This is a genomic window from Pseudomonas sp. PDM16 (assembly GCF_014851865.1).
GTDB lineage: Bacteria > Pseudomonadota > Gammaproteobacteria > Pseudomonadales > Pseudomonadaceae > Aquipseudomonas.
Genome location: NZ_JACVAM010000003.1, coordinates 112,125 through 167,027, shown reverse-complemented (window position 1 = coordinate 167,027; position 54,903 = coordinate 112,125). Strand labels below are relative to the sequence as shown.

Here is a 54,903-nt window from a genome sequence, read left to right as displayed (position 1 = left end):
GACGGCTCCATCGCCGCCCTGCTGGGTGCCTCGCCGGGTGCGTCGGTCACCGTATCGATCATGCTCAACCTGATCGAGCGCTGCTTCGGTGCGCAGGCCAAGAGCGAGGCCTGGACTGCCAAGTTGCAGGAGATCTTCCCGGCCCGCGAGAAGGTCCTCGAGGACGATGCTGCGCTGTACCGCAGTGTGTCCGAGCAGACCTCCAAGGCGTTGCAACTCGCCTGAGTGCTGCGCCGGTAACGAAAAAAGCCGCCCTCGGGCGGCTTTTTCATGCCTGTTGGTCAGGCGGCAAGGACAGGGCGCGGACGCAGGCCGATGTGGCGGGGCGCGACCATGGCTTCCAGCGGCAGTGTCTGGCCAAGCCACTGGCTACGCAGCTCATGCACCTCCACCCAGTCCGGTTCACCCGGTTGCTCATGGGCTTCGCGCAGGGCGCGACAAATGCCTGAAGCATCCAGCAGGGCGAAACAGCGCTTGCGTGCACGTGGTGTGAGCAGGGACCACAGACTCATCATCGATCAATCCTCCTGAGTGGCAGGAGTCTTATCGCATGCCGGCGTGACAGGGTCGTGACAGGAACCGCTGCGGGCTTTGTGCGGTCAGAAACACAGCTGTCGGCACAGCGGAGCGGTGGGTATACTGCCGGCCATTTTCCGCCGCCACCTTTCTGGAGATCGCCCATGAAGAAACATCTGTTGTTCGGTCTGGTAGCCGCACTCGGCGTTGCCCTCGTCGGTTGTGCTCACAGCCCACAGCAGCTGCGTCCGCAGCCAAAACTGACCTCTGCGCTGGTTGCCGTGGGCCAGGGCCAGCCGGTGGTGGTGCGGGTGGTCGACGGTCGCCAGTCGCCGGTGCTTGGCACTCGCGGTGGTCTCTACCCGGAAACCAGTGCCATCAGCGTCCAGGGGCAAGACATCCTGCCGCGCCTGCAGGCCGAGGCCGAAGCGGCAGTGCGTCTGCTCGGCTTCACTCCGAGCCCGAACGCCTACAACGCCCCGCAATTGACCCTGACCCTGGCCGAACTGAAGTACCAGTCGCCGAAGGAAGGCAGCTACGTCACCGAGGCCGATATCAGTGCCAGCATCCGTGCCGACGTGCAGAACAGTGCGCGCCGCTACAGCGGGCGCTACGGTGCTTCGCTGAACCAGCGTTTCGGCATGGCGCCGAACCAGGAGACCAACACCAAGCTGGTGTCCGACGTGCTCAGCGATGCGCTGACCCGTGCCTTCAAGGACCCGACCATCGGCCAGATGCTCGGCCAGCAATAAGCCATACCCAGTAACGAAAAGCCCGGCAACTGCCGGGCTTTTTTATGGGCGTTTGTGAGGCTCCGTGAATCAGGCTGCTTCAGCGTAGAGCTCGGGCATGCTGAAGCCGGTGCGCTGGTCGATATCCGGCAGGTCGTAGTGCTCGTGACCACCGAGTGCGCAGTACACCAGCCAGTGGTGGTCCTGCACATTGAAGGACAGTTCATCTACCACGGCCTCCACTTCGTCCAGCGAGTCGATGAGGTAGTCGCGGTCAACAGGTTGTGGGTTCAGCATGGCGGTTCCTCCGCTGTTAAGGGTGTTGCTCCGTCACGACAGGTGACTGATGAGTCACCTATGGAGAAACAAACCCTAGGCCAGGTGGATGACGGTTTTCAGACAGATTGGTGATAAGCACTGTCGCTCGTCGGAATAGAATTCATAACCTAGGCGCATCCAGTAGACTGCCGCCCGCTAATTGCGGCGCCTGGCGCCCCTCGCAGCGAAGCGTTGCTCATTTCTGGTGCTCCGACGAATGGCTGTGAGGCCGATGACAGAGCCTTGTCTTCTCCCGTGCCTGCATCTGGTGCCGCTATTTTCCTGTCGATGGTGCATCGTTTTCGTAGTTGAGGTGATTCACGTGTCCCTGCAGTACCTCTGGAACCTGTTCTCGACTTCTCCTTCCCAGATTCTCAACGGCCTGGCCTTGTTCTTCGCCCTCGCCGGCAGTTGGCTGTTGCTGGCAACACGCCTGCGCGAACAGCGTGCCGGTGCCCGCCTGGCCGCGGAAGCCGAGCTGGATGCAGACGCCAGCCTGCTGGATGAGCGTACCCAGCGTATCAACCAGTTCTTCTACGTGTTCGGTTCCGCCACGCTGGCGGGGGCGCTAATGCTGTCGTGGGTCAGTACCGTTTTCTGAGTTCTTCCGCGCACACAAAAACGGCAGCCTCGGCTGCCGTTTTGCTTTCCAGCATTGGCTCAGAGCGGTAGACCAGCCTTGGTCCGATACTGATTGCGCACTGGCGTGGCGTACTGGCGGATCAGCCAGGGGCGCTGCTCGGCGGGGCAGACCTCCAGACGGCGCTGCCATTCCGCGCGGGCCTTGGCGAGTTCTGCGGCGGGGAACTGCTGATCGGCTGCTGGCACCTCCAGCGTTGCGTCGCGTTCCTCCCACTGGGCGTAGGCCAGGTAGTGCACCGGGAACAGCCGGTAGCCACCGAGGATATGCTCGTCCATCAGTGCTGCCAGTTGCTTGGCATCCTCGAAGCCGGCGCGCACTGGTTCGCCGAACTGTACGTGAACGCGGCCCTTGTAGCCGGTGATGCCCAGGGCGATGCTGGCATCGTCCTCGCCCGGCGCCTTCTCGTAGCTGCCGGTGCTGGCACGGATTTGCAGCTCGCGGGCCTTGGCCTGGTCGCAGGGGTCGTACTCGTAGCTGATCGATACCGGGACCAGGTTCAGCGCGGCCAGGGCCTCGGCAAACGGCTCTTCCTTGCGGCTCATATGGAACATCTTGAGGATCGCCGAATCGGTACGGTCGTCACCGTCCTTGGCTCGGCCTTCGGCCTGGGCGATCCAGATCGACTGGCCTTCCTCGCGGATCGAGTGATTGATGTACGCCGACAGCAGCTGGAAGGCCGCCAGCTTCTCGCGCCGACCGGACACGTTGCGGTGCACGATGAAGCTCTTGTTCAGACGCATCAGGTCGCTGACGAAGGGGCGCTGCAGCAGATTGTCACCGATGGCGATGCGTGGCGTCGGCAGCTCGGCATGGAATACGGCGTAGTTGACGAAGGCCGGGTCCATCACGATGTCGCGGTGGTTGGCCATGAACAGGTACGGAGCACCTGCCTTCAGACGTTCCAGCCCAGAGAAGGTGATGCCGTCGGTGGCGCGCTCTACGGTGCGGTCGATATAGGGCTCAATGCGCGTTTGCAGGGCGTCTACCGAATCGATACCGGCTGCCTCGCGGCGCAGCCGATGGGCTATAAGAGGTTTGAGCAGCCAACCGAATGGCCCGGCCAGGCGCGGGAAGCGGAAGCGGGTCAGGGTGCCGAGGAAGGTGTCGTCGCTCAACAGACGCGCCAGTACGGCAGGGACCTCGTGGTCGGCGTAGGGTCGGATGGAATCGAATTCGCCCATCATGTTCTCGTGGTTAGGCTGCTCGGAATGCCCGTGCGCGGGCCTGCAATAGACCGGCGATTATACCGGCAAGTCACATGGAGGCCGTGATGCTGGAAACACAGTTGTATCAGTGCCCCTATTGTTGGGAACAGGCTGAGGCGGTGCTCGATCTTTCTGCGGGGGATCAGGAGTATGTCGAGGACTGCCCGGTGTGCTGCCGACCGATTGTCTTCGAGCTGCATACCGACGGTGAAACCTGGACGCTGGACGTGCGTGGGGAGAACGACTGATGCAGCGTATCTATGAGCCGCAGGACCTGCTGGAAGCCGAACTGCTGGTGGGCGTACTGGCCAGCGAAGGGGTGGAGGCGCACCTGGCCGGACGGCATCTGCTCGGTGCAGTGGGCGAGTTGCCGGCACTGGGCTTGCTCGGTTTGCTGGTGGAGGACGACGATGCCGAGCACGCGCGGCGGTTGATCGCCGCGTACAATGCCGCCGCGCCGCTGCCGGGCGAGGAGCCCGAGGGTTTTCCCGGCGTGCTGCTCTGCTGATTCTTTCTTCTGCTGCCTTTTCTGTTACTGGAAACACCACCGCCCATGAGTGGACGCTACGCCCTGTTCCGTTGGCCCCAGGCCCTGTCGAGCCTGCCGGGCTTTCCCGAAGGCTTTCCGCAGCGCTGGAATCTGGCGCCCGGTGCCCAGGTGCTGTTCATCCACCAGCCCGAAGGTGAGCTGCAGGCCGCCGCTGGGCGCTGGGGGCTGACCCCGGCCTGGCTCGATGATCTCTCCAAGGCGCCGTCTCATGCTCGCGCCGAGACTCTGGCCGAGCAGCCGATGTTCCGCGAGGCTTTCCGCCAGCGCCGCTGCCTGCTGCCGGCCAACGGCTTTTACGAGTGGCGTGGCCAGGCCAGCCGCAAGCGCCCGTACTGGATGAGCAGCGAAGGGCTGCAGTATTTCGCGGGTGTGTGGGAGGCCTACCCGACGGCGGGGCAGACCTACATGAGCGTGGCGATGATCACCGCGCCGGCCAGCTACCTGCGACGGCCCGTGCTGCTGGACCAGGCCGCCACCCGTGTCTGGCTCGACCCGCAAGCGTCGGTCGAACAGCTGCAGGCGCTGCTGACGGCACCGCAACCGCCGCTGCGCGAGCGCGCAGTGAGTACGTTGATCAACGATCCGGCCTTCGAAGGTCCGGACTGCCTCACGCCCGCCTAGCTCTGCACTTCCTGATACTCCGGCCGCCGCGCCAGCCCTTCCTTCAATAGCTCCACCAGCAGGCGCACCTTGGGCGAGAGGTGACGCTGCTGCGGATACAGCGCCCACACGGCAGTGTGTGGTGGACGCTGTTGCGGCAGCAGGTCGATCAGCGCGCCGCCGCGCAGGTGCGGCTGCACGTAGTAGTCCGGCAGCTGGCACAGGCCGAAGCCGCGCAGGGCGGCGTCGAGCACCGCCTCACCGCTGTTGCAGCGCCAGTTGCCCTGCACCCGTTGGCTCAGCTCGCGACCGTCCTGCTGGAAGCTCCACTGATCGCTGCTGCCGACCAGGCAGTTGTGCCGGCCCAGCTCGGATAGCGAGTGAGGTCGGCCGTAGCGCTCCAGGTAGGCCGGTGCTGCGCACAGGTGCATGACCCGTGGCGCCAGGCGGGTGGCGACCAGTCGCGAGTCCTGCAGGCGGCCGAGGCGAATGGCCAGGTCCATGCTGCTGTGCAGCAGGTCGAGGGTCTGGTTGCTCAGCTCGATCTCTACGCGCAGCTGTGGATGGCGCGCCATAAATTCGTTGACCAGCGGCACGATGAAGCGCTCGCCGTAGGCCACCGCACAGGTCATGCGCAGCAGGCCCTTGGGCTCGTCGTTGAGGTCGCCGATGGCGCGCAGGGCTTCCTCGCGGGCGTCCTGCAGGCGCTGGCAGTGCTGCAGGAAAGTCTGCCCGGCCTCGGTCAGCGTCACCTTGCGTGTGCTGCGGTAGAACAGGCGGGTCTGCAGGCGTTCCTCGAGGCGCGCCACCTGGCGGCTGACCTGCGAGGTAGACAGCCCCAGGCGCTGCGATGCGGCGGCGAAACGGCCGCATTCGGCGACCGCGACGAACTCGTCCAGACCTTCCCAGTTGCTCATCGATTATCCCTGGTTGGCAATAATGTTTTGCTGATTGCCTGGATTATCCAGAAAAACGCTGAGGTCTACACTCTCGGCACTTTTCATCCACTGGAGAACGTCCATGATCAAGTCCCGTGCCGCCGTCGCGTTCGGCCCCAACCAGCCGCTCAAGATCGTCGAAGTGGACGTCGCTCCGCCGAAGGCCGGCGAAGTGCTGGTGCGCATCGTCGCCACCGGCGTGTGCCACACCGACGCCTACACCCTGTCCGGTGCCGATTCCGAGGGCGTGTTCCCCTCGATCCTCGGCCATGAAGGTGGCGGTATCGTCGAGGCGGTGGGTGAAGGCGTGACCTCGGTGCAGGTCGGCGACCACGTGATCCCGCTGTACACGGCTGAGTGCCGCGAGTGCAAATTCTGCAAATCCGGCAAGACCAACCTGTGCCAGAAGGTGCGCGCCACCCAGGGCAAAGGCCTGATGCCGGACGGCACCAGCCGCTTCAGCTACAACGGTGAGCCGATCTACCACTACATGGGCTGCTCGACTTTCTCCGAGTACACCGTGCTGCCGGAAATCTCCCTGGCGGTGATCCCGAAAGACGCGCCGCTGGAGAAGGTCTGCCTGCTCGGCTGCGGCGTCACCACCGGCATCGGCGCCGTGCTCAACACCGCCAAGGTGGAGGAGGGCGCCACCGTGGCCATCTTCGGCCTGGGCGGCATCGGCCTGGCGGCGATCATCGGCGCCAAGATGGCCAAGGCCAGCCGCATCATTGCGGTCGACATCAACCCGGCCAAGTTCGACGTGGCCCGCGAGCTGGGCGCGACCGACTTCGTCAATCCGAAGGACCACGCCAAGCCGATCCAGGAAGTCATCGTCGAGATGACCGACGGCGGCGTCGACTACAGCTTCGAGTGCGTCGGCAACGTGCAGCTGATGCGCGCCGCGCTGGAATGCGCGCACAAGGGTTGGGGCGAGAGCGTGATCATTGGTGTGGCCGGCGCCGGCGAGGAGATCAGCACCCGTCCGTTCCAGCTGGTGACCGGGCGCGTCTGGCGCGGTTCGGCCTTCGGTGGCGTCAAGGGACGTACCGAGCTGCCGAGCTACGTGGAAAAGTCGCAGAAGGGTGAGATCCCGCTGGACACCTTCATCACTCACACCATGGGCCTGGACGAGATCAACAGCGCCTTCGACCTGATGCACGAAGGCAAGAGCATCCGCACCGTCATTCATTACTGATGAGAGCTGCACGGCCTGCTGGTCGTGCGGTTTTTTCGTAGGGTGCGCCGTGCGCACCGCTAGCCACTGGTGCGCACGGCGCACCCTACGGGATGGTCATGACTCTCGAGATCGTATCCAGCAACAAAAGCTTTGGCGGCTGGCACAAGCGCTACAAGCACCGCTCAACCTCGCTCAACTGCGACATGGTGTTCGCCGTGTATCTGCCGCCGCAGGCGGAGCAGAGCGCCAAGCTGCCGGTGCTGTACTGGCTGAGCGGCCTGACCTGCACCGACGAGAACTTCATGCAGAAGGCCGGCGCGCAGAAGCTGGCCGCCGAGCTCGGCCTGATCATCGTCGCCCCGGACACCAGCCCGCGCGGCGAAGGTGTGCCGGACGACGTCAACAAGGCCTGGGACTTCGGTCTCGGGGCTGGCTTCTACCTCAACGCCACCCAGGAGCCCTGGGCGCGCCACTACCGCATGTACGACTACGTGGTGCAGGAGCTGCCAGCGCTGATCGAGGCCAACTTCCCGGTCACTGACAAGCGCGGCATCGCCGGCCACTCCATGGGCGGCCACGGTGCGCTGATCTGCGCGCTGAAGAATCCGGGGCGCTACCAGTCGGTCTCGGCGTTTTCGCCGATCACCAACCCGCTCAATTGCCCCTGGGGCGAGAAGGCGCTCTCCAACTACCTGGGCGACGACCGTTCGCGCTGGCGCGAGTGGGACGCCTGCGTGCTGTTGGCCGAGGCGAGCGAGAAACTGCCGATCCTGGTCGATCAGGGCGACCGCGACGACTTCCTCGAAGTCCAGCTCAAGCCCCAGGCCCTGCAGGCCGCGGCCAAGGTCGCCGAGCATCCGCTGACCTTGCGCATGCAGCCGGGCTACGACCACAGCTACTACTTCATCGCCAGCTTCATCGACGATCACCTGCGCCACCATGCGGCAGCGCTGCGCTGATCGATGAGCCCGCGCGAAGGTCTCGGGCTGGTTCTGCTGCTGGGTGCTGTGGCATTGGCGCCCTTTGCCTGGTGGCTGAGCCGAGGCTGGCTGTTCGTCGCCTTGGCGCTGGTGGGTATCGGCGGGCCGCTGTTCTTTACCGCGCGCCGAGCACGGCGCATGGCGCAGGCGGATGATCGCTCGGGGCCGCTGGTGCTCGGTGAGGCCAGGGGCTTTGCCGGACATCGCGCCTTCGACGAATCCGCCGACGACTGAAGTCCTGGATGAGAAGGGTTCGCGGGGGGCTGGCCTGCGGTAGAATCGCGCCCTGATTTTTTCTAGGCCAGGTTTTCATGAGCAGCCCTATGCGTATCGGTCACGGCTACGACGTTCATCGCTTCGGCGAGGGCGACTTCATTACCCTCGGCGGCGTGCGCATCCCGCATAAGTTCGGCCTGATCGCCCATTCCGATGGCGACGTGCTGTTGCATGCCCTCAGCGATGCTCTGCTCGGCGCCTGCGCCCTGGGCGATATCGGCAAGCACTTCCCTGACACCGACCCGACCTTCAAGGGCGCCGACAGCCGCGCGCTGCTGCGCCATGTGCTCGGCCTGATCCATGCCAAGGGCTATGTGGTCGGTAATGTCGACGCCACCATCGTCGCCCAGGCGCCGAAGATGGCGCCGCATATCGAGAGCATGCGCGGCCTGATCGCCGAGGACCTGCAGGTGGTGCTGGACGCGGTCAACGTCAAGGCCACCACCACCGAGAAGCTCGGTTTCACCGGTCGTGAGGAAGGCATCGCGGTTCACGCCGTGGCGCTGTTGGTAAAAGCATGACCGAGCTGGAACTGCTGGGCCCGCGCGCCCATGGCGAGGCCTGTGGCCAGGCCGTGCTCAAGGCTACTGCCGAGGACTTTCAGGTCGACGAGGTGCTGGATATTCCGCTGTCCGGCAATGGTGAGCATCTGTGGCTGTGGGTGGAGAAGCGTGGCCTCAATACCGAGGAAGCGGCGCGCCGCCTGGCCCGTGCGGCAGGAGTTTCGCAGCGCAATATCAGCTACGCCGGACTGAAGGATCGCCAGGCGCTGACCCGCCAGTGGTTCAGCCTGCACCTGCCGGGCAAGGCCGATCCCGATCTGTCCGCCGCCGAAGGAGAGACCCTGGCCATCCTTAAGATAGTGCGCCACTCGCGCAAACTGCAGCGCGGCGCGCATTCGGCCAACGGTTTCACTCTGCGCCTGACCGGCCTCAAGGCCGATCGCGAGGTTTTGGAGCAGCGCCTGCAGCGCATTCTTGAGCAGGGCGTGCCCAACTACTACGGCCTGCAGCGCTTCGGCTGGCAGGGCGGCAACGTGGCTGATGCGCGCGCCTTCGCCGAACGCAGCGAGCTGCCGGAACAGCGCAACACCCGTTCGCGGCTGCTCTCGTCGGCGCGCAGCTATCTGTTCAATCGTGCCTTGGCGGCGCGCGTGGCGGACGGCAGCTGGAACCAGGCGCGGGTCGGCGACCTGCTGGCTTTCACCGACAGCCGCAGCTTCTTCATGGCCGGTGAGGCCGAGACCAGTGACCCGCGCCTGGCGATTCTCGACCTGCATCCGACCGGCCCGCTGTGGGGCGAAGGCGCATCGTCGGCCGAGGGTTTGGCGCAGGAGTTGGAGCAAGAACTGGCTGCCGCCGAACCGGCGTTGGTCGCCTGGCTGGCGAAGGCGGGCATGGCGCACGAACGGCGCATCCTGCGCCTCCCCATCGCCGGGCTGACGTGGCATTATCCGGAGCCTGAGATAGTGCAACTGCAATTCGTCCTGCCGGCCGGTTGCTTCGCCACCGCCGTGGTGCGCGAACTGGTCGACCTTCTGCCGGCAGGGCAGACGGACTCTCCATGCGAATTCTGATTTCCAACGACGACGGCGTGATGGCACCCGGCATCGCCGCGCTGCATGACGCGCTGCGCGACTACGCCGAGTGCGTGGTCATCGCCCCCAGCGAAGACAAGAGCGGTGCCAGCAGCTCGCTGACCCTGGACCGCCCGCTGCACCCGGCGCCGCTGCCCAATGGCTTCATCGCCCTTAACGGTACGCCCACCGACTGCGTGCACCTGGGGCTCAACGCCTTGCTCGACCCGGTGCCGGACATGGTGGTCTCGGGCATCAACCTGGGCGCCAACCTCGGCGATGACGTGCTGTATTCCGGCACCGTGGCTGCGGCGCTCGAAGGGCGTTTCCTGAGCAAGCCGGCCTTCGCCTTCTCGCTGGTCTCGCGCCGTACCGACAACCTGGCCACTGCCGCCTATTTCGCTCGCAAGCTGGTGGAAGCGCACGACCGGCTCGACCTGCCGCCGCGCACCGTGCTCAACGTCAACGTGCCCAACCTGCCGCTGGAGCATATCCGTGGCGTGCAGCTGACCCGCCTCGGCCATCGCGCGCGCGCCGCCGCGCCGGTCAAGCAGGTCAACCCACGGGGCAAGGAGGGCTACTGGATCTCCGTCTCCGGCGATGCCGAGGACGGCGGCCCGGGCACCGACTTCCATGCGGTGATGCAGGGCTTCGTCTCGATCACTCCGCTACAGCTGGACCGCACCTTCCACGAGGCCTTCGAGGGTCTCGATGGCTGGCTGGAGGGCCTGCTCTAATGCGCGGCCAGGATCACCTGCAGCGCCAGGGTGTCGGCATGACCTCGCAGCGCACCCGCGAGCGTCTGATTGAGCGCCTGTACGAGGAAGGCCTGTCCAACCCGCACGTGCTCGAAGTTATCCGTCGCACACCGCGCCACCTGTTCGTCGACGAGGCGCTGGCCCATAGAGCCTACGAAGACACCGCGCTGCCTATCGGCCACAACCAGACCATTTCCCAGCCTTATATAGTCGGACGCATGACCGAGCTGCTGCTGGCCGGCGGTCCGCTGGACAAGGTACTGGAGATCGGCACCGGTTCCGGCTACCAGACCGCTGTACTGGCGCAACTGGTGGAGCGGGTGTTCTCGGTGGAGCGCATCCAGTCCCTGCAGGATCGCGCCAAGGAGCGCCTGGTCGAGCTCAAGCTGCGCAATGTGGTGTTCCGCTGGGGTGATGGCTGGGAGGGTTGGAATGCCCTCGGTCCGTACAACGGCATCATCGTCACCGCCGCCGCCGCCGAAGTGCCACAGGCGCTGCTGGATCAGCTCGCCGTTGGCGGTCGCCTGGTCATCCCGGTGGGCACCGGCGAAACCCAGGAGCTGCTGCTGATCGTGCGTGAGGAGGACGGCTACTCCCGTCACGTACTCGACCTGGTGCGCTTCGTGCCGTTGCTCAACGGCCCTCTGGCCTGAGCCGCGGCGCGTTGTTGCGGCACAGTGCCGGCGTGAAAGCTGGCGATGCCGGATAATTCCGGCACAATGCGTGGCATTACTTCCAAGAAACACCGGCAAGGGGAGCACGGGGTGAGTCTCACGAGCGGACAGCAGCGAAAGCGCCTGAAGGGCTTCGGCCTGGGGGCAGCGGTCTTCGCGGCAATACTGTCGGGCTGCACCAGCTCGCCTTCCACGCCGGTTCCGGTGGTGGATCGTACTCATGGCGGAAGCAGCGCCCCGGCTCGGCCGCAGGTCACAGGCGGGCAGTATGTCGTGCAGCGCGGCGATACGCTCTACTCGATCGCGTTTCGTTTCGGCTGGGACTGGAAGGCGCTGGCCATGCGCAACGACATTCCTGCGCCCTACACGATTCGCCCGGGGCAGCGTATCCGCTTCGATCAGTCGCAAGGCAGTGGCCCTGTGATTGCCCAACCGAGCAAGCCGCCAGTCACTAGCTCGCCGTCCCAGACCGCCTCGCGTCCACCTGTGCAGACGTCTCCGCCGGTAGTCACTCCGCCTCAGTCGAAACCTCCGGTGAGTCAGCCGCCAACTGCCACCTCGACCACACCTGCCACCCCCGGCAAGGTGCAGCAGGTGCCGCGTTCTGCACAGGGCTGGGCCTGGCCTTCCAGCGGAGTGCTGATCGGCAAGTTCTCGTCAAACGGGAGTTTGAATAAAGGAATTGATATCGCTGGAGAATTGGGCCAGCCTGTTTTGGCTGCGGCTGATGGTTCCGTTGTGTACGCCGGAAGTGGTTTACGGGGCTACGGTGAACTGGTGATCATCAAGCACAGCGATGCCTACGTAAGCGCCTACGGACACAACCGCAGGCTGCTGGTGCGGGAGGGACAGCAGGTCAAAGTCGGACAGCATATCGCCGAAATGGGATCCACGGGCACTGATCGGGTGAAGCTCCATTTTGAGATTCGCCGCCAAGGTAAACCGGTAGACCCCCTGCAATATCTGCCTCGTCGCTGACTCTGCAACCCAACCTGCTCCATGCGTGGTATGAGCGGGCTTTGGTGTTGCCAGGGAGTCTCCAGCTACTCATCAGGTGCGCAATGATCGGCGGCAGGTCGGCTGTAGGGCTGACTTGGGGGGCCGATTCTCCCTGATGTGCCACTGGATCGGGTGCCGCCAGGGCTTGTTGTCGAACTCAGCACAGGACAACAACAATGGCACTCAGCAAAGAAGCGCCGGAGTTTGACGTCGATGATGAGGTTCTCCTTATGGAGCCCGGCATCGTCCTGGAAGAACTGACAGAGGAAGCCGAGCTGTCTCTTTCCAGCGCCAAATCCAAGAACTCGACCAATACCCTCAAACAGCACAAGTACATCGACTATACGCGTGCACTCGATGCGACCCAGCTGTACCTCAACGAAATCGGCTTTTCGCCTCTGCTGACCCCGCAGGAGGAAGTGCACTTCGCGCGCCTGGCGCAGAAGGGCGATCCTGCCGGGCGTAAGCGCATGATCGAGAGCAACCTGCGCCTGGTGGTGAAGATTGCTCGCCGTTACGTCAACCGTGGCCTGTCTCTGCTGGACCTGATCGAAGAGGGCAACCTCGGTCTGATCCGCGCCGTAGAGAAGTTCGATCCGGAGCGTGGCTTCCGCTTCTCTACCTATGCCACCTGGTGGATTCGTCAGACCATCGAACGGGCGATCATGAATCAGACCCGTACGATCCGTTTGCCTATTCACGTGGTGAAGGAGCTGAACGTCTACCTGCGGGCTGCCCGTGAGCTGACCCAGAAGCTGGACCACGAGCCTTCTGCCGAAGAAATCGCCAATCTGCTGGAGAAGCCAGTGGACGAGGTCAAGCGCATGCTAGGCCTGAACGAGCGTGTTACCTCGGTGGATGTCTCCCTCGGCCCTGACTCCGACAAGACACTGCTTGATACGCTCACCGATGACCGTCCGAGTGACCCTTGCGATCTGCTGCAGGACGACGACCTGTCCGAGAGCATCGACCAGTGGCTGTCCGAGCTGACTGACAAGCAGCGGGAGGTGGTCGTGCGTCGCTTCGGGCTGCGCGGCCATGAGAGTTGCACGCTGGAGGAAGTCGGTCAGGAGATTGGCCTGACTCGCGAGCGGGTGCGACAGATCCAGGTTGAGGCCCTCAAGCGCCTGCGCGAAATCCTCGAGAAGAACGGCCTGTCCAGCGACGCACTGTTCCAGTAGCCGTCGTTTGGTTCGCGAAAAGCCCGGCACTGGCCGGGCTTTTTTATGGAGGAGAGAGACGGCTTCGATGTCGTTTGTGTAGGTGTTCGCTTACACATGGTGTAAGCGAATCCAGCGTTCATGTGCCGGTTGCGATCTATTCTTATCTGCTTGGTTATTTTAAAGCTATGAAATGTATGGTTTTTTGATTTTTTCGGGTTCGAGTGCATGTTCGTTTCGTCTGGTGCAGGGCCTTGTCCGGGAACGGGAAAACGCTAATATCAAGTCGTGCCTAGGGATGAGGCACGGGAGCCAGGATGGCAACCAGGGAGCCACCGCAGGATGCGGTTCATCAGGATGATGAAAGGATTCTCAGGGAGTAGGGAAGAAAGAGCGGGCGGGTAAAACCGCCCCTTTTTTTGCCCAGATTTCACACCCAATAAAAAGGCCGCCTCGCATTTGCAAGACGGCCTTTCTGCTTTCTGGTTACTGCCGCGAAGCTGAGAGCATTGCCGTCAGCCTTGAGGCGAATCACACCAGCGGATCGCCCACGTGGAGAATCTTCATGGTGTTGGTGCCGCCAGTGCCGTGGTAGCTATCGCCCTTGGTGAGGATCACCCAATCGCCTGGCTCGACGAAGCCGCGCTTGAGCAGCTCGTCGACTGCCGCCTGGCTGACCTTGTTGGCGGGCAGGGCGGCCGGGTCGAATGGCACGGTATACACGCCGCGGAACAGCGCCACGCGAGCTTGGGCCTCGCGGTGCGGAGTGAAGGCGAAGATCGGGATCGACGAGCGGATGCGCGACATGATCAGCGGACTGTAGCCGCTCTCGGTCAGGCTGATGATCGCCTTGACACCTGGGAAGTGGTTGGCGGTGTACATGGTGGCCAGGGCCACGCTCTCATCGCAGCGCTCGAAGGTGCGGCCGATGCGATGGCTGGAGCGCTGGCTGGTTGGGTGCTTCTCGGCGCCCAGGCAGACACGGGCCATGGCCTCCACGGCTTCCACCGGGTACTCGCCGGCGGCGCTCTCGGCCGAGAGCATCACCGCGTCGGTGTAGTCGAGCGCGGCGTTTGCCACGTCGGACACCTCAGCGCGGGTCGGCATGGGGCTGTGGATCATCGACTCCATCATCTGGGTCGCAGTGATCACCGCTTTGTTGTAGCGGCGGGCGTGGGCGATGATCTTCTTCTGGATACCGACCAGCTCGGCATCGCCGATTTCCACGGCGAGATCACCGCGAGCCACCATTACCGCGTCGCTGGCGCGGATCAGACCGTCCAGTGCGGCGTCGTCGGCCACCGCTTCGGCGCGCTCGATCTTGGCCACCAGCCAGGCATTACCCCCGGCCTCGGTGAGCAGGCGGCGGGCGTAGTCCATGTCGGCCGCATCACGCGGGAAGGACACCGCGACGTAATCCAGCTCCATCTCTGCTGCCAGCTTGATGTCGACCATGTCCTTCTCGGTCAGGGCCGGAGCGGTGAGGCCGCCACCGCGACGGTTGATACCCTTGTTGTCGGACAGCGGGCCGCCGATCAGCACGCGGCAGTGCAGTTCGTCGGCACCCTTGAGTTCCACACGCATGACCACGCGACCATCGTCCAGCAGCAACTCGTCGCCGACATCGCAGTCTTGGATCAGCGCCGGATAGTCGATACCGACGACTTCCTGGGTGCCCTCGGTGCGCGAATGACTGGAGGACAGGCGGAACACGGCGCCTTCGTCGAGCTCGATGCGTTTGTTAGTGAACTTGGCGATGCGGATCTTCGGTCCCTGCAGGTCGCCGAGCAATGCAACGTGTCGTCCGTGCTTGGCGGCCAGCTCTCGCACCAGTGCAGCGCGGGCCTTGTGATCATCGGCGGTGCCGTGGGAGAAGTTCAGGCGGGCCACGTCGATACCGGCGACTATCAGTTGCTCCAGAACCTCCGGAGAGCTACTGGCGGGGCCGAGGGTGGCGACGATCTTGGTGCGGCGCAGGGTCATGCGATAACTCCAGTTGGCATAGCGTGCGGGCGAGGCTACTACGGCCTGTCACTGTAGTCATTGTTCGCTTGCACTACCTGTCTGACGCTGCAGAAAACCCTCCTTTCGCCGATACACTGCAACAGTGGAGGATTTCATCATGCGCACCCTGATTCTGATCGTTACCCTGGCCGGCTTGATCGGCTGCACCCGAGTGTCCCTGGATCGTCACCTGGACGAGGCCTATCGGCATTACAACGCGGATGATTGCGAGAAGGCCCTGCTTGACCTTTCGCGGGCCGAGCGCGATAGCCGCTCGCGTAGCTACATCCAGCCAGAGATTTCGTTGTTGCGAGGCCAGTGTCTGGAGCGACAGAACCTGTTCGTCGATGCAGCGCAGACCTACGAGTTCATCATCAGTCGCTACCCGGCCAGCGAGTATGCCTATCGTGCGCGTGCCAGGCTGGAGACATTGCGCCAGCTCGGGCATCATCGGGCGGCCGAAGCGGCCAAGGCCTCGCCGGCGTCGCTGTGACGCCAGGCTCGCCAGTCGGCCGTTGCCCAACGAGGAAGGGTGGCTAAAGCCAATCGAAGGAGGAGCCCTATGCGCCATCTGATTCTTGTCGCCTTGCTGGTGCCGAGCCTGGCCACTGCAGAGATCTATCGCTGGACGGATGCCCAAGGGCGTGTGCACTTCGGTGAGAAACCCGGAACCAGCGAAGCCGAGCAGGTCGAAGTCAAACCCCAGGTGGTAGAGCGCGATGATGCTACCCGCCAACGGGAGGAGCGTACACGACAGTTCTACGATGCCCGTCGCGAAGAGAAGGCAACCTCCGATGCTCGCGCGAGCCAGGCAAGGGCGGAACGTGCCCAGGAATGCAGGAAGCTGCGTGACAGCCTGGCGAGGATTCAGGAGGGCGGGCGATATTTTCGACGTGATGAAAAGGGTGAGCGCACCTACTACAGCGACGAGCAAGTAGAAGCTGCTCGCGGCCGTCTGTCGTCTCGCATCGCCGAGCGATGCGGCTGAGTCTGGTCGAGTAGCCGCCTAGCAGCCATACTCGAATCCCGTCCATAGCGATTGGCCACCATGCACATTCAGCGCCGCATCGAACGCCACCAGTTACCCTACTACTTGAAAGTGTTCAACCGGATCACCGACAAGCCCATGGGCTATATCGGCAACATCTCGCTGGATGGGCTGATGTTGATCAGTCAGTATCCCATGCTGGTCAATGGTCGTTTCGACATGCGTCTCAAGGTGCCCGGCCGCGATGGACGTATCCACAATGTGGATTTTGCCGCCACCTGTCAGTGGAGCCGCGAGGACGTGACTCCGGGCACCTACGACTCGGGCTTCTCTCTGGTCGCGCCGCCGTCCGAATATGTCGAGATGGTCGACGCCCTGCGCAGCTACTTCAGCTTTCATCCCCTGGCCGCTTCGGCCTGACTGATATCTCCATACTCCCGCCGCCAACCCTCAGGCGATCGATGGCAGGATAATCTCGTCACTACGACGGATACCGGCTGTCATCTCTCGGCACAGTTCGAGAAATTCGCGCATGGCGGCGGTCTGGTACTTCTGTCGGTGCCAGATGAAGTAGAACTGGCGGGTGAGGTCCAGCTCCGGCGTCTCCACTGGTACGAGGCTACCGCGGCGGAAGGCGTCGCGCAGGGCCAGACGCGAGATGCAGCCGATTCCCAGACCCGACTCCACCGCGCGCTTGATCGCCTCGGTATGTTCCAGCTCCAGGCGGATATTCAGCTGCGCCGGATGATGACGCATGGCCTGGTCGAAAGTCAGTCGGGTGCCCGAACCTTGTTCGCGTAGAATCCAGGCCTCGCGGCTGAGTTCCTCCAGTGTTGCCGTGCCACGCTCTGCCAGCGGGTGGCGAGGGGCGCAAAACACTACCAGCTCGTCCTCGACCCAGGGTTGCACTTCTATATCCGGGTGCTGGCAATCGCCCTCGATCAGCCCCAGATCCAGCTCGTAGTGGGCGACCTGCTGCACCACGTTGGCAGTGTTCTGTACATGCAGTTTGAGACGGCACTCCGGATGGCGCTGCATGAAGTTGCCGATGAGTAGGGTGGCGAGGTAGTTGCCGACCGTGAGGGTGGCACCCAGCTCCAACAGGCCGAAGCCGGTCTTGCCGCTGAGCAAGCGCTCCATCTCCTTGGCCTGGTCGAGCAGGGCCACGGCCTGCGGTAGTAACTGGCGCCCAAGGGCGTTGAGCGAGAGGCGCTTGCCGGCTCGATCGAATAGCTGGCAGTCGGACTGTCGCTCCAGCTCGCTGAGAGAAGTGCTCGCGGCTGACTGCGACAAGGCCAGCGATTCCGCGGCGCGGGACACGCTTTCCTGCTTGGCTACGGCGACGAAGACTTCCAGCTGTCTGAGAGTGAATCGCATATCTATATAACCAATAATCGTTATCTTGATAATTCGCTTAACAGATATTGTGGCTGCCATTAGAATGGCGCGCAACGCTGCCGGCCCGGCAGACGATTGCCCCATGAAAGCGACAAGCATTGACCTGACTCAAACAGGTCGAGCGCGCCATCCGGCAATCTGGACTCCGAGACTTTTGAGGACACATCGCATGAGCAACATGAACTCGGAACGCGTACTCAGTGTGCACCACTGGAACGACACCCTGTTCAGCTTCAAGTGCACCCGCGACCCGGGCCTGCGCTTCGAGAACGGCCAGTTCGTGATGATCGGCTTGCAGCAGCCCAACGGCCGCCCTTTGATGCGTGCCTACTCGATAGCCAGCCCTAACTGGGAAGAGCATCTGGAGTTCTTCAGCATCAAGGTGCCGGATGGTCCGTTGACCTCGCAGCTGCAGCACCTCAAGGAAGGTGACGAGATCATCATCAGCAAGAAGCCTACCGGCACGCTGGTACTCGATGACCTCAATCCGGGCAAGCACCTGTACCTGCTCAGCACCGGCACCGGTCTGGCGCCTTTCATGAGCGTCATCCAGGACCCTGAAACCTACGAGCGCTTCGAGAAGGTGATTCTGGTTCACGGTGTGCGCTATGTGAACGAGGTCGCTTACCGCGAGTTCATCACCGAGCACCTGCCGAACAACGAGTTTTTCGGCGATGCTCTGAAGAACAAGCTGATCTACTACCCGACCGTGACCCGCGAGCCGTTCGAGAATCAGGGCCGCCTGACCGATCTGATGCGCAGCGGCAAGCTGTTCGAGGACATCGGTCTGCCGCCGATCAACCCGCAGGACGACCGTGCCATGATCTGCGGCAGTCCGAGCATGCTCGATGAGACCAGCGAAGTGCTCGACAGCTTCGGTCTGAAGATATCCGCGCGCATGCGCGAGCCGGGTGATTACCTGATCGAGCGCGCTTTCGTCGAGAAATAAGCGCCAGTCGCTCCACGCACAGACCCGCCTTCCGGCGGGTTTGTCGTTTCTAGGCCGCTACCACTTCCAGCACTCGGATGCGGCCGGGCTCCGGATAGTGCCATCGCACCTGCACGTCCCACAGCAGCACGCCGTAGCGTCGCCCCGGTTCCGGTACCTGATAGGCCGGGCGAGGGTCCTGGGCCAGGCACTGCTCGATCAACTCTACCAGCGGCTCACCCAGGCGCAGGGCATGGCTGCGGGCCTGTTGCAGGGCGGTGTCCTGCCACTCCAGCTTTACCTGTGGTGGCGGGGCATCGGCGATATGGTTGAAGGCATCGGGCACCTGATCGGCGTAGGGCACATAGGGCTTGATATCCAGTACCGGAGTGTCGTCCAGCAGGTCGATTCCGGATAGCCACAGGCGCCCAGGCTCGACCCTTTCCAGCTTCACTACCGACTGGCCGATACCATTGGGGCGATGCGTGGCGCGGGTGGCGAACACGCCCATAGTGGCGTTGCCGCCCAGACGCGGCGGGCGCACCTTGAGCCGCGGCTTGTCCTCCAGCGCCCGGTGGAAGAGAAACAGCAGCCAGACATGGCTGACCTGCTCCAGTCCCTCGATGGCCTCGGCTCGGTCGAAGGGCGGCACCAGCTCCAGTACGCCGCGGGCGGCGGGGGCCAGTTGCGGCTGGCGCGGGATGGCGAACTTCTCCTTGAAACAGGAGTGCAGGAAGCCGATAGGCTTGATGGTGTGCTGCATAAACTTTCTAGAGGCGTGGGTAGCGAGGGCGAATGATATCGCTCCAGTTAATCAGTTGCTGCGCTTGCTCTCTATCTTGATCAGGCGATTGGCTTGCAGTCGAAGGAAATAGAGCATGCCATTCTTCGGTCCGTAGACCCACTCCTCCAGCGGGACTTCGCTGACGAAGCCGTACTGATCGACCACTTCACGGTAGCCAAGGAAGTCACGGCTGACGGGGTCGCCACATTTGGCCTGCACCTGGCTAGCCGTATCGTACAGGCTGATGAGCTTGCTGCCGCAGCGCAGCGTGGAACCGGCCATGGCTGGCATGACCCAGATCATGCAAAGCGCCGGGAGCAGGTACCTCAAGAACATGTATTTTCCTGATGATCGGTCAATCGGCGCGCTTGGTTTCGATACGTACCAGGCGGTTACCTTGGAAGGTGAGGATGCTGAGCATTCCATTGGTGGGGCCGTAGACCCACTCTTCGATGACGAGCTCTCGATCGCCGTAGGTGCCTCCGGTGTAACCAACCAGATCACGGTGAGAGGGCTCGCCGCACTTGCGTTCCACTTCGAAGGCGCGGTCGCCTTCGTTGACCAGCTTGCTTCCACAGCGTAGCGTTCCCGCCTCTGCCGAACCGTAGCTCAACATCAGTGCCGTGAGCCAGAAATACCTGTTCATTACATGCTTCCCAGATGCAGTGTCGTCGCCACGCGGTTATCAGTTTGATCCTTGGTCAGAGTGACATCGAGTAGATAGATGCGCTGATCCTCCAGGCCGCCGCGTTCCACGAGGTAATCCTTGATACTGGCCGCTCTGGCCTGCCCAAGGCGCCGCAGCAATAACTCGCTCCCGGACCAGGACTGCACAACGGCTTCGTGCATTTTTACTGTGCGCTCTTCATCCGGCAGCTCATTCCATTCTGCCGGTGGCTGTTGCTTCAGGCGCGCCCTGTAGATGCCTTCGAGTAGCGCCGGCTTATCGTCTTCGTCCACTACCAGCAAGGTAGGATCGGCAGGGACCTGATCTCCGCTGCGCTGCAGTATCTTGTACTGGGTGTTCTGGTACTCGAGCTCTAGGCGGGCCAAAGCCAGCAGCGGGCCATCGTTGGCTTCGGCGCTCATTCCCTCCACCTCCAGGCGCAGCACGGGGCGCTCCTTGAGTGCAGAGGCCAAGGTGTCCAGGGATTTCTGTGCGGCTTCATCCAGTTCACTACTGCCGGGAGCGAACAGCACCTGGCTAAGGTCGGTATCGCTGCCGCCAACCAGGCCGGCGATGAACTTGAACGGTGCCTGGGCTGCGCGTAGCACCAGATTACGCATGGTCTGCCAGACAATGGGCATGACGCTGAACTGCGGGTCGTTGAGATTGCCCTTTACCGGTAGCTGGATATCGATGTTGCCCTTGGTGTCCTTGAGCAGAGCCACGGCTAGACGGATCGGTAGATCCACGGCGTCCTTGCTGTCCACCTTCTCGCCCAGCTGCAGGTCCTCTAGCAGCAGCTTGTTCTCGGCGTTCAGCTGGCCCTTCTCGATTTGGTAGTGCAGGTCCAGGTTCAGACGGCCCTTGCGGATGCGGTAGCCGGCGAACTTGCCGGAGTACGGGGTAAGGGTGGTCAGCTCGACGTTCTTGAAGCTGGTGGCGATATCCAGGCTGTTCATCGGGTCGAATGGGGTCAGCCCGCCCTTGATGGTGACTGGCGCGTACTTGTCTACCTTGCCCTTGATATCGACGCTGGCGGTCTTCGGGCTCTGGTTGTCCAGCGTGCCGATCTGGCCGTTGAGCTGCTGGATGGCGGTAGCGAAGTTGGGCGTCAGGCTGAGGTCGGCGAAGTTGGCCGAGCCATCCTTGATGCTTACCCCGCCGATGCGAATCGGTAGCGGCTTGCCGGCCGTTTCGGCCTTAGCGTCGGGCGTGGCTGGCTGCGGGATCATTAGATCGTTGACGTTGGTGGTCAGGTCCTCGTTGATGATGAAGCGCGCATAGGGTTGCTGCAGGTTGATCTGCTTGATCACCAGGCCCTCACCGTGGCGATAGTCCAGGCCCTCGACGACCAGTTGCTGCCACTTGAGGAAGTCGCGGTCCTTGATGGTGTCCAGGGTGTGCAGCTGATTGACCTCGGCCCGCCCGCCAATGCTGAAGGCCAGCGGCTCGACGCCCTTCAGGTCCACGGCCAAGTCGCTGCCGAGCTGGCCGCTGCGCAGCTCCAGGCGCACGAAGGGGCTGATGTAGGACTGGGCCAGGCGCAGGTCGATGTCGCGGGTAGCCACCTGCAGCTTGGCGGTGGTCGGCTGCAGCTGGACCTGGCCTTCGGCCTTGATTTGACCGCGCTTGTTCACTCCCGTGTCCAGCTTGAGGCCGAAGGGCGAGGTGCCGAGGCTGTCGAAGTCCTTGATGTCGAGGTTGAGCGGCGCCAGGTCGAGTTTGACCTCCTGGCTGCCTGCGGCGCGGTCGGCCAGGTGGATCTGGTACTCGCGCAGTTGTACATCGCGCAATAGCACCTGCCAGGGCTTGGCTGGTTCTGCCGGCTCGGCCGGTGCCGCGGCGCTGGCGGTCTGCTGCTGGGCATCCGCGGGCGCGGGTTCGTCTTTCTCTGCCGCTGCGGGTGCGGGCGTTGAGCCGGCACCACCCTCGTTTGCGGTCGGAGCCTCGGGAGCGGTGTTGAGCGCTGGCTCCGCAGTAGGCGCGGCTGCCGGTGTCTGCTTGCTATGACTGGCGAACAGTTTCTGCCAGTCCAGCTGGCCATCCTTCTCGCGGGCCGCCCAGGTCTCCAGCTTGTGGCTGCGGATCTTGCCGATCACCACCCGCTGCTTGGCCAAGTCCAGGCTGGTTTCACTGACATCCAGGCGCTCCAGACGCACCAGCGGCTTGTCCTCGGGGCTCTTGATGGCGAAGGTGGAGAGCGCAGCACTGACGTTGCTCAGCTGCAGCTCGGTGCCCTTGGACAGGTTCAGCGAGTAGTCGGCGCTGAGGTCGAGCACGCCGTCCTCCAGCACCAGTGGCACCGCGTCGCGCACGTAGGGCCACACGCCCTTGAGCTTGCCGTCGGTAATCTTGAGCTGGCCCTTGGAGGTGATCGGAGTGAGGCTGACCTGGCCCTGCCAGTCAATGCGCCCGCCGCGCGGACCGATGGCGACCATCTGCATGTCGGCATTGTCGTCGGGCAGGGTGCTGAGGTTCTTCAGCTCCAGGTTGAGCGAGTCGTAGATGAACTCTACCGGCTCGCTCGGGCGCAGGTCCTCGAAGTGCAGGCCGTTCTCGATCAGCTCGATGCGGCCGATGCGCAGCGGGAAGGGTTCGCTCGGCTCTTCTGTCGCGGGTTTCTCTGCGGCCGGCGGTAGCCGGAAAAGGCCGGTCAGATTGAGCTTGCCGTCCTTGGCGAACAGCACCTCGGTATGCGCCTTCTCCAGCTCGATATCGGCCAGGTGCAGGGCGCCGCTCCACAGGCTGTCGAGCTGCAGGTTGGCGTACAGGCGCTGGAAGGCCACCTGCGGCTTGTCCGCCTCGCCGATATGCAGGCCCCAGAGCTGCAGCTCCAGGCTGAAGGGGTTGAGCTCGATGCGCTCCAGGCGCGCCGGAACGGTGGCCAGCTGGGCCAGTTGCTGGTTGGCCACTCGCAGCGCAATGCCTGGCAGGATCAGGAAGCCAAGCAGGCTATACAGGCCGAATGCGATCGCGAGGGCGTAGGCGGCGCGTTTCAATCCTTTGGGCATGGTGCAGCACATCTTCCAGGCTGAGACGCCTGGAGTATGGCATGGGCCGTCATGCTTTGTGGGCCAGCACTGTGCCCCTGTGACCGACTTAGAAGCGCAGCACCAGGGTCTTCAGTGGTGGCTGGCCGTCGCGCGAGGGAAAGTCGGCAGCAGGGGTGATCTGCTCGTATTCGCGCACCGGGCGACCGAGTTTCTCGGCGCAGCGCAGCACCTGCGGACGCCAGTCGTCCATCGCCACTTTTGCCAGGTTGTTGCAGCAGATCAGCACGCCATCGTCGGCGGTGGCGAGGATGGCTGGCTTGAGCAGGCTCTGGTAGTCGCGCAGTAGGTCGACGGTGCCGAAGGCGCTCATGGCCCAGGCCGGAGGGTCGAGCAGCACCAGGTCGAACTGGCGTTGTTCCAGGCGCGGATAGCTGGGCAGCTTCTGCCCGCGACGAGAGGCGATGGGCAGCCCGGCCAGTTGACGGATGGCGGGAAAGTAGTCGGACTGCACGAAGTCCATCGCCAGGCCCGGATTGAGCGCCACGTTCTCGCGGCCTACTGCCAGGTTTCCCTCGGCGAAGTCCAGGTTGAGTACCTCGCGCGCGCCGCCCGCCGCGGCGCACAGGCCGACGCCGCAGGTGTAGGCGAACAGGTTGAGCACGCTCTTGCCAGCGCTGTTGGCCTTGACCCAGCCGCGGGCGTTGCGCAGGTCGAGGAACAGCAGCGGGTCCTGGCCCGGATGGCGCCCGCGCACCCGGTAGTTGAGTCCCCACTCCTGGCCGACCTGATCTTCCAGCGCCTCGGGCGTGGCCTGGTACACCGCATCGCGGCGGTCGACGCGTGAGTTGCCGCCGGAGCGGTCGTTGTAGACCAGCTTCAGGTCGAGGCCGAGGTGCTGGTTGATGGTCGCGTGCAGGGCGAGCAGGGCATCGGTTTCCAGCGTCTGGTGGAAGCTCTGCACCATCAGTTGCGGGCCGTAGCGGTCCACGGTGAGGCCGGGGGCGCCTTCCTGGCTGCCGTGGAACAGGCGGTAGCAGTCGGTCTGCTGCTGGTGCAGTTCGGCCAATAGCGGCTGGCGGGCATCGAGGGCGGCATGGAGCGCCTGGTCGAGAGAGGACATGCGCGGCGTCTCGGAGCGGGAGGGCGCGCAGTTTACCAAGAAAAACGCCGGCTCTAGGCCGGCGTTAGTCTCGTCGCGAGTCGGGTCAGGCGCGTTCGATCGCCAGCGCCACACCTTGACCGCCACCGATGCACAGGGTGGCCAGGCCCTTCTTGGCATCACGCTTGATCATCTCGTGCAGCAGGGTCACCAGCACGCGGCAGCCGGAGGCGCCGATGGGGTGGCCGAGGGCGATGGCACCGCCGTTGACGTTGACCTTGGTCGCATCCCAGCCCAGCTCCTTGCCCACCGACAGGGCCTGGGCGGCGAAGGCTTCGTTGGCCTCGATCAGGTCGAGGTCGGCCAGTTGCCAGCCGGCCTTCTCCAGGCAGCGCTTGGTTGCGGAGACCGGGCCGATGCCCATGATCGCCGGGTCGACGCCAGCGTTGGCGTAGGCGGCGATCTTGGCCAGTACCGGCAGGCCCAGGGCTTTGGCTTTCTCGGCGCTCATCAGCAGTACGGCAGCCGCGCCGTCGTTGAGGCTGGAGGCGTTGCCGGCGGTGACGCTGCCGTCCTTCTTGAACGCCGGCTTGAGCTTGCTCAGGGCTTCGGCGGTGGTGCCGGCGCGTGGCTGCTCGTCGGTGGCGAAGCTGACCGGGTCGCCCTTGCGCGAGGGGATCAGGATCGGGGTGATTTCGTCATTGAAGCGGCCGGCCTCGATGGCGGCCACGGCTTTCTGCTGCGAGGCGGCGGCGAAGGCGTCCTGCTGCTCGCGGCTGATGCCGTATTTCTCCACCAGGTTCTCGGCGGTGATACCCATGTGGTAGTCGTTGAAGGCGTCCCACAGGCCGTCCTGGATCATGGTGTCGACCAGCTTGCCGTGGCCCATGCGCTGGCCGGTGCGGGCGGCGGGCATGACGTAGGGCGCCAGGCTCATGTTCTCCATGCCACCGGCGATGATGACGTCGGCGTCGCCGCAGCGAATCGCCTGGGCGCCCAGGTGCAGGGCCTTGAGGCCGGAGCCGCAGACCTTGTTCAGGGTCAGCGCCGGCACGGCGTTCGGCAGGCCGGCCTTGATCGAGGCCTGGCGGGCGGTGTTCTGCCCGGCGCCGGCGGTCAGCACGTGGCCGAGAATCACTTCGTCCACTTCGTTGCCGTTGATACCGGTCTGTTCCAGCAGGCGCTTGATCACGGTGGCGCCCAGCTCGACGGCGGGGACGCCGGCCAGGGAGCCCTGGAAGCTGCCGATGGCGGTGCGGGTGGCGGCGACGATGACGACTTCTTGCATGACGGGCTCCTCGAAATCGGGGCGCGCACGGTGGGCGCGACGGGGGCGTTATGTTGGCATAGGCGTTCCGAACCCGGCCAGTGCAGGGTGCGACCGCTCAGTCGCGCGGCGGCAGGCCCATGCGCTGGCGCGCGCGATGTACCGCGCCGCCGCGCACGGCCCAGCGCAGCGTCGGTGCCAGGCTGTTCACCCCGGCGCGAATGGCGCGGCTGCGGGCCGAGCTCATCGGTGTGCCGAGCATGACCTGAGCCCACTCCGGCAGCAGGTCGAAGCCAGCTTGCATCAGCAGCTTGCCCACCGGTACGGCCAGGGCACTGGGCGCCGGTGCGCCCTGCAGGATGCGCAGGATCTCCCGCGAGCGCTCATCACACAGCAGCTGCGGGCGCACGGCGGCGAGGTAGGCGGCGACTTCGGCGCGCGAGCGCGGCACGTTCTCGGCACCGAGGCGTTCGGCGATCAGCGCCACCTCGGCGTAGTAGCGATCCTGATCGGCCGCGCTCAGTTGCGGGTTGCGGTAGCGCAGGTGGGCGGCGAGGAAGCTGGAGACTTCGGCCACGTGCACCCAGGTCAGCAGTGCCGGGTCGCTGGCGGCGTAGGGGCGGCCATCCGGCGCGGTGCCAACCACCTTGAGGTGGATGGTGCGCACCTTGTCGATCAGCCACTCAGCATCGCGGCGCGAGCCGAAGGTGGTACCGGAGATGAACTGGCCAGTACGGCGCAGGCGGCCGATCAGGTCTTCGCGAAAATTCGAGTGGTCCCACACCCCAGCCAGCGCGAGAGGGTGCAGGGCCTGCAGCAGCAGGGCGCTGATGCCGCCGATCATCATGCTGGTGAAGTCGCCATGCACGCGCCAGCACACTGCATCGGGGCCGAACAGGCCGGGGTCGCCCTGGGGCTGGCTGAAGTCGATCTGGCCGAGGGCGATGCCGCTGAGGCTGAGGACCTGCTGCTCGATGCGCTGACGGAGGAATTCCATGGGGTACGGCTCGGCGAAGGGGCGGGAGCCGGGCGGCTCCCGCACTGTGCCGCGATTCTACTTGTTCAGGCGCTGCTCGATCAGGCTGTCCACCACCGACGGATCGGCCAGGGTCGAGGTGTCGCCCATGTTGTCCAGCTCGTTGCAGGCGATCTTGCGCAGGATGCGGCGCATGATCTTGCCTGAGCGGGTCTTGGGCAGGCCCGGCGCCCACTGGATCATCTCCGGCTTGGCGAAGCTGCCGATCTCCTTGCCGACCAGGGCCAGCAGTTCCTTCTTCAGCTCGTCGGAAGGCTCCAGGCCCTTCATGGTGGTGACGAAGGCGTAGATGCCCTGGCCCTTGAGGTCGTGCGGATAGCCGACCACGGCGGCCTCGGCCACGGCGTCGTGCAGCACCAGAGCGCTCTCCACCTCGGCGGTGCCGATGCGGTGGCCGGAGACGTTGATCACGTCGTCCACGCGGCCGGTGATCCACCAATAGCCGTCTTCGTCGCGACGCGCGCCGTCGCCGGTGAAGTAGTAGCCGGGGTAGGGTTTGAAGTAGGTGTCGATCATCCGCTGGTGGTCGCCGTAGACGCTGCGGATCTGGCTCGGCCAGCTTGCCTTGATCGCCAGCACGCCGGCACCGGGGCCGTCGATTTCCTTGCCCTGCTCATCGAGCAGCACCGGCTGCACGCCGAAGAACGGCCGAGTGGCCGAGCCGGGTTTCAGGTCGGTGGCGCCGGGCAGGGGAGTGATCAGGATCGAGCCGGTCTCGGTCTGCCACCAGGTGTCGACGATCGGGCAGCGCTGCTCGCCGACCACGTTGTAGTACCACTCCCAGGCCTCTGGGTTGATCGGCTCGCCCACCGAACCGAGCAGGCGCAGGCTGCTGCGGTCGGTGGCCTTCACCGCGGCCTCGCCTTCGCGCATCAGCGCGCGCAGGGCGGTTGGCGCGGTGTAGAAGATGTTGACCTGGTGCTTGTCGATCACCTGCCAGAAGCGCGAGGCGTCCGGGTAGTTGGGCACGCCCTCGAACATCAGAGTGACGGCGCCGTTGGCCAGCGGGCCGTAGACGATGTAGCTGTGGCCGGTGACCCAGCCGACGTCGGCGGTACACCAGTAGATGTCGCCCTCGTGGTAGTCGAACACGTACTTGTGGGTCAGCGCGGCGCCCAGCAGGTAGCCGCCGGTGGTGTGCAGCACGCCCTTGGGTTTGCCGGTGCTGCCCGAGGTGTAGAGGATGAACAGCGGATCCTCGGCGTCCATCGGCTCGGCCGGGCAGTCGGCGCTGACTTCCTTGAGCGCCTGGTGGTACCAGAGGTCGCGGCCTTCGACCCAGGCGATCTCGCCCTGGGTGCGCTCGACCACCAGCACGGTGCTGACGTTCGGGCAGCTCTGCAGGGCCTTGTCGACGTTGTTCTTCAGCGGGATGTACTTGCCGCCGCGCACGCCCTCGTCGGCGGTGATCACGGTGCGGCAGTCGGCATCGAGGATGCGGTCGCGCAGGGCGTCCGGGGAGAAGCCGCCGAACACCACCGAGTGGATGGCGCCGATACGCGTGCAGGCCAGCATGGCGTAGGCCGCTTCCGGCACCATGGGCATGTAGATGCACACCCGGTCGCCCTTCTTCACGCCGCGGCTCTTCAGCACGTTGGCCAGGCGGCTGACGTTGTGGTGCAGCTTGTTGTAGGTGATGTGCGCCGACTCGGCCGGGTTGTCGCCTTCCCAGATGATGGCGATCTGTTCGCCGCGCTTCTCTAGATGGCGGTCGATGCAGTTGTAGGCAACGTTGAGCTGGCCGCCCTTGAACCAGCGCGCCTCGCCCTTGGCCAGGTCGCTGTGGTGCAGCTCGTCCCAGGGCTTGAACCAGTGCAGGAAGGCCTTGGCCTGTTCGCTCCAAAAGGCGTCTGGCTGCTCGATGGACTGCTGGTAGAGGCGCTGGTAGGCCTCGTTGTCGAGGAGCGCGCGGTGGCGCACGCTGTCGGGCACGGGGTGGCGGGTGATCTCGAACATGGCTGGGCCTTTGTTATTGTGGGTTCGATGTGGAATTAGGTTGAACCAAGCAACTGCTTGGTTCAAGTGCCAGCGTCTTACTGCGGCGCGCGTGGGTACTCGAGTTGCTGTATCACCAGCCTCTCGGTGGCGGCTCCATAACGTTCGGCAATGTCGCGCAGGGCCAGTTCCAGGCTGGCCATTGCTGTGGTCTGTTCGTTCGGGGCTGGCAGCAGTTGCAGGTCGCTGCGTGGCTGCAGGGGCAACAGTAGCAGTCCTGCGTGACTGCGCACCGGCCCCGGTGCCACGGCCAGTACCTCGCTGCGGAAGGTGCGCCCGTAGGCGTCGGCGCGCAGGGCCAGGGCCACTTCATCGAAGCCCTCCGTGACCACCAGGCCGAGACGCTGGTGCCGCCAGAAGGCCAGCCAGTTGCCGGCGGCCGTCAGGTAGTCACCGCTGCTGAAACCGAAGTCGCTGCTGGCGTGCCGGGCCGACCAGTCCTGCACGCCGATCTCCTGCGCCAGGTGTTCGGCCCGCGCTGTGCCGGCAATGGCTTCGACCAGGGCCAGGCTAAGCGGCACGGCAGCACTGATACCGGCACTGCTGACGATACGCCCGTCCACCACATAGCGGCGGTCGGTTTGCCAGTCGGTCTCGGGGAACAGCTCCTCGCGCTCTTCGTGCGAATACCAGTGGCCGGTGGCGCGGCGCCCTTGCAGCAGGCCTGCGTGGCCGAGCAACAGTACACCGTCGCAGATGGCCAGCAGGGTTGCTCCCTTGGCGGCCTGCTCGGCCAACCAGGTGGTGAGGCGCGGATCGTCGCTGTGGTGCACGGCAGGCACTATCAGGTAGTCGGCGCCTTCGGGGTGGTCGCGGTCGAACTCGGTGAGGCCGGCCTGCGCCTGGATTCGCAGTGCCGGCATCATCTCGATGGGGCCCGGGTCACGGGCCAGGGCCACCAGATCGGCGACATCGGCGCGGCTGAGGATGCCGTAGGGCACCAGGTAGTCGGCCAGTTCGGTCATCCGGTTATCGCCCACTACCGCCACCAAGGGGCGTTCGCGACCGAAGCGTGGTTCATAGGCAGGCAGGCGCTCCCCGCCCAGGGTGGGCAGCGACAACAGCAGGAACAGGGTGAGCAGGGCAGGGCGCATAAGGATTCTCCGCAATGGACGGAGTCGCAGTCTGTGCGGGTGCGGATTGGCGTGAATGACATTAATAGATGAAAATCTGCCAAGCCCTTCCGAGAGCCATGCCATGCCATCGCCCCACGAGGTTCTACTGCTGGTGTTCCCCGGCTTCCAACTGCTCGATGCCAGCGGCCCGGCCGAAGTATTCGCCGCAGCCAATGATCTACAGGGCCGGCCGCTGTATCGCCTGCGCCTGATCTCGCAGGAAGGTGGCCTAGTGGCGTCGTCCACCAGTCTGGCCATGCAGACTGAGTCGCTGCCGCCGGCGGATGAACTGGCTGGCTGTACCTTGCTGGTCAGCGGTGGCTTCGGTGTGCAGCAGGCCATGGGCCGGGGCCAGTTGGCCGCTTGGCTGAGGCAGGCGGCGCTGCTGCTGATGCGTTGCGTATCGGTGTGTACCGGTGCTTTCCTGCTGGCCCAGGCCGGCCTACTCGACGGACGCCGCGCGACCACCCACTGGCGTTACGCCGAGCTTTTGCAGCGGCTGTTTCCCCAGGTGCAGGTCGAGGCGGATGCGTTGTTCGTCGAGGAGGAGCGGCTGTTCAGCTCGGCTGGCGTCAGTTCCGGCATCGACCTGTGTCTGGCCCTGCTGGAGGCCGATCACGGTCGCGAGTTGGCGCTGCAGGTGGCCAAGGGTCTGGTGGTGCATTTGCGCCGCGGCGGCGGGCAGCGCCAGTTCAGTGCCGAGCTGCTGGCCCAGGCGGCCGAGCCAGGCGGTGTGAGCGCGGAACTGGTGGAGTGGCTGCGTGAGCATTTGCACGAGGGGCTGGATATCGAGCGGATGGCAACGGCGCTGGCACTCTCGCCGCGCAGCCTGCACCGGCACTGCCAGGCGGAGCTGGGCATAACGCCTGCGCGCCTGGTGCTACAGCTGCGCCTGGAGCGTGCCTGTCGTCTGCTGGAGAACGGCGCTCCATCGCTGAAGCGGGTGGCGCAGCAGACTGGTTTCGTCAGCGAGTACAACCTGCGGCGGGCCTTCCAGCAGGCGCTGGGCATTGCGCCCAGCGACTATCGAGCACGTTTCAGCCGCGGTGACGACCACGGAAGAAGTCGATCAGGCCCTGGGTAGAAGCATCTTCGGCTGGCGCGGCATCCCAGGCGGTCAGGCGTTGATAGACACCCTTGCCGAGGTCCTTGCCCAGTTCCACGCCCCATTGGTCGAAGGCGTTGATACCCCAGATCACGCTCTGCACGAATACCTTGTGCTCGTACATCGCCACCAGCGCGCCGAGGCGACGCGGGCTGATGCGTTCCAGCACCAGGGTGTTGCTCGGGCGATTGCCGGGAATCACCTTGTGCGGCGCCAGGCGCTGCACTTCGTCTTCGCTCATGCCGTTGGCGCGCAGCTCGGCTTCGGCCTCGCTGCGGCATTTGCCGAGCATCAGCGCCTGGCTCTGCGACAGACAGTTGGCGTACAGCCACTGGTGATGGTCGGCCACCGGGTTGTAGCTGACCACCGGCACGATGAAGTCCGCCGGAATCAGCGGAGTGCCCTGGTGCAGCAACTGGTGGTAGGCGTGCTGGCCGTTGCAGCCGACACCGCCCCAGATCACCGGACCGGTCTCGGTGTTCACCGGGCTGCCGTCCTGGCGCACGCTCTTGCCGTTGGACTCCATGTCCAGCTGCTGCAGGTGCTTGGTGATGTTCCGCAGGTAGTGGTCGTAGGGCAGGATCGCGTGGCTCTGTGCACCCCAGAAGTTGCCATACCAGACGCCGAGCAGGGCCAGCAGCACCGGCATGTTCTTCTCGAACGGCGCGGTGCGGAAGTGGGTGTCCATGCTGTAGGCGCCGGACAGCAGCTCCTTGAAGTTGGACATGCCCACGGCCAGAGCGATCGGCAGACCGATGGCCGACCACAGCGAGTAACGCCCGCCGACCCAGTCCCACATGGGGAAGATGTTCTTCTCGCGGATGCCGAACTCGATGGCTGCCTTGTTGTTACTGGTGACGGCGATGAAATGGCGGTACAGCTTCTCTTCGGTACCACCACGGGCCAGGTACCAGGAGCGTGCGGCCTGGGCGTTCTTCAGGGTTTCCAGGGTGCCGAACGACTTGCTGGAGACGATGAACAGAGTGGTCTCGGCATTCAGCTTGGCCGTCACATCGTGGAATTCGCTACCGTCGATATTGGCCAGGTAGTGGCAGCGCACGCCGTTCTGGGTGAACGGCAGCAGGGCCTCGGAGACCAGCTGTGGGCCGAGGAAGGAGCCGCCGATACCGATGTTGACCACGTCGGTGATGGTCTTCTCGCTGTAGCCGCGCCACTGGTTGCTGTGGATGCGGCCGACGATGTCGGTCATCTGGTTGAGCACGCGGTGCACTTCCGGCATCACGTTGACGCCGTCGACCCTGACGCAGTCGCCGATCGGCCGGCGCAGCGCGGTGTGCAGGGCAGGGCGGCCCTCCGAGGCATTCAGCTGCTCGCCGTTGAACAGCGCCTCGATGGCTTCCTGCAGGCCGGCTTCGCGCGCCAGGGCGACCAGCAGAGCACGGGTTTCTTCGCTGAGCAGGTTCTTCGAGTAGTCGAGGAAGATGCCGCTGGTGCTCATGGAGAAGTGCTCGAAGCGCTGCGCATTGCTGGCGAAGGCCTCGCGCATGCTGAAGCCCTGCATGGTCTGGCGATGCTGGCGCAGGTCCTGCCAGGCCTTCAGGGTGGTGACATCGAGCGGGTGCTGGTAGTACGCCATGGGCGGAGAGTTCCTTGTTGTACGGCGTTTCGGGCATTAAAAAGCCCGGAGGGTTCCGGGCTTGGAGTTTAGCGGTACAGGCCTGGATCAGGCGACCTGCACCGGAATCGCGTTGCTGGTGTGGCTCAGCTCGCCATCGGCGCCCATATACAGCACGCGCGGCTGGAAGTTGGCCAGCTCGGCTTCGTTGTAGTGGGCGTAGGCGCAGATGATCACGCGGTGACCGACACCGGCCTTGTGCGCGGCGGCGCCGTTGACCGAGATGATCCTGGAGCCTTCCTCACCGCGGATGGCGTAGGTAGTGAAGCGCTCGCCGTTGTCCACGTTGTAGATCTGGATCTGCTCGTATTCACGGATGCCGGACAGATCGAGCCACTCGCCGTCGATGGCGCAGGAGCCCTCGTAGTCGAGCACCGCGTGGGTGACGATGGCGCGATGCAGCTTGGCCTTGAGCATGATGGCGTGCATGACTACTTCCCTCTCGGAATACGGCGGCGGCAGAGTGTGCCCGAACCCCCGGAGGGGTTCAATACAGACGATTTGCGGGTTACAGGTCGAAGGCCAGGTTGTCGATCAGGCGTGTGTTGCCTATGAAGGCTGCACCGAGTATCACCAGATGCCTGTCGTCCGCCTTTGCCGGGCGCAGGCTCATTGCTTCACGAATTTCCAGATAGTCCGGGCGGAAGCCGGCGCTCAGCAGGCTGGCCTGGCCGCGCTCGATCAGTTGGGCGAACTGGCGGTCGCCGTCGTGGATGGCATCGGCCAGCTGCTGCAGCGTGTGATGCAGGGCCGGGGCAGCTGCGCGTTGCTCGGCGCTCAGGTAGCCGTTACGCGAAGACAGTGCCAGACCATCCTCGGCACGTACGGTCGGCTCGCCGATAATCTGAATAGGCATGTTCAGGTCGCGCACCAGGGTGCGGATCACCGCCAGCTGTTGGAAGTCCTTCTCGCCGAATACGGCGATGTCGGGCTGGACCATGTTGAACAGTTTGGTCACTACCGTGGCCACGCCCTCGAAATGGCCTGGGCGGCTGGCGCCGCATAGGCCCTCGGAGACGCCAGGAACGCCGACGCGGGTTTGGCCTGCCTGGCCGTTGGGATACATCTCTTCCACCTCTGGGTGGAACAACAGGTGGCAACCGGCTGCCACCAGCTTGTCCTGGTCGGCAGCGAGTGTGCGCGGATACTTGGCCAGATCCTCATTGGGACCGAACTGCAGCGGGTTGACGAAGATGCTGGCGACCACGAAGTCGGCGCGCTGTCCGGCCTTCTCCACCAATGCAACGTGGCCCTCGTGCAGGTTGCCCATGGTTGGTACGAAGGCGATGCGCTTGCCTTCGCCGCGTGCGCGCGCCACGGCGGCGCGCAGTTCCAGTACGGTCTTGACGGTGTTCATGCGGAGAAACCGTGCTCCTCGGCGGGGAAGCTGACGTCCTTCACTGCACGCACGTAGGCGGCGAAGGCCGCCTGGATGTTCGGTTGGCCTTCCATGAAGTTCTTCACGAACTTCGGCGCGCGGCCGGTCAGCGACAGGCCAAGCATGTCATGCATCACCAGTACCTGGCCGTCGGTGGCTGAGCCTGCGCCGATACCGATCACCGGAATCTTCACCGATTGGCTGATCTCGGCGGCCAGCTCGCTGGGGACGCATTCGAGCAACAGCATGGCGGTGCCGGCCTGTTCCAGGGCCATGGCATCGGCACGTAGCTGGCGGGCAGCGGCTTCACCGCGACCCTGTACCTTGTAGCCACCGAATACGTTGACCGCCTGTGGAGTCAGTCCCAGATGTGCGCATACCGGTACGCCGCGCTCGGCCAGTTGGCGGATCGGCTCGGCCAGCCAGCTGGCGCCCTCAAGTTTGATCATATGAGCGCCGGCCTGCATCAGCACAGCGCTGCTGGCGAAGGTCTGCTCAGGGGTGGCGTAGGCCATAAACGGCAGGTCGGCGAGGATCAGCGCACCCTGGTTACCACGCTTCACCGAGGCAGTGTGGTAGGCCATGTCGGCGAGCGATACCGGCAGGGTGCTGTCGTGGCCCTGAAGGACCATGCCCAGGGAGTCTCCCACCAGCAGCACTTCCACACCGGCCTGGCAGGCTGCCTGGGCGAGGGTGGCGTCATAGGCGGTCAGCATGGCGATCTTCTCGCCCTTCTGCTTCAGGCCCAGCAGGGTGCTTACGGTTACATCAGGCATGGGAGATTCCTCATCAGCGGGCCGGATTGCGATGCTTGTGGCAGCTTCTCGGCTTCTAGGGCGGCGCTGTCTGCACCGCCTCGGGGCAACGGGACGCCTATAGTCCCGATGGGGGGGCATGAAGTCAATCGCGGGTGTTACCGGTCTGTTACGGCGTTACCCGCGCCAGACGATCAGCCAGCAAGTCGCTCCAGGCCCTCGTAAGGGCAGGCGGCGAGCAGCTCGTCCAGAAGGCGCCCATCGGGCAGTTGCAGCTGCGGAGCTATCTCGGCCAACGGGTAGAGCACGAAGGCGCGGGCATGCATGTGGTAGTGGGGAACAGTCAGGCGCTCACAGGTGAGTGAGCGGCCGCCGAACAGCAGGATATCCAGGTCCAGGGTGCGCGGGCCCCAGCGCTCGGCCTTGCGTACTCGACCCTGTTCCAGTTCGATGAGCTGCAGGGCGTCGAGCAGTTGCAGCGGCGCCAGCTCGGTATCCAATGCAGCCACGGCGTTGACGTAGCGTGGCTGGTCGGCTGGGCCCAGCGGATCGCTGGCATAGAAGGAGGAGGTGGCGGCCAGGCAGCTTCCCGGTAGCGAGGCGATGGCGGCGAGTGCCGCCTCGATCTGCTGGCGTGGCTCGGCCAGGTTGCTACCGAGGCCGATGTAAACCCTTTCCACGGCCTATTCGCTGGCCGGCGCGTCGTTGCGTGGGCCGCGACGGCGGTTGCGCCCACCGCGGCGACGCTTGCGTGCCGGCGCGCCTTCACCGCCTTCTTCCTGGCGATTGCCGAGGTCGCGGATCATTGCGCGGCGCTCACTGTCGCTGGCGTCCTGGTAGTCAGTCCACCAGTCGCCGAGGCCGTCGGTCTGCTCGCCGGCGTCCTCGCGCAGCAGCAGGAAGTCGTAGCCGGCGCGGAAACGTGGGTTCTCCAGCAGTAGATCGGCGCGCTTGCCCTGGCGGCGCGGCAGGCGCTCCTGCATGTCCCAGATCTCGCGGATCGGGATGGTGAAGCGCTTGGGAATGGCAATGCGCTTGCACTGCTCGACGATCAGGTCGTGCGCGGCTTCCTGCATGGCCGGGATCGGGGGCATGCCGCGTGCCTGCAGCTGCGCTGCACGAGCCGGAATGGCTGGCCAGAGCAGGGCGGCGAAGAGGAAGGCAGGAGTCACCGGCTTGCCCAGGGCAATGCGCTCGTCGGTGTTGCCCAGGGCCTGGCGGATCAGGTTGCCGGTATATTCGGGGTTGTGCTCCAGCGCCTTGGCACTGGCCGGAAACAGCGGAGCGAACAGGTCATATTCGACCAGCAGTTCGAAGGTGCGCTCGGCGTGACCCGCGAGGAACAGCTTGAGCACCTCGTCGAACAGACGAGCCGAGGGTATGTCGCGCAGCATGGGTGCCAGGCGGCGGATCGGTGCGGCGCTGTGGTTCTCGATCTCGAAACCCAGCTTCGCGGCGAAGCGCACGGCGCGCAGCATGCGCACCGGGTCTTCCAGATAGCGCTGCTCGGGATCGCCGATCAGGCGAATCAGGCGGTTGCGGATGTCGTGCACGCCATGGGCGTAGTCGAGCACGCGTTCGCCGCTGATATCGAAGTACAGGGCGTTGATGGTGAAGTCGCGGCGCTGGGCATCACTCTCCTGGGTGCCGTAGACGTTGTCGCGCAGAATACGCCCGCTCTCGTTGCGCGAGGACAGATGGCTGTCTTCCTCGTCGTCGCCCTGCGGGTGATTGCTGCGGAAAGTGGCGACCTCGATGATCTCACGGCCGAAGTGCACATGGGCCAGCTTGAAGCGGCGGCCGATCACCCGGGCATTGCGGAACTCGGCGCGCACCTGTTCGGGGGTGGCGCTGGTGGCCACATCGAAGTCCTTGGGCTGTACGCCGATCAGCAGGTCGCGCACGCAACCGCCGACCAGGTAAGCCTGATAACCGGCCTTCTGCAGGCGATCCACCACGTTCACCGCGTTACGGCTGAACTGGCCGCGCTGCAGCGAATGCTGGCGGGGGCCCAGAACTTCTGGCGTGCTGCGAGGGCGAGCTTGGCGCTTGAGCGATAGCGGTGAACGGAGGGACTTGAACAGCTTTTTCAGCATGGGAGGCACTGTTTGCAGGGATAAGCGGCCGGAAACGCCGGTAACCGCACGATTGGCGCGGATTCTAGCATTGGCAAGGAGAATGGTGGAGAAGGCAGGCTGGGGAAGGGAAGAGAGGTAAAGCTACTGGGGGAGCCGAGGCTCCCCCCCAAATAGGTGCGTGCTTTGTTTTTATTATTGTGTCGGGCCTGTTGTTTTTGTTGTAGGCCCGTTTGAGGTATCCCAATTCGGGTACCAGGAGCAAACGGATTGCTTTGAATGCTGATATTGCCAAAATCTTTCCGTGATCCAACCAGTGCAGGCGCTGCTTTAGTGCAGTTTTTGTTGTTCTCGGCCTGGTCATGGGGCGAGCCCCAGAGGCAAATCTTTTCCAAAAGAATCAGTTAGCTGCGCCTCCGCGTTGTTGTTTTTGTTGTGCTAGAGCCGTTTCGTATTGTTTTTGTTATTGAGGTTTCAAGCGTTTTTATTGTTGTTGTGCCAGAGATAAAGCAGATGTCGTGCCAGTTTTTAAATTTACTTATTTTTCAATGAGTTATGTTTTTAGGCTTCAATCCTTGGGCACAAAAAAGCCGGGTTCTCGTTACCGATGAACCCGGCTTTGTTACGTGATGTTGATCTGGGGTAACAGCTGGGGAACCAAGTGGCTCCTCTCCTGTCGCCGACTCAGCCCGTGATGGCTCCCGATTTACGCCGGGGGATACCCAGGCGCTGGCGGCGCTCCCACAGGCACTTGCGGCTGATGCCGAGCTTGCGGGCCAGCTCTGTCTCGGTCATGTGGTCCTGATGCTCGAGCACGAAGTGCTGGAAGTAATCCTCCAGGGAAAGATCTTCGGTCGGTTCATGGTTGCTGGTGCTGGATGGCTGCTGAGGTTGCTCGGCGAAGTCATCGTTCAGGTCGTCCAGTTCAATATCGATGCCCAGTAGCTCGGCGGAGATATCGTTACCCTCGCAGAGGATCACCGAGCGCTCGATGGCATTCTCCAGCTCGCGCACGTTGCCCGGCCAGGGATAGTGTCGAATGGCCTGTTCCGCGTCATGGGCGAAACGCAGGCCCTGGCGCCCCATGCGCTCGGACTGCCGGATGAGAAAGGACTGGGCGATCTCCAGTACGTCGGCGCCGCGCTCGCGCAGCGGGGGTAGCTTGAGGGCGATGACGTGCAGGCGGTAATACAGGTCTTCGCGGAACTGGCCGGTCTTGGCCAGTGTCTTGAGGTCTCGGTGGGTGGCTGCGATCAGGCGCACGTCCACCTTCTGCGATTGCACCGAGCCCACTCGTCGGATCTCGCCCTCCTGCAATACGCGCAGCAGGCGAGCCTGAGCTTCCAGCGGCAGTTCGCCGATCTCGTCGAGGAACAGGGTGCCGCCGTCGGCGGCCTCCACTAGGCCGGCGCGGCCGGCACTGGCACCGGTGAAGGCGCCTTTTTCATGGCCGAACAGCTCGGATTCGATCAGGGTTTCCGGGATCGCCGCGCAGTTCACCGAGATCAGTGGTGCCTTGGCCCGTTTGGACAAGTTGTGCAGGGCGCGGGCGACCAGTTCCTTGCCGGTACCGGATTCGCCCTGCACCAGTACGTTGGAGTCGGTGGGGGCGACCTTGCGAATCTTGCCGTAGAGGTCCTGCATGGCAGCGCAGGAGCCGATGATGCCGATATCGCCCTCGGCGGCGGCACTGGCCTTGCCTGCGGACTTGCTCGGCGCCTCGCTGGGCGGATTGCGGCGTGCTTCCTGGTTGTCGCGCAGGATGCGGGCCACCGCCTGGAGCATCTCGTCATGGTCGAAGGGCTTGGCGATGTAGTCCACCGCGCCCATCTTCATCGAGTCGACCGCCGAACGCAGGCTGGCGTAGCTGGTCATGATCAGTACCGGGATGCCCTCGGCCAACTTGATCAGTTCGGTACCGGGGGCGCCGGGAAGGCGCAGGTCGCTGACGACCAGATCGAAGGACGGGATGCTGTAGCGCTCCTGGGCCTCCTGCACCGAACCGGCCTCGCTGACCTGATACTGGTTGCGTTCCAGCAGGCGGCGCAGGGCGGAGCGGATGATGGTTTCGTCTTCGACGATGAGGATATGCGGCATTGATTCTCTCTCGACGGTCTCCGAACCGCGTGGGGCACGCTGTACGGGCTCTCGGCGGTTCTAGGTCACTACTCAGGTCGCTACGGACGTCGCTTCGACATAACGCGGCAGGGTAACGCGGAATCGGGTTCCGCGCTGGCGTTCCGGGTCGGCCGGGCTGTCGATGGTGATCTGTCCATAATGCTCTTCCACGATCGAATAGACCAGCGCGAGCCCCAAACCGGTGCCCTTGCCTGGATCCTTGGTGGTGAAGAAGGGCTCGAACAGGCGGTCCATGATTGCCTGCGGAATGCCTGTGCCTTCGTCCTCGACTACCAGCTCGACACTCTGTTCGGTGGCCTCGCTGGTGACGCGGATCGCGCCACCGGACGGGGAGGCGTCACGGGCATTGGAAAGCAGATTGATCAGCACCTGGGCCAGGCGCTGGGGGTCGCCCTTGGCCAGGTGGTCGGGATCGCACAGATTGAAGAACTGCACTTCGGTGCTGTTGCGGTTCAGCGACAGCAGGCCGATGGCGTCCTGAGCCACGTCGGCCAGGCTCACCGGGTACTCGGCGCGCTGCTGCTGGCCGGCGTGGGCGAAGTTCATCAGTGACTGGACGATCCGCGAGATGCGCTTGGTCTGATCGATGATCTGCGTGCTCAGCTCGGCCACTTCCTCGTCATCCTCGCGTTCCTCGCGCAGGTTCTGCGCCAGGCAGGCGATGCCGGTGACCGGGTTGCCGATCTCGTGGGCCACGCCAGCGGCGAGGCGACCGATGCTGGCCAGGCGCTCGGAGTGCACCAGTTGATCTTCCAGCACGCGGGTTTCGGTGACGTCCTCGACCAATAGCACCAGGCCGGTATTGCCGGGCGCTAGGGGCTCGTCGATCGCGGCCTTGTGCAGGTTGAGCCAGCGCACTTCGCCATCCAGGGCCAGGTGCTGCTTGTGCTGGTGCTCTTCGTCCTGTTCGATGAAGTCCTGCAGCAGGCTGCGCCAGGGTTCCTCCAGGCTGGTCAGGCGCGAGCCGACCACCTGTTGTGCGCTGATGTCGGTCAGCTCCTCCATGGCGCGGTTCCACATCAACACTTCCTGGTCCTTGGCCAGCGAACACACGCCCATCGGCAGTTCCTGCAGCGTCTGGCGATGGAAGCGGCGCAGGGCGTCGAGCTCCGCAGCGAGGCCGGTGAGGCGCGACTGATAGTCCTCCAGCCGGCTCTCGATGAAGTGGATGTCCTCGCTGATGTAGGCTTCGCTGCCGGATTTGTAGGGCAGGAAGGTTTCCACCATGTCCTGGGCTACGCTGGGGCCCATCAGGCCCGACAGATTGGCCTCGACCCGATCACGCAGGCGGCGCAGGGCATAGGGGCGGCGCTCGTCGAACGGCAGATGCAGGTCGCGCAGCGCCCGCTCCACTTCCTTCTGCGCGGTGACGGCGCCGAGCGGCTTGGCCAGTTCGGCGGCGAACTCCTGGGGTGAACCCGCCAGCAGTTCGCGACGCTGTGGGCGGCGCACGTTGTCGACGGTGCAGGCCTCGGCCGCGCTCCTCTCTTCGTCACTGGCCTCGCTGAACAGCGACACCAGGGTGAATACCAGCACGTTGGCGGCCAGCGAGCCGACGGCGGCCAGGTGCCAGCTGTTCTCGTCGAGCACGTAGACGATGTCGAACCACGGCAGGTGCACGCCCTGCAGGTTGCTGACCAGTGGCACCAGCATGCTCACCGCCCAGACGACGATGCCGGCGAGGAGGCCTGCGATGAAGCCGCGATGGTTGGCCGTGGGCCAGTACAGCACCGAGAGCACGCCGGGGAGGAACTGCAGGGTGGCGACGAAGGCGACGATGCCGAGGTTGGCCAGGTCCTGTTCGGCGCCGAGCAATAAATAGAAGCCATAGGCCGCGGCGATGATGGCCAGGATCAGGCCGCGGCGCGTCCACTTCAGCCAGCGATAGATGTTGCCTTCGGCTGGCGGTTGGTAAAGCGGTAGCACCAGGTGGTTGAGGGCCATGCCAGACAGCGCCAGGGTGCTGACGATGATCAGCCCACTGGAGGCCGACAGGCCGCCGACGTAGGCCAGCAGCGCCAGCTCGCGATTACCCATGGCCAGGCCCAGGCCCAGGGTGAAGTACTCGGGGTTGGTGGTGGCGCCTATCTTCAGGCTGGCCCACAGCACCAATGGCACTGCCAGGCTCATCAGTAGCAGGAGCAGCGGCAGGCCCCAGCTGGCGCTGACGATGGCCCGCGGGTTGAGGTTCTCGGTGAAGGTCATGTGATACATGTGCGGCATGACGATGGCCGAGGCAAAGAACACCAGCAGCAGGGTCCGCCACGGCCCCTCCTGTAGCGGCGTGTGCAGGTCCGCCAGCGCGCTCTGGTTCTGCTGCAGCCATTGCTCCAGTTCGCCGGGACCTCCGAACACGCCGTAGAGGGCGTAGAGTCCGATGCCGCCAAGAGCGATCAGCTTGATCACCGATTCGAACGCGATGGCGAACACCAGCCCCTCGTGCTTCTCTCGGGTGGCGATGTGGCGCGCACCGAAGAGGATGGTGAAGAGGGTGATCAGGGCGCAGAAGCCAAGGGCGAAGCGGTCCTGCAGCGGCTCGCGGGTGAGGATGCCGATGGAGTCGGCCACTGCCTGGATCTGTAGTGCCAGTAGTGGAAGCAGGCCGATCAGCATGAACAGGGTCGTCAGCACTCCGGCCCAGGTACTGCGGAAGCGGAAAGCGAACAGATCGGCTAGCGACGACAACTGATAGGTACGGGTGATGCGCAGGATCGGGTAGAGCAGCACCGGCGCCAACAGGAAGGCCCCCGTGACGCCGAGATAGCTCGCGAGAAAGCCGAAACCATACTGGTAGGCCAGGCCGACCGTGCCGTAGAACGCCCAGGCGCTGGCATAGACGCCGAGCGACAGGGTGTAGACCAGCGGGTGGCGGATGACCCAGCGTGGGATCAGGCCGCGCTCGCTGATCCAGGCAACACCAAACAGCAACAACAGATAGCCGGAGCTGATTAGGATCAGCTGGCTGAGGTCAAAGCTCGTCGGCATCGCGCTGGCTCTGCAGGATTAGGGTGACGACGATAAGGATCAGCCATAGCAGGTAGGGTCGATACCAGGCGCCATTGGCGTCGATCCACCAGTCCATGATGGCGGGCGAGAACAGGTAGATGCCCACTACCAGGATCAGCACCAGTCGGTAGATATACATAGATCGGGTCCGAAGGGGATGGGCCGATGGTACGGGAGCTCACCGTGTCGGGGAAGTTCCCGGGTGTGTTTGGGATGGCCGGATATCGAAGGGTATGCAGCCAGGCAAACGGTTGTGCCAGTGTTGGCGCCTCAGCGAAGCTGGGCTTCGGCCAGTGTTCGGCAGCGAGGGATTCGTTCCGCCTCCCAATGGGCGATGCCCCACGCCAGCGCTTCTCTGGGAGTGATGTGCGCCAGTTCGGCGGGAGGTTGCTGGCCGAGTGCTCGCAGGGCACGGGTCAGCAAAGGGGATGCCTGGTCGGGTGGTAGCGGTGGGGAGCGGTAGCTCTTGCCCAGCTTATGGCCGTCGGGCTGAATGATCAGGGGGACGTGGAGGTAGCGCGGCTGAGGTAACCCCAGTAGATCCTGCAGATACAGCTGGCGCGGCGTGGAGTCGAGCAGGTCCGCGCCGCGAACTACGTCGGTCACTCCCTGCCAGGCATCATCCAGCACTACGGCCAGTTGATAGGCGAACAGGCCGTCGCGGCGCTGGATGACGAAGTCGCCCACCTCACGACCGAGATGCTGGCGAAACTCACCTTGCACGCGGTCGATGAAGCGATATTCCAGCGATGGCACTCGCAGGCGGATGGCGGCGCCATCGGCGCAATGGCCGGCGTCGCGGCAGGTACCGGGATAGATGCCGCCGGAACCCTCAAGCTGCTTGCGCGAGCAGATACAGGCATAGGCCATTCCCTGGCTGAACAGGCGCTCGATCAGCGCGGCGTATTCCGCGTGGCGTGCGCTCTGTCGTGCCAGCTCGCCATCCCACTCGAAACCATAAGCCTCCAGCGTGTGCAGAATGGCATCCTGCGCACCCTGGACTTCCCGCGGAGGGTCGAGGTCCTCCATGCGCAGAAGCCACTTGCCACCAATGCTGCGGGCGTCCAGGTAGGACGCTAGCGCTGCGACTAGCGAGCCGAAATGCAGGTATCCGCTGGGAGTAGGCGCGAAGCGCCCTATATAGGAGGCGTCTTTCATGAGCGCGAAGCTGTGTTGCTATCCACCTTGGTGCGCCGATACCGGAGCGATGGGGCGCCAAAAATGAAACGGGGCGCCTTGGCGCCCCGTTCGGAATCAGGAACCGAGTTGCTTTTCCTTGATTTCCGCCAGCGTCTTGCAGTCGATGCACAGGGTCGCGGTCGGGCGGGCCTCCAAGCGGCGAATGCCGATCTCGACACCGCAGGAGTCACACCAGCCGTACTCGTTGTCCTCGATCAGCTGCAGTGTCTCGTCGATCTTCTTGATCAGCTTGCGCTCGCGGTCGCGAGCTCGCAGTTCCAGGCTGAATTCTTCTTCCTGGCTGGCACGATCTGCCGGATCGGGGAAGTTGGCTGCTTCGTCCTGCATGTGGTGCACAGTGCGATCCACTTCCTGCATCAGCTCCAGCTTCCACTTGTTGAGGATGCCGGTGAAGTGAGCCCGCATCGGCTCGCTCATGTATTCCTCGCCCTTCTTCTCTTTGTAGGGCTCGAAGCCACGAACTAGCTGGCTGTTGTCTTTCGCTTTTGTGGGCATGGATGACCGCCTCTCACTCTCTCTGATCCATTGCGCAGGATCGGTTCCTTTGCCGGCAAATGGCGCCGGGCCTGCGGCTGCAAGCCGGCGAACTTACCAGATCGATTCGGGCGATGCTACTCCCGGTTGTCTCGCGTCTTACAAGCCGTTCGGGCAGTTGGTTAGAATCTCCCCTTTTGTTCAATAAAGGAAGGCCGATGGCCCAGCCCTTCAGTGCGCGTAGTCGCGCCATAGAACCTTTCCACGTCATGGCGCTGCTGGCGCGTGCCAACGAACTGCAGGCCGCCGGCCACGACGTGATCCATCTGGAGATCGGCGAGCCCGACTTCACCACTGCCGAGCCGATTATCCGTGCCGGCCAGGCAGCATTGGCCGCCGGGCACACCCGCTACACTGCTGCGCGCGGCATCCCGCAGTTGCGTCAGGCCATCTCGGGTTTTTACGCCAGCCGCTATGGTGTGGATATCGACCCCGAACGCATCCTGATTACTCCCGGCGGTTCCGGGGCGCTGTTGCTGGCCTCCAGCCTGCTGGTCGATCCAGGGAAACACTGGCTGCTGGCCGATCCCGGCTACCCATGCAATCGGCACTTCCTGCGCCTGGTGGAAGGCGCTGCGCAGCTGGTGCCGGTCGGCCCCGAAAGTCGCTACCAGCTCACTCCGCAACTGGTCGAGCGGCACTGGGATGGCGACAGCGTCGGCGCCCTGGTCGCCTCGCCGGCCAACCCCACCGGTACCCTGCTGCACCTGGACGAGCTGGCTGCGCTGTCGAGTACGCTCAAGCAGCGTGGTGGTCATCTGGTGGTGGATGAGATCTACCATGGCCTGACCTATGGCACCGAAGCGGCCAGCGTGTTGGAAGTGGACGATGACGCCTTTGTCCTCAACAGTTTTTCCAAGTATTTCGGCATGACCGGCTGGCGCCTGGGATGGCTGGTGGCGCCGCCGAGCGCGGTGCCGGAGCTGGAGAAACTGGCGCAGAACCTCTATATCAGCGCGCCCTCCATGGCCCAGCATGCCGCTCTTGCCTGCTTCGAGCCGGCCACCCTGGCGATCTTCGAAGAGCGGCGCCACGAGTTCCAGCGACGTCGCGACTATCTGCTGCCGGCCCTGCGCGAACTGGGCTTCGGCATTGCCGTGGAGCCGGAAGGCGCCTTCTATTTATATGCCGACATCTCGGCCTTTGGTGGTGATGCCTTCGCCTTCTGCCGGCACTTCATCGAGACCGAGCTCGTCGCGTTCACGCCGGGGCTGGACTTCGGCCGCCATCTGGCCGGCCATCACGTGCGCTTCGCCTATACGCAGAGCATCGAGCGCCTGGAACAAGCCGTCGAGCGTATTGCCCGTGGCCTGAAGACCTGGAACCCCGATGCGCTTTGATCCGCCACTCGAGGAGGGGCGTCTGCTGCGGCGCTACAAACGCTTCCTGGCCGATATCGAAACGAGCAGCGGTGAGGCGCTGACCATCCACTGCCCGAATACCGGCTCCATGCTCAACTGCCTGGTGCCCGGTGGCCGTGTCTGGTTCAGCCGCTCCAACGACCCCAAGCGCAAGCTCCCGGGCACCTGGGAACTTGGCGAGACGACGCATGGTCGCCTCGCGTGCCTCAATACCGGACGTGCCAACGCACTGGTGGAGGAGGCGTTGCATGCCGGCATCATCACCGAGCTCGTCGGCTTCAGTGGCCTTAAGCGCGAGGTAGCCTACGGCACCGAGGGCAGTCGGGCGGATTTTCGGCTGGACTATGCCGCGGGCTCGGTCATGGTCGAGGTCAAGAGCGTCACCCTCGGGTTCTCCGATTCGGCAACCGCTGCCTTCCCCGATGCGGTGACCGAACGCGGTGCCAAGCACCTGCGCGAACTGACCACCTTGGCTCGGAACGGTGCCCGTGCGGTTTTGCTGTATTGCGTGAATCTGAGCGGAATCGATTCGGTACGTTCGGCTGCGGAAATCGACCCGGCGTATGCAGCGGCCTTGAAGACGGCGATAGCCGAGGGGGTCGAACTACTGGCCTATGGGGTCGACATCAGCCCGAGCGAAGTTCGTCTCATGCGCCGGCTGGCCGTGCAGATCTGATCCATCCTGCTCTTCGTCAGCGCAGTGGCAACTCCGCCCACAGGCCGTCGGCATCCTCCCGGCAGGGAAGTGCACGTAGCGATTGTCCGGAGCAGGGCCCCGCCACGCACTCGCCACTCTCGATCAGGAACAGCGCACCGTGGTGGGCGCAGCGAAGCAGGCTGCCGCTGTCGTCCAGGAAGTCGTCTTCCCGCCATTCCAGCGCCAGGCCGCGATGAGGGCAGTGGTTCAGGTAGACATAGGGTCTGCCATCGCGGCGTACCGCCAGCAGCCTGCGGTTCTGGATGGAAAAGCCTCGGCTGCAGCCTTCGGTCAGCTCCTGGGGGGCGCACAGTCGGATCATCGGCATCTCCACACGGGGCGGCGATTATCGCCCAGGCGCCGGAGCCTGTCGCTCTTCAGGCGTCGGGAGGTGTCGTGCCGGCTGCGGCCATCGGTGTGCGATCGGGGCGCGACCAGATCCACAGGTTGCCGATGGCCATGCCGGCGATGACCGCATAGAGCCAGTAGCCATGTGGCAGGGTGGTGAGCATGACCAGCAGCGCCACGAGCATCGACAGGCTGGCGGCAACCTTGGCTTGCCGTGCAATGGCACGCCCGTTGCGCCAGTTGGAGAGGATCGGGCCGAACAGGCGGTGATTCTCCAGCCATCGACTCAGGCGGGGCGAGCTACGGGAGGCAGCCCAGGCCGCGAGCAGCACGAATTCCGTGGTCGGCAGCCCAGGCACTACCAACCCGATCAAGCCTACGCCCAGCGAGGCATAGGCGAGCAGGGCATACAGCAACCGGACCAGAGGAGAGCGAGGCATGGAGCTCAGGCGGCCAGGGCCTGCGCATAACTGTGCTGCAGGAGCACCGTGAAGCGCTCGAACGCCGCCAGGGCACCCGCTTCCGCCTGCCGGTCTTCCTCATCGGAGAGCTGTAGGTCGTCCAGTGTCTGGGTGAATAGCTTCCAGCCAGCCGCACGGCCACCCTCTGGTTCGCCCAGGTGACGGGCGCCGAATGTCTCGTTCAGGCCCAGTGCGGCGACACGCTTGATCAGAAAGGCGGCGCCGAGCTTGGAACCCTCGGACACGAATAGCCAGCCAAGCGCTTCGGCACGCGAGAGCTCTGCCGGAGCACCCGGTATCGCCTTCGGCAGGGCGGCGCCCAGGTCACCCAGGTCGGCTTGAGCCTGACGGGCGCGACAGCGCGCGGCGAGGTCGGGGAAGATGGCGATCAGTTCGGCGTCCTGATAGAGCGCCTGCAACTCGGACTGGAACAGATACTGTGCCTGCACGAAGGGCGTGAAGTTCTCGCGGCTGCTGAATGGGTCATGCGCCTTGACGGCGCTGTCGAGGCGCTCGTGCGGGGCGTGAGTGGCCTGATTGAGGCGCTGGGAGCGCAGCGTGCTCATGGTGATGTCCTTTAGATAGGGTGTCAGTGAGACGAGACGAATGAAGCGTTGGAACGCGTAAAACTGCCCTTCCACGCCAGTCAGTGGTGCTGGCGGATGGGAGGGCAGTTCGGGTATGGGTCAGATGTCCCAGACCAGGTTGATGGCGAAGTTGCGACCCGGCTGTGTCAGGCGTTCGAGGTTGGCCGGTGCTGTGACAGCCGCCTCGCCCAGCCCGCTTTCGCCAACGCTGGCGTAGCCGCGTACGTCGTCCCACAGCCAGTACTTCTTGTCGGTCAGGTTGTAGATGCCGGCGTTGACCGTCAGGTCGTCGGTGATCTGGTAATAGCCGGTGAGATCGAGGATGCCGAAGCCGGGGCTGGCGAACTGGCGGCTGGTGCCGTCCGGCGCATTGAAACTGGTGTTGTCGATGCGCGTCTTGCGCTTGACCACTGTCCAGTTCAGCAGGCCGCCGAAGCGCTCCTGTTCGTATCCGAGGCCGAACACGCCGGTCAGCGGGTTGACGCTGTTCAGCGGTTCGCCGTTGTCGTCGTTGCGCCCCCGGGCATAGGCGATCATCCCCTGAGCGTACATGCCCGGCAGGGCTCCGAAGCTGTCGAGGTTCAGGCGGCCCTTGGCTTCGATGCCACGGATACTGGCATGACGGATATTACGGCTCTGGAACTCGAGGTTGCCGGAGTTGGGCTGTAGCTGGTCCTCGTCGATGAAGTCACGGTACTCGTTGTAGAACGCGGTTAGGCCGAAGTTGCCCGATTCGAAATTGCCACGCAGGCCGGTTTCCAGGCCGCGGCTCTTTTCCGGCTCCAGATCAGGATTGGGCTCGACGGTGTAGCCTCCCGCCAGGTTCTCGAAGCGGCCGTACAGGGCCTTCGCGGTTGGCGTGCGGAAGCCTTCGGCATACTGGCCGAACCAGGTGTAGTGGTCGTCGAAGCTGTAGGTCACGCCGAGCTTGGGTGATACCCGGTGCCAGGTCTTGTCGTCATCGTTGTAGCCGGTGACGTCGGTGCCGTTGATGTTGGCCAGGAATTCGTCGGTCAGCTCCGGGCTCAGGCGGGTGTAGTCATAGCGAACGCCCGGCAGGAAGGTCCACTGGTTCCATCGAATCTCGTCCTGCAGGTACAGGCCGTAGGAGTGGATGGTCGGGTCGGGGAAGTCGCTCTGCGTGGCGATGGTGTCGGCAGCATTGGTGCTGATCGCGCCGATCGTCGGGCAGGCGGCGCTCAGCACGCGCAGGCAGACGCCCTTGCCGGAACGTTGGCCGGTGACTTCCTGGCGCTTGATGTTGAGGCCATAGGTCAGCAGGTGATCGGTCGCGCCGATGGCGAATGCCTTGTCCAGCTGGGCGTCGAGCACCCACTGGCGATCCTTGTAGTAGGTGTCGCGGTAGCGCATCACGTCGCGGCTGACGGCGCCAGTGAAGGGATTGCCCGGTACGTAGCGTTCCTGTGTGCTCTGGTCGGTCTTGGCAATCTGGTAGTTCAGGCTCCACTTCAGATTGTCGACCAGCAGGCTGTCCAGCGCGAGGCGATGCTCCAGGCCGAAACGTTCCCGGGTGATGGTGTCGTTGCCGCTGCGATCGCGATAGTAGCCGGAGCCTACACCGGGGGTCGGGGCGTTGAACGGTCCGCCCACCGCGCTCAGTTGGTCGGTGTCGCGGTCGTCCTTGTACTTCTCGTAGGTCAGTTGCAGACGGTCGCTGTCGTTGTAATTCCAGCCCAGCTTGGCCAGCAGGTTGGTGGTGCGTACGTCCTCGGGGTTGGCTTCGGTGCGGCCTAGCCCGGTGCTGCCGGTATTGCCGTAGGACTCGGTCTCGTGACCGTTGCGCTGAGAGAGGTGCAGCAGGGCGTCGAAGGCGTCGTGACGGCCCGCCACGGTGCCCGAGGTGAGCCAGCTGTCGTCGGCGGAGCTGTAGCCGCTCTTGAGGCGCGCACCGACATCACGGCCTTCGTCGAGAATGTCGTCCGCGTCCAGGGTGAAATAGCTGACCGCGCCGCCGATGGCGTTGCTGCCATACAGGGCGGAGGCCGGGCCGCGAAGAATCTCCACGCGCTTGACGATCTCCGGGTCGACATAGTTCCGGTGGGTTTGCGCATAAGGGCCGTAGAAGAAGCTGCTGGGGATTTCCACCCCGTCCACCTGGGTCAGCACCCGGTCGCCATCGATACCGCGAATGTTGTAGCCGGTGGTGCCTGCACGCTGGCCGGCTCCGCCCACGGACACGCCGGGCTCGTCGCGCACCAGTTGGCGGATGTTGTTGACGTTGTTGCGGTCGAGTTCGGTGCGGCCGCGGACACTGACGGTGTTCGGCACATCATCGACGTTCTGGGAGCGGCGGGTAGCTGTGATGGTCTGCGGTTGCAGCTCCATGGCCCTTGAGTGTGCGGCGCGCTGTAGCACGACGTTGTTCGGCCCCACCTGCACGAACACCAGCCCACTGCCTCCCAGCAGACGGCGCAGTGCCTGCTCTGCGGAGAGGCTGCCGGAGACGCCAGGCGACTGGATGTTCTCGGCCAGCTCCGCCTGCAGGCCGATCTGCCAGCCGGTGACTTCGCTGAATGCGTTGAGTGCGGAGCTCAGTGGCTGACGCGCGATATCGAAGCGGAAGCCGGCCTGGGAGTGAGCGCTCACCTCGGCCGCCAGGGCCATGCCGGTGGGCGCTGAGGCCAGGGCGACGGACAGTGCCAGCAGGGACATGGCGCGTAGCGGGAGATCGGCTGGGGTACGCAGGCGATCGAGGGTGGAGCGTCGGGAGGAGGCGTTCATCGGAGCTCTCTTCTGGTCAGTATTCGTCATTTAAATGCGAATTAATAGCATTGGCATTTGACGAAACGAACGAGTTCGCCGGATCGCGTAAAAAAACTTTCGGCCCAGAAAAATCTGGCTGATGGAGTAGGTGCAGGGGAAGCACACAGCCGTATCGTCTGGACCAGACTTCGGCGGCAGGGGTGGCGCGGCGTGGGGTGTGTGCGGCTCAGTCGAGGATCAGCACGTGAGGCAGCTCGTGCAGGCGAGAGGAGGTCACCTGGGCAAGCGAGCGCATCGCACCGAGCGGATCGTCCAGGCGGTAGTTGCCGGTAACATTGAGCCCGGCCAGACGCTCGTCGGTACTGATGATCCAGCCGGGGTAGTAGCGGCGAAGCTCGGCGAGCACCTCGCCCAGCGGGCAGTTGTCGAATACCAGACGGCCCTGCACCCAGGCCAGGTGTGGCTGGCTACTGGCTGTGTGTGTGCGCGTGCCGAATCCATCGGGGCCGACGCGGATGCTGTCGCCGGCACCCAGGACCACGCTGGAGTCGTTACGTCGGGTACGCAGGTCCACCTCGCCCCGTTCCACGCTGACTTCCGCCTCTTCGTTCAGGTAGCGCACGGCAAAAGCGGTGCCGCGAACGCTGACCTGCACCGGCCCCGCATCCACCTCGAAAGGGCGGCTGCGATCATGGGCGACGTCGAAATAGGCTTCGCCGTAGAGCAGGCGCGTCGTGCGCCGATAGTCATCCATACGGCTGGCCAGGGCGGTATCGGTGTTCAGCAGGACGCGTGAGCCATCCGCCAGCTGCAATTGCTGGCGCTGACCGACGGATGTCACATGATCGGCCTGCAGGCGTTGCGGGATGTCGCTCTGCAACACGGCGGCGACGGCGATCAGCAGTCCTGCTGCAGAGGCCGCCGCTCGCCGGGCGAGGCGCCGTCGCTGGCGGTGTCGGTGGTTAGCCTGATGCTGCAGACCCTCGGCGGCCACATCGAGCAGTGGCGATCCCCACAACTGGCTGGCTCGCCGGTAGGCGCGCTCGTTCTCCTGGCTGGCCTGCAGCCAGGCCTCGAATGCTCTGCGGGTGTCCTCGTCGGCATCCTCCAGTCGAATCAGCCAGTCCAGCGCTTCGGAAAGACGCTGTGCATCGGCTGTCGTTGTCTGGGATGAAGCGGTCACGCGTGAATCCTCGGGGCGAGAGCGCTCATTGTCGTCCAGGCCCCGATGGATGGATAGCCCATCACGTCGATTCTTCCAGGCGATCCAGGACGTCGATGCAGATGGCCATGATCAGCTTCAGTTCCTTCTGCACCGTGCTCGCCGATACGCCCAGTTGATCGGCGATCTCGGCGTAGCCACATCCGTTTAGGCGGCTGAGGATGAATATCTGCTGCTGGCGCGGAGTCAGTCGCTCCACCGCGGATCCCAGCCTTTCGAGCAGTTGCTCGGCATGCAGGCCCTCCTCGGCGGACGGCGCATTCGATGGTACGGCCTGCAGCTCCTCGTCCGAGATGTCATCCAACAGAGTGCGAGATTGCATACGCAGGCGTCGCAGGTGATCGAGAGCGAGGTTGCGCCCGGTCTGGAACAGGAACGGCTCCAGGTGTTCCACCTTGCGCTGCAGCAGCGTACGAGCAACGCGCAGATAGGTTTCCTGAACGAGCTCTTCGGCGATGCTCGGGTTCTTGACCATTCTGGCGAGTGTCCGCAGCAGGGGAGTGCGCTGGGCGAGAAACACCGTATCGAGGTTGGAACTGCTCACAAGATATCCATCTCGCACAAAATGATAATTATTATTATTCAGTGGGTGGCGCGGGCACAACCCCGCGTGCTTGGCGTGCTCGATCGTCCGCATGGATCGTCATTGGATAAATTCTCTTATGAGAATGCTTCTCATGATTATGGGTTTTTTGGATTCGCTGGGATAACCTGCGCAGCGCCTTATGCATCCGAAATACCTTGGTGCGGAAGCACATTCGACAGCCTGGCGAGCAAAGCCATGACCGCCTCATCCACGCTGCACTGCCGCTGGCGACATCTGCCCGAGGGGCAGTCCGGGCTGTTCGAGGCTGTTGCCGCGTGCGGGGTGCCGAAGCGTACGGACTGGTGTGGCTGGTCGAAATTTCCCTGGCTCTGGAGGCCTGAGATGCGTCTGATAAAAGCCGTTCTACTGAGCAGCAGCATGCTGTTCAGCCATGCCGCCGCGGCCAATGACCTGCCCCAGCGCTGGGTCAGCTCCGGCGGTTCGCTGAGCGAATGGGTCGTCGCATTGGGTGGCGAGAGCCGTCTGGTGGGCGTTGACACCACCAGCCAGCGCGCCTTGTCCGCGGAGGGCGTGCTCTCTCTGCATCCGGACATCCTGATTGGCAGCGAGGAGATGGGGCCGCCACCCGTGATCGCGCAGATTCGTGCGGCCGGGATCCGTATCGAAACGCTGCCTGCCACCCCCGACCAGGCGGTACTGGAGCGCAATGTGCTGCGCATCGGCGAGTTGCTGGGCGAGCCAGTGCGAGCCCAGCAACTGATCTCCACCTATCGCCAGCGTCTGCAGCGGCAGGCCGCATGGGTTTCCCAGGCCAGGAGCCATCAGGCGCCGCCGCGCGTACTCATGCTCCTGGGGCATGCCGGTAGCAATACGATGGCGGCGGGCAAGGACAGTCTGGCGGTCTGGCTGATCGAGCAGGCGGGTGGCGAGAGCCGTACCGATCATTCCGGCTACAAATCGATTTCCAGTGAGGCTCTCCTAGCCATGGATCCGCAGGTCATCATCTTCGCGGACCGCGCATTGCAGGGAGAGGCCGCGCGCCAGGCCCTGGTGCACCAGAACCCGGTGATCATGCAGACCAGCGCCGGGCGAGAGGGGCGCCTGCTGGGCCTGGATCCGACCCTGCTGGTCGGTGGTCTCGGCCCGCGACTGCCGGAAAGCCTGGCCGAGCTGTCGGCAGCCTTTTATCCTGCGCAAAAGGCCCTGATTGTCGAGGATCGATGAACCCGCTGTTACGACCTCGCCCATTGCTGCTGGCTCTGGGCGCTATGCTCCTGCTCTCGTTCTGGCTGTCGCTGGCCCTGGGGCCGATCCGTCTTCCCCTGGGCGATACCCTGATGGCGGCACTGCGCCTGTTCGGTCTCCCGGTCGAGGCCCGGGGGCTGGAGCAGGCCGAGCTTATCGTCGGGCAGATACGATTGCCGCGAAGTTTGCTCGGGCTGAGCGTCGGTGCTGCGCTTGCGTTGTCCGGCGTGGCGATGCAGGGCCTGTTTCGTAACCCCTTGGCCGACCCCGGCCTAGTGGGCGTGTCTGGCGGTGCGGCGCTGGGCGCTGCCGTGGCCATCGTTGGTGGCAGCATGGTCGGAGGCCTGTCGCCAGCCTGGGCGCCCTATCTGCTTTCCCTCTGTGCCTTCATGGGTGGCCTGGCGGTGACTGCCGTGGTCTATCGCTTCGGGCGTCGCGATGGCCAGACCAACGTCGCGACCATGCTGCTGGCGGGCGTCGCGCTCACTGCCATGTCCGGCGCGGGCGTCGGCCTGTTCACCTACCTGGCGGATGACGCCACCCTGCGCAGCCTGACGTTCTGGAATCTCGGCAGCCTCAACGGTGCCAGTTACCCGCGCCTGTGGCCGCTGCTGCTGGTGGCCGCTGGCGTGGCGCTCTGGCTGCCGCGTCGGGCATCGGCGCTCAATGCGTTGCTGCTGGGCGAGTCGGAGGCGCGCCACCTGGGGTTCGATGTGGAACGCCTGAAGCGCGAGCTGGTGCTGTGCACGGCGCTGGGCGTCGGCGCCGCCGTCGCGGCAGCTGGGCTGATCGGTTTCATCGGCCTGGTGGTGCCGCACCTGATGCGCCTGCTGGTCGGGCCGGATCATCGCGTGCTGCTACCGGCATCGCTGCTGGCTGGTGCGAGCCTGTTGCTGCTGGCCGATCTGCTGGCCCGGCTGGTGCTTGCCCCGGCCGAGCTGCCAATCGGTATCGTCACGGCGCTGATCGGTGCGCCGTTCTTCCTCTACCTGCTGGTACGGGGGAAAGCCTGATGCTGCAGGCGAGTGGGCTTGGCGTACGCCGTGGAGGGGCGCTGGTGCTGGATGAGGTCGATCTAGCCCTCAGGCCCGGTGAGGTTCTGGGTGTGCTCGGGCCCAATGGTGCGGGCAAGAGTACCCTGCTCGACGCCCTGTGCGGCGAGCTGATCCCGGCATCCGGAGATGTCCGTCTGGATGGTCGTCTCCTCGGCGACTGGCCCGTTCAGGAGCGCGCGCGGCGCCTGGCCGTGCTGCCGCAGAGTTCGAGTTTGAGTTTTGCCTTTGCGGTGGTCGACGTGGTCGCCATGGGGCGCCTGCCGCACGCCAGTGGCAGATTGCGTGACAGAGAGATCGTCGATGCTGCGCTGCATGCTGCGGATGCCGGTCATTTGCGTGAGCGCAGCTACCTGGCGCTGTCCGGCGGTGAGCGTCAGCGCGTGCATCTGGCCAGAGTGCTGGCGCAGCTGTGGCCGGGCGGCGAAGGGCAGGCACTGCTGCTGGACGAGCCGACCTCCGCCCTCGACCCGCTTCACCAGCACACCACACTACAGGCCGTACGAGACTTCGCGAGCCAGGGAGCGGCGGTGCTGGTCATACTGCACGACCTCAATCTGGCCGCCCGCTACTGTGACCGCATCTTGCTGCTGCGGCAGGGCAAGCCCCATGCCCTGGGCAGTCCCTCTGAGGTTCTACAGGACAGGCCGCTATACGAAGTGTTCGGTCTCGAGGTCTTGGTCCAGCGCCACCCAGAGCGCGGCCATCCGTTGATCATTGCACGCTGAGTCCAGCGAGAGACGCCCATGCGAATGTTTCTCCTCTGCTGTCTTTCCCTCCTGGCTGCCTGCCAGGCCCGTGGCGTGCTGCCACCACCGGCTCCCATCGCCCCCGAGGGGCGTGACCATGCCCAACTGGGCCAGATCATCGAGCTGGCCAGCGGTGACCGGCTCGAACCCGGGCAACTGGTCGAACGCCTGGCCAGCGCTCAGCGCGTGCTGGTCGGCGAGCAGCACGACAACCCAGACCATCACGCCCTGCAGCTGTGGTTGTTGCGAGAGCTGGCGGTACGCCGTCCGCAGGGCAGCGTTCTGATGGAGATGATCGGGCCCGGTCAGCAGGCTGCGGTCGATCAGGCGCAGGCGGATACCCGTGCGGGGCGCCCCCCGGCGGATGCCTATGCGGCTCTGGACTGGCAGGCGGGCTGGGATTGGGGATTGTACGGTGCCCTGGTCGGTTACCAGCTGCGCCAGCCATCCCCCTTGCTGTCGGCCAATCTGGATCGAGCCGAGATCATGCAGATCTACCGGCAGCGGCCCAGGCTGGAGGGGCAGGCCTCCACGGCATCGGCGGTCCAGCAGAAGCTGGAGCAGGACATCCGCGCATCACACTGCGGCCTGCTCCCAGATAGCCAGATTCCCGCGATGCTTGCGGTGCAGCAGCAGCGCGACCGGCACATGGCCGAACGCCTGGCTGCCGCACCGCAGCCTTCCCTGCTGCTGGCGGGCGCTTTTCA

At 64.3% G+C, this 54,903-nt stretch carries 58 protein-coding genes (2 of these 58 running past the window's edge); 26 read left to right on the top strand and 32 right to left on the bottom strand.

Going from position 1 to position 54,903, the window contains the following annotated elements; translation table 11 throughout:
• Positions 1 to 225: the 3' portion of a malate dehydrogenase (quinone) gene (gene mqo / locus IB234_RS12755; protein ID WP_192318151.1), read on the top strand. 1,263 nt of this gene lie to the left of the window's left edge; only the last 225 of its 1,488 coding nucleotides appear in the window; the start codon falls outside the window, past its left edge; the stop codon is at positions 223 to 225.
• Positions 226 to 281: 56 nt separating this feature from the next.
• Here mqo and IB234_RS12750 read toward each other — a convergent pair whose 3' ends face one another.
• Entirely contained in the window at positions 282 to 515 is a 234-nt protein-coding gene (locus tag IB234_RS12750) for a hypothetical protein (RefSeq protein ID WP_192318149.1), read from the bottom strand.
• Between the two features lie 165 nt (positions 516 to 680).
• Between IB234_RS12750 and IB234_RS12745 the strand changes: the two genes are divergently transcribed.
• The gene (locus IB234_RS12745; RefSeq protein ID WP_192318147.1) at positions 681 to 1,268 is read left to right on the top strand and encodes a YajG family lipoprotein; all 588 of its coding nucleotides are present in this window, start codon (positions 681 to 683) and stop codon (positions 1,266 to 1,268) included.
• A 69-nt stretch (positions 1,269 to 1,337) separates the two neighbouring features.
• On the opposite strand, the gene IB234_RS12740 is transcribed toward IB234_RS12745, so the two are convergent.
• Positions 1,338 to 1,544, bottom strand: coding sequence for a hypothetical protein (locus tag IB234_RS12740; RefSeq protein ID WP_192318144.1), 207 nt, complete (start codon positions 1,542 to 1,544; stop codon positions 1,338 to 1,340).
• 343 nt (positions 1,545 to 1,887) lie between these two features.
• Between IB234_RS12740 and IB234_RS12735 the strand changes: the two genes are divergently transcribed.
• Positions 1,888 to 2,166 carry a hypothetical protein gene (locus tag IB234_RS12735; RefSeq protein ID WP_192318142.1) on the top strand — a complete coding sequence of 93 codons (279 nt, stop codon included), beginning with the start codon at positions 1,888 to 1,890 and terminating at the stop codon, positions 2,164 to 2,166.
• A gap of 59 nt (positions 2,167 to 2,225) precedes the next feature.
• On the opposite strand, the gene IB234_RS12730 is transcribed toward IB234_RS12735, so the two are convergent.
• Positions 2,226 to 3,392, bottom strand: coding sequence for a 1-acyl-sn-glycerol-3-phosphate acyltransferase (locus IB234_RS12730; protein WP_192318140.1), 1,167 nt, complete (start codon positions 3,390 to 3,392; stop codon positions 2,226 to 2,228).
• A gap of 86 nt (positions 3,393 to 3,478) precedes the next feature.
• On the opposite strand from IB234_RS12730, the gene IB234_RS12725 reads away from it, so the two are divergent.
• Genes IB234_RS12725 through IB234_RS12715 form a run of 3 tightly spaced genes read left to right on the top strand, consistent with a single transcriptional unit; the run spans position 3,479 to position 4,584 of the window.
• Positions 3,479 to 3,661 carry a CPXCG motif-containing cysteine-rich protein gene (locus IB234_RS12725; RefSeq protein WP_192318138.1) on the top strand — a complete coding sequence of 61 codons (183 nt, stop codon included), beginning with the start codon at positions 3,479 to 3,481 and terminating at the stop codon, positions 3,659 to 3,661.
• The gene (locus IB234_RS12720; protein ID WP_043308586.1) at positions 3,661 to 3,921 is read left to right on the top strand and encodes a putative signal transducing protein; all 261 of its coding nucleotides are present in this window, start codon (positions 3,661 to 3,663) and stop codon (positions 3,919 to 3,921) included. Before IB234_RS12725 ends, IB234_RS12720 begins: the two co-directional genes overlap by 1 nt.
• Before the next feature lie 45 nt (positions 3,922 to 3,966).
• Positions 3,967 to 4,584, top strand: coding sequence for an SOS response-associated peptidase (locus IB234_RS12715; RefSeq protein WP_192318136.1), 618 nt, complete (start codon positions 3,967 to 3,969; stop codon positions 4,582 to 4,584).
• Here the strand turns inward: IB234_RS12715 and IB234_RS12710 are convergent.
• Positions 4,581 to 5,480 (bottom strand): LysR substrate-binding domain-containing protein, encoded by a 900-nt coding sequence (locus IB234_RS12710; RefSeq protein WP_192318133.1) that lies wholly within the window; start codon positions 5,478 to 5,480, stop codon positions 4,581 to 4,583. The two genes, IB234_RS12715 and IB234_RS12710, sit on opposite strands and share 4 nt — an antisense overlap.
• Positions 5,481 to 5,583: 103 nt before the next feature.
• Here IB234_RS12710 and IB234_RS12705 point away from each other — a divergent pair, with 103 nt between their 5' ends.
• From IB234_RS12705 to rpoS, 9 genes are all read left to right on the top strand, one after another.
• Positions 5,584 to 6,696, top strand: coding sequence for an S-(hydroxymethyl)glutathione dehydrogenase/class III alcohol dehydrogenase (locus IB234_RS12705; RefSeq protein WP_192318131.1), 1,113 nt, complete (start codon positions 5,584 to 5,586; stop codon positions 6,694 to 6,696).
• A 98-nt stretch (positions 6,697 to 6,794) separates the two neighbouring features.
• Positions 6,795 to 7,637: an S-formylglutathione hydrolase gene (gene fghA, locus IB234_RS12700; RefSeq protein ID WP_412547921.1), complete on the top strand. Its 843-nt coding sequence runs from the start codon at positions 6,795 to 6,797 to the stop codon at positions 7,635 to 7,637.
• 3 nt (positions 7,638 to 7,640) lie between these two features.
• Positions 7,641 to 7,892: a hypothetical protein gene (locus tag IB234_RS12695; RefSeq protein WP_192318127.1), complete on the top strand. Its 252-nt coding sequence runs from the start codon at positions 7,641 to 7,643 to the stop codon at positions 7,890 to 7,892.
• Between the two features lie 89 nt (positions 7,893 to 7,981).
• Complete coding sequence (ispF, locus tag IB234_RS12690; RefSeq protein ID WP_192318125.1) at positions 7,982 to 8,455, top strand: 2-C-methyl-D-erythritol 2,4-cyclodiphosphate synthase; 474 nt, start codon at positions 7,982 to 7,984, stop codon at positions 8,453 to 8,455.
• Complete coding sequence (truD, locus tag IB234_RS12685; RefSeq protein ID WP_192318123.1) at positions 8,452 to 9,510, top strand: tRNA pseudouridine(13) synthase TruD; 1,059 nt, start codon at positions 8,452 to 8,454, stop codon at positions 9,508 to 9,510. Before ispF ends, truD begins: the two co-directional genes overlap by 4 nt.
• Positions 9,498 to 10,247 carry a 5'/3'-nucleotidase SurE gene (gene surE / locus IB234_RS12680; RefSeq protein WP_192318121.1) on the top strand — a complete coding sequence of 250 codons (750 nt, stop codon included), beginning with the start codon at positions 9,498 to 9,500 and terminating at the stop codon, positions 10,245 to 10,247. The genes truD and surE overlap by 13 nt, the downstream gene beginning before the upstream one ends.
• Positions 10,248 to 10,285: 38 nt before the next feature.
• Positions 10,286 to 10,921: a protein-L-isoaspartate(D-aspartate) O-methyltransferase gene (locus IB234_RS12675; RefSeq protein WP_192319077.1), complete on the top strand. Its 636-nt coding sequence runs from the start codon at positions 10,286 to 10,288 to the stop codon at positions 10,919 to 10,921.
• 111 nt (positions 10,922 to 11,032) lie between these two features.
• Positions 11,033 to 11,920, top strand: a complete 888-nt coding sequence (locus tag IB234_RS12670; protein WP_318652010.1) for a peptidoglycan DD-metalloendopeptidase family protein — start codon at positions 11,033 to 11,035, stop codon at positions 11,918 to 11,920.
• A gap of 197 nt (positions 11,921 to 12,117) precedes the next feature.
• Positions 12,118 to 13,122, top strand: a complete 1,005-nt coding sequence (gene rpoS / locus IB234_RS12665; protein WP_192318119.1) for an RNA polymerase sigma factor RpoS — start codon at positions 12,118 to 12,120, stop codon at positions 13,120 to 13,122.
• 510 nt (positions 13,123 to 13,632) lie between these two features.
• On the opposite strand, the gene pyk is transcribed toward rpoS, so the two are convergent.
• The gene (gene pyk, locus IB234_RS12660; RefSeq protein WP_192318117.1) at positions 13,633 to 15,084 is read right to left on the bottom strand and encodes a pyruvate kinase; all 1,452 of its coding nucleotides are present in this window, start codon (positions 15,082 to 15,084) and stop codon (positions 13,633 to 13,635) included.
• A 139-nt stretch (positions 15,085 to 15,223) separates the two neighbouring features.
• Between pyk and IB234_RS12655 the strand changes: the two genes are divergently transcribed.
• The 3 genes from IB234_RS12655 to IB234_RS12645 all read left to right on the top strand — a co-directional run bounded on the left by IB234_RS12655 (position 15,224) and on the right by IB234_RS12645 (position 16,513).
• On the top strand, positions 15,224 to 15,598 hold the full coding sequence (locus tag IB234_RS12655; RefSeq protein ID WP_192318114.1) for a tetratricopeptide repeat protein: 375 nt from the start codon (positions 15,224 to 15,226) through the stop codon (positions 15,596 to 15,598).
• Between the two features lie 69 nt (positions 15,599 to 15,667).
• Entirely contained in the window at positions 15,668 to 16,093 is a 426-nt protein-coding gene (locus IB234_RS12650; RefSeq protein WP_192318112.1) for a DUF4124 domain-containing protein, read from the top strand.
• A 60-nt stretch (positions 16,094 to 16,153) separates the two neighbouring features.
• On the top strand, positions 16,154 to 16,513 hold the full coding sequence (locus IB234_RS12645; RefSeq protein ID WP_192318109.1) for a PilZ domain-containing protein: 360 nt from the start codon (positions 16,154 to 16,156) through the stop codon (positions 16,511 to 16,513).
• Between the two features lie 30 nt (positions 16,514 to 16,543).
• On the opposite strand, the gene IB234_RS12640 is transcribed toward IB234_RS12645, so the two are convergent.
• The gene (locus IB234_RS12640) at positions 16,544 to 17,470 is read right to left on the bottom strand and encodes a LysR family transcriptional regulator (protein WP_192318107.1); all 927 of its coding nucleotides are present in this window, start codon (positions 17,468 to 17,470) and stop codon (positions 16,544 to 16,546) included.
• Between the two features lie 190 nt (positions 17,471 to 17,660).
• Between IB234_RS12640 and fpr the strand changes: the two genes are divergently transcribed.
• Entirely contained in the window at positions 17,661 to 18,440 is a 780-nt protein-coding gene (gene fpr, locus IB234_RS12635) for a ferredoxin-NADP reductase (RefSeq protein WP_192318105.1), read from the top strand.
• Between the two features lie 49 nt (positions 18,441 to 18,489).
• Here the strand turns inward: fpr and tsaA are convergent, their stop codons facing one another.
• The 9 genes from tsaA to IB234_RS12590 form a co-directional block, all read right to left on the bottom strand.
• Positions 18,490 to 19,182 (bottom strand): tRNA (N6-threonylcarbamoyladenosine(37)-N6)-methyltransferase TrmO, encoded by a 693-nt coding sequence (tsaA, locus tag IB234_RS12630; RefSeq protein ID WP_192318103.1) that lies wholly within the window; start codon positions 19,180 to 19,182, stop codon positions 18,490 to 18,492.
• A gap of 51 nt (positions 19,183 to 19,233) precedes the next feature.
• Positions 19,234 to 19,506, bottom strand: a complete 273-nt coding sequence (locus IB234_RS12625; protein ID WP_225580566.1) for a DUF2845 domain-containing protein — start codon at positions 19,504 to 19,506, stop codon at positions 19,234 to 19,236.
• A 52-nt stretch (positions 19,507 to 19,558) separates the two neighbouring features.
• Positions 19,559 to 19,849, bottom strand: a complete 291-nt coding sequence (locus IB234_RS12620; protein ID WP_192318099.1) for a DUF2845 domain-containing protein — start codon at positions 19,847 to 19,849, stop codon at positions 19,559 to 19,561.
• A complete protein-coding gene (locus IB234_RS12615) occupies positions 19,849 to 22,881 on the bottom strand; it encodes a DUF748 domain-containing protein (RefSeq protein ID WP_192318097.1) in 3,033 nt (1,010 codons plus the stop codon). The genes IB234_RS12620 and IB234_RS12615 overlap by 1 nt, the downstream gene beginning before the upstream one ends.
• An 88-nt stretch (positions 22,882 to 22,969) precedes the next feature.
• Positions 22,970 to 23,983 (bottom strand): class I SAM-dependent rRNA methyltransferase, encoded by a 1,014-nt coding sequence (locus IB234_RS12610; RefSeq protein WP_192318095.1) that lies wholly within the window; start codon positions 23,981 to 23,983, stop codon positions 22,970 to 22,972.
• Between the two features lie 85 nt (positions 23,984 to 24,068).
• Complete coding sequence (locus IB234_RS12605; RefSeq protein WP_192318093.1) at positions 24,069 to 25,250, bottom strand: acetyl-CoA C-acetyltransferase; 1,182 nt, start codon at positions 25,248 to 25,250, stop codon at positions 24,069 to 24,071.
• A gap of 97 nt (positions 25,251 to 25,347) precedes the next feature.
• Positions 25,348 to 26,226, bottom strand: a complete 879-nt coding sequence (locus IB234_RS12600; RefSeq protein ID WP_192318091.1) for an oxygenase MpaB family protein — start codon at positions 26,224 to 26,226, stop codon at positions 25,348 to 25,350.
• Between the two features lie 57 nt (positions 26,227 to 26,283).
• Positions 26,284 to 28,221, bottom strand: coding sequence for an acetate--CoA ligase (gene acs, locus IB234_RS12595; protein ID WP_192318089.1), 1,938 nt, complete (start codon positions 28,219 to 28,221; stop codon positions 26,284 to 26,286).
• Between the two features lie 77 nt (positions 28,222 to 28,298).
• On the bottom strand, positions 28,299 to 29,354 hold the full coding sequence (locus tag IB234_RS12590) for a DJ-1/PfpI family protein (protein ID WP_192318086.1): 1,056 nt from the start codon (positions 29,352 to 29,354) through the stop codon (positions 28,299 to 28,301).
• Positions 29,355 to 29,457: 103 nt separating this feature from the next.
• On the opposite strand from IB234_RS12590, the gene IB234_RS12585 reads away from it, so the two are divergent.
• On the top strand, positions 29,458 to 30,459 hold the full coding sequence (locus tag IB234_RS12585; protein WP_192318084.1) for a GlxA family transcriptional regulator: 1,002 nt from the start codon (positions 29,458 to 29,460) through the stop codon (positions 30,457 to 30,459).
• Here the strand turns inward: IB234_RS12585 and pgi are convergent.
• The 11 genes from pgi to dksA all read right to left on the bottom strand — a co-directional run bounded on the left by pgi (position 30,413) and on the right by dksA (position 43,164).
• Positions 30,413 to 32,077: a glucose-6-phosphate isomerase gene (gene pgi, locus IB234_RS12580; protein ID WP_192318082.1), complete on the bottom strand. Its 1,665-nt coding sequence runs from the start codon at positions 32,075 to 32,077 to the stop codon at positions 30,413 to 30,415. The two genes, IB234_RS12585 and pgi, sit on opposite strands and share 47 nt — an antisense overlap.
• 87 nt (positions 32,078 to 32,164) lie before the next feature.
• Entirely contained in the window at positions 32,165 to 32,545 is a 381-nt protein-coding gene (panD, locus tag IB234_RS12575) for an aspartate 1-decarboxylase (protein WP_192318080.1), read from the bottom strand.
• A gap of 79 nt (positions 32,546 to 32,624) precedes the next feature.
• Positions 32,625 to 33,473 carry a pantoate--beta-alanine ligase gene (gene panC, locus IB234_RS12570; protein ID WP_192318078.1) on the bottom strand — a complete coding sequence of 283 codons (849 nt, stop codon included), beginning with the start codon at positions 33,471 to 33,473 and terminating at the stop codon, positions 32,625 to 32,627.
• Positions 33,470 to 34,270, bottom strand: coding sequence for a 3-methyl-2-oxobutanoate hydroxymethyltransferase (gene panB, locus IB234_RS12565; protein ID WP_192318076.1), 801 nt, complete (start codon positions 34,268 to 34,270; stop codon positions 33,470 to 33,472). Before panB ends, panC begins: the two co-directional genes overlap by 4 nt.
• Before the next feature lie 173 nt (positions 34,271 to 34,443).
• Complete coding sequence (folK, locus tag IB234_RS12560) at positions 34,444 to 34,929, bottom strand: 2-amino-4-hydroxy-6-hydroxymethyldihydropteridine diphosphokinase (RefSeq protein WP_192318074.1); 486 nt, start codon at positions 34,927 to 34,929, stop codon at positions 34,444 to 34,446.
• Between the two features lie 3 nt (positions 34,930 to 34,932).
• Positions 34,933 to 36,345, bottom strand: coding sequence for a polynucleotide adenylyltransferase PcnB (locus IB234_RS12555; RefSeq protein ID WP_192318071.1), 1,413 nt, complete (start codon positions 36,343 to 36,345; stop codon positions 34,933 to 34,935).
• Positions 36,346 to 37,008: 663 nt separating this feature from the next.
• Complete coding sequence (locus IB234_RS12550; protein ID WP_192318069.1) at positions 37,009 to 38,421, bottom strand: sigma-54-dependent transcriptional regulator; 1,413 nt, start codon at positions 38,419 to 38,421, stop codon at positions 37,009 to 37,011.
• 72 nt (positions 38,422 to 38,493) lie between these two features.
• A complete protein-coding gene (locus tag IB234_RS12545) occupies positions 38,494 to 41,448 on the bottom strand; it encodes a sensor histidine kinase (RefSeq protein WP_192318067.1) in 2,955 nt (984 codons plus the stop codon).
• A complete protein-coding gene (locus tag IB234_RS12540; protein ID WP_192318065.1) occupies positions 41,432 to 41,608 on the bottom strand; it encodes a hypothetical protein in 177 nt (58 codons plus the stop codon). The genes IB234_RS12545 and IB234_RS12540 overlap by 17 nt, the downstream gene beginning before the upstream one ends.
• A gap of 131 nt (positions 41,609 to 41,739) precedes the next feature.
• On the bottom strand, positions 41,740 to 42,627 hold the full coding sequence (gluQRS, locus tag IB234_RS12535) for a tRNA glutamyl-Q(34) synthetase GluQRS (protein ID WP_192318063.1): 888 nt from the start codon (positions 42,625 to 42,627) through the stop codon (positions 41,740 to 41,742).
• A gap of 96 nt (positions 42,628 to 42,723) precedes the next feature.
• Positions 42,724 to 43,164: an RNA polymerase-binding protein DksA gene (dksA, locus tag IB234_RS12530; protein ID WP_192318061.1), complete on the bottom strand. Its 441-nt coding sequence runs from the start codon at positions 43,162 to 43,164 to the stop codon at positions 42,724 to 42,726.
• 197 nt (positions 43,165 to 43,361) lie between these two features.
• Here dksA and IB234_RS12525 point away from each other — a divergent pair, with 197 nt between their 5' ends.
• Entirely contained in the window at positions 43,362 to 44,543 is a 1,182-nt protein-coding gene (locus IB234_RS12525) for a pyridoxal phosphate-dependent aminotransferase (RefSeq protein WP_192318059.1), read from the top strand.
• Entirely contained in the window at positions 44,533 to 45,240 is a 708-nt protein-coding gene (sfsA, locus tag IB234_RS12520; protein WP_192318057.1) for a DNA/RNA nuclease SfsA, read from the top strand. Before IB234_RS12525 ends, sfsA begins: the two co-directional genes overlap by 11 nt.
• Before the next feature lie 16 nt (positions 45,241 to 45,256).
• On the opposite strand, the gene IB234_RS12515 is transcribed toward sfsA, so the two are convergent.
• From IB234_RS12515 to IB234_RS12490, 6 genes are all read right to left on the bottom strand, one after another.
• The gene (locus IB234_RS12515; protein ID WP_192318055.1) at positions 45,257 to 45,583 is read right to left on the bottom strand and encodes a Rieske (2Fe-2S) protein; all 327 of its coding nucleotides are present in this window, start codon (positions 45,581 to 45,583) and stop codon (positions 45,257 to 45,259) included.
• A gap of 55 nt (positions 45,584 to 45,638) precedes the next feature.
• Positions 45,639 to 46,049, bottom strand: coding sequence for a YbaN family protein (locus IB234_RS12510; RefSeq protein WP_192318053.1), 411 nt, complete (start codon positions 46,047 to 46,049; stop codon positions 45,639 to 45,641).
• 5 nt (positions 46,050 to 46,054) lie between these two features.
• The gene (locus IB234_RS12505; RefSeq protein WP_192318051.1) at positions 46,055 to 46,636 is read right to left on the bottom strand and encodes a biliverdin-producing heme oxygenase; all 582 of its coding nucleotides are present in this window, start codon (positions 46,634 to 46,636) and stop codon (positions 46,055 to 46,057) included.
• A 120-nt stretch (positions 46,637 to 46,756) separates the two neighbouring features.
• Entirely contained in the window at positions 46,757 to 49,399 is a 2,643-nt protein-coding gene (locus IB234_RS12500) for a TonB-dependent receptor (RefSeq protein WP_192318049.1), read from the bottom strand.
• Between the two features lie 208 nt (positions 49,400 to 49,607).
• Complete coding sequence (locus tag IB234_RS12495) at positions 49,608 to 50,564, bottom strand: FecR family protein (protein ID WP_318652009.1); 957 nt, start codon at positions 50,562 to 50,564, stop codon at positions 49,608 to 49,610.
• A 61-nt stretch (positions 50,565 to 50,625) separates the two neighbouring features.
• Complete coding sequence (locus IB234_RS12490) at positions 50,626 to 51,147, bottom strand: RNA polymerase sigma factor (RefSeq protein WP_192318047.1); 522 nt, start codon at positions 51,145 to 51,147, stop codon at positions 50,626 to 50,628.
• A 384-nt stretch (positions 51,148 to 51,531) separates the two neighbouring features.
• Between IB234_RS12490 and IB234_RS12485 the strand changes: the two genes are divergently transcribed.
• The 4 genes in view from IB234_RS12485 to IB234_RS12470 are tightly spaced (at most 50 nt apart) and all read left to right on the top strand, a layout consistent with a single transcriptional unit that may run on beyond the window.
• Positions 51,532 to 52,374 (top strand): heme/hemin ABC transporter substrate-binding protein, encoded by an 843-nt coding sequence (locus IB234_RS12485; RefSeq protein ID WP_192318045.1) that lies wholly within the window; start codon positions 51,532 to 51,534, stop codon positions 52,372 to 52,374.
• Between the two features lie 50 nt (positions 52,375 to 52,424).
• A complete protein-coding gene (locus tag IB234_RS12480; protein WP_192319070.1) occupies positions 52,425 to 53,408 on the top strand; it encodes a FecCD family ABC transporter permease in 984 nt (327 codons plus the stop codon).
• A complete protein-coding gene (locus tag IB234_RS12475; RefSeq protein ID WP_192318043.1) occupies positions 53,408 to 54,175 on the top strand; it encodes a heme ABC transporter ATP-binding protein in 768 nt (255 codons plus the stop codon). The genes IB234_RS12480 and IB234_RS12475 overlap by 1 nt, the downstream gene beginning before the upstream one ends.
• Positions 54,176 to 54,193: 18 nt before the next feature.
• Positions 54,194 to 54,903, top strand: the 5' portion of a protein-coding gene (locus tag IB234_RS12470) for a ChaN family lipoprotein (protein WP_192318041.1). It continues 175 nt past the right edge of the window; only the first 710 of its 885 coding nucleotides appear in the window; the start codon lies at positions 54,194 to 54,196; the stop codon falls past the right edge of the window.

Coding starts and splice junctions, on each gene's coding strand:
- IB234_RS12545 (WP_192318067.1), bottom strand. CDS start 41,448: ATGCCGACGAGCTTTGACCTCAGCCAGCTGATCCTAATCAGCTCCGGC.
- IB234_RS12720 (WP_043308586.1), top strand. CDS start 3,661: ATGCAGCGTATCTATGAGCCGCAGGACCTGCTGGAAGCCGAACTGCTG.
- truD (WP_192318123.1), top strand. CDS start 8,452: ATGACCGAGCTGGAACTGCTGGGCCCGCGCGCCCATGGCGAGGCCTGT.
- IB234_RS12600 (WP_192318091.1), bottom strand. CDS start 26,226: ATGGAATTCCTCCGTCAGCGCATCGAGCAGCAGGTCCTCAGCCTCAGC.
- fghA (WP_412547921.1), top strand. CDS start 6,795: ATGACTCTCGAGATCGTATCCAGCAACAAAAGCTTTGGCGGCTGGCAC.
- IB234_RS12475 (WP_192318043.1), top strand. CDS start 53,408: ATGCTGCAGGCGAGTGGGCTTGGCGTACGCCGTGGAGGGGCGCTGGTG.
- IB234_RS12620 (WP_192318099.1), bottom strand. CDS start 19,849: ATGAACAGGTATTTCTGGCTCACGGCACTGATGTTGAGCTACGGTTCG.
- panC (WP_192318078.1), bottom strand. CDS start 33,473: ATGAACACCGTCAAGACCGTACTGGAACTGCGCGCCGCCGTGGCGCGC.
- IB234_RS12540 (WP_192318065.1), bottom strand. CDS start 41,608: ATGTATATCTACCGACTGGTGCTGATCCTGGTAGTGGGCATCTACCTG.
- IB234_RS12740 (WP_192318144.1), bottom strand. CDS start 1,544: ATGCTGAACCCACAACCTGTTGACCGCGACTACCTCATCGACTCGCTG.
- panB (WP_192318076.1), bottom strand. CDS start 34,270: ATGCCTGATGTAACCGTAAGCACCCTGCTGGGCCTGAAGCAGAAGGGC.
- IB234_RS12485 (WP_192318045.1), top strand. CDS start 51,532: ATGCGTCTGATAAAAGCCGTTCTACTGAGCAGCAGCATGCTGTTCAGC.
- IB234_RS12555 (WP_192318071.1), bottom strand. CDS start 36,345: ATGCTGAAAAAGCTGTTCAAGTCCCTCCGTTCACCGCTATCGCTCAAG.
- IB234_RS12625 (WP_225580566.1), bottom strand. CDS start 19,506: ATGATCTGGGTCATGCCAGCCATGGCCGGTTCCACGCTGCGCTGCGGC.
- ispF (WP_192318125.1), top strand. CDS start 7,982: ATGCGTATCGGTCACGGCTACGACGTTCATCGCTTCGGCGAGGGCGAC.
- IB234_RS12640 (WP_192318107.1), bottom strand. CDS start 17,470: ATGCGATTCACTCTCAGACAGCTGGAAGTCTTCGTCGCCGTAGCCAAG.
- IB234_RS12655 (WP_192318114.1), top strand. CDS start 15,224: ATGCGCACCCTGATTCTGATCGTTACCCTGGCCGGCTTGATCGGCTGC.
- IB234_RS12750 (WP_192318149.1), bottom strand. CDS start 515: ATGATGAGTCTGTGGTCCCTGCTCACACCACGTGCACGCAAGCGCTGT.
- IB234_RS12675 (WP_192319077.1), top strand. CDS start 10,286: ATGACCTCGCAGCGCACCCGCGAGCGTCTGATTGAGCGCCTGTACGAG.
- IB234_RS12650 (WP_192318112.1), top strand. CDS start 15,668: ATGCGCCATCTGATTCTTGTCGCCTTGCTGGTGCCGAGCCTGGCCACT.
- IB234_RS12515 (WP_192318055.1), bottom strand. CDS start 45,583: ATGATCCGACTGTGCGCCCCCCAGGAGCTGACCGAAGGCTGCAGCCGA.
- IB234_RS12590 (WP_192318086.1), bottom strand. CDS start 29,354: ATGCGCCCTGCCCTGCTCACCCTGTTCCTGCTGTTGTCGCTGCCCACC.
- IB234_RS12550 (WP_192318069.1), bottom strand. CDS start 38,421: ATGCCGCATATCCTCATCGTCGAAGACGAAACCATCATCCGCTCCGCC.
- rpoS (WP_192318119.1), top strand. CDS start 12,118: ATGGCACTCAGCAAAGAAGCGCCGGAGTTTGACGTCGATGATGAGGTT.
- acs (WP_192318089.1), bottom strand. CDS start 28,221: ATGTTCGAGATCACCCGCCACCCCGTGCCCGACAGCGTGCGCCACCGC.
- IB234_RS12610 (WP_192318095.1), bottom strand. CDS start 23,983: ATGTCCTCTCTCGACCAGGCGCTCCATGCCGCCCTCGATGCCCGCCAG.
- pgi (WP_192318082.1), bottom strand. CDS start 32,077: ATGGCGTACTACCAGCACCCGCTCGATGTCACCACCCTGAAGGCCTGG.
- gluQRS (WP_192318063.1), bottom strand. CDS start 42,627: ATGAAAGACGCCTCCTATATAGGGCGCTTCGCGCCTACTCCCAGCGGA.
- IB234_RS12505 (WP_192318051.1), bottom strand. CDS start 46,636: ATGAGCACGCTGCGCTCCCAGCGCCTCAATCAGGCCACTCACGCCCCG.
- IB234_RS12715 (WP_192318136.1), top strand. CDS start 3,967: ATGAGTGGACGCTACGCCCTGTTCCGTTGGCCCCAGGCCCTGTCGAGC.
- IB234_RS12745 (WP_192318147.1), top strand. CDS start 681: ATGAAGAAACATCTGTTGTTCGGTCTGGTAGCCGCACTCGGCGTTGCC.
- surE (WP_192318121.1), top strand. CDS start 9,498: ATGCGAATTCTGATTTCCAACGACGACGGCGTGATGGCACCCGGCATC.
- sfsA (WP_192318057.1), top strand. CDS start 44,533: ATGCGCTTTGATCCGCCACTCGAGGAGGGGCGTCTGCTGCGGCGCTAC.
- IB234_RS12585 (WP_192318084.1), top strand. CDS start 29,458: ATGCCATCGCCCCACGAGGTTCTACTGCTGGTGTTCCCCGGCTTCCAA.
- IB234_RS12695 (WP_192318127.1), top strand. CDS start 7,641: ATGAGCCCGCGCGAAGGTCTCGGGCTGGTTCTGCTGCTGGGTGCTGTG.
- tsaA (WP_192318103.1), bottom strand. CDS start 19,182: ATGCAGCACACCATCAAGCCTATCGGCTTCCTGCACTCCTGTTTCAAG.
- IB234_RS12500 (WP_192318049.1), bottom strand. CDS start 49,399: ATGAACGCCTCCTCCCGACGCTCCACCCTCGATCGCCTGCGTACCCCA.
- IB234_RS12645 (WP_192318109.1), top strand. CDS start 16,154: ATGCACATTCAGCGCCGCATCGAACGCCACCAGTTACCCTACTACTTG.
- IB234_RS12525 (WP_192318059.1), top strand. CDS start 43,362: ATGGCCCAGCCCTTCAGTGCGCGTAGTCGCGCCATAGAACCTTTCCAC.
- panD (WP_192318080.1), bottom strand. CDS start 32,545: ATGCACGCCATCATGCTCAAGGCCAAGCTGCATCGCGCCATCGTCACC.
- pyk (WP_192318117.1), bottom strand. CDS start 15,084: ATGACCCTGCGCCGCACCAAGATCGTCGCCACCCTCGGCCCCGCCAGT.
- fpr (WP_192318105.1), top strand. CDS start 17,661: ATGAGCAACATGAACTCGGAACGCGTACTCAGTGTGCACCACTGGAAC.
- dksA (WP_192318061.1), bottom strand. CDS start 43,164: ATGCCCACAAAAGCGAAAGACAACAGCCAGCTAGTTCGTGGCTTCGAG.
- IB234_RS12705 (WP_192318131.1), top strand. CDS start 5,584: ATGATCAAGTCCCGTGCCGCCGTCGCGTTCGGCCCCAACCAGCCGCTC.
- IB234_RS12510 (WP_192318053.1), bottom strand. CDS start 46,049: ATGCCTCGCTCTCCTCTGGTCCGGTTGCTGTATGCCCTGCTCGCCTAT.
- IB234_RS12615 (WP_192318097.1), bottom strand. CDS start 22,881: ATGCCCAAAGGATTGAAACGCGCCGCCTACGCCCTCGCGATCGCATTC.
- IB234_RS12605 (WP_192318093.1), bottom strand. CDS start 25,250: ATGCAAGAAGTCGTCATCGTCGCCGCCACCCGCACCGCCATCGGCAGC.
- IB234_RS12730 (WP_192318140.1), bottom strand. CDS start 3,392: ATGATGGGCGAATTCGATTCCATCCGACCCTACGCCGACCACGAGGTC.
- IB234_RS12710 (WP_192318133.1), bottom strand. CDS start 5,480: ATGAGCAACTGGGAAGGTCTGGACGAGTTCGTCGCGGTCGCCGAATGC.
- IB234_RS12725 (WP_192318138.1), top strand. CDS start 3,479: ATGCTGGAAACACAGTTGTATCAGTGCCCCTATTGTTGGGAACAGGCT.